The sequence below is a fragment of the Haoranjiania flava genome, assembly GCF_025631005.1.
In the GTDB taxonomy this organism is placed as follows: domain Bacteria; phylum Bacteroidota; class Bacteroidia; order Chitinophagales; family Chitinophagaceae; genus Haoranjiania; species Haoranjiania flava.
On record NZ_JAOTPL010000011.1, the window covers coordinates 1 to 57,671 of the forward strand.

The following is a 57,671-nucleotide window of genomic DNA, read 5'->3' on the forward strand; positions in this document are numbered from 1 at the left end:
CTGTTCCGCACAGTTTTCCCTTCCACTGGCATGCCGGCGAATGCTAACCTTTGCATCCATGACGAAATGCTGCATTTTGAAATGGTTAATAACTCAAATCAATTGGAAAGCTTCGATAATACTTAAGTGCCGAACCGAACGCATGCCTGTCAGTTTATCAAGTGAAGTTGTTACCTTGTGATCGTGTGATGGATACTTCAGCAATTGCCTGGTCATAACTTTGCGTCTCTGCGTTTAAAAAACAACAAGGGTCTTAACAAGTTCTAAAAACTTTCCCAAAAAAATTATAAAATTTTTTTGTTAATTCAAAATTGATGTATAAATTTGTTTAAACGATTAAAAAGGTTCTAAATTTTAAACATGGAATTAGAAATAAGTTTTTTAAAAAATAAAACTTCAGAAATGTTGGAGAATACTAAAAACACAATAACAGGAAAAATATCAAGAAATATTTTTCGATTGTCATTGATGGCAATTATTTTTTTACCATCTTATTTATTTTCTCAGCAAGCCGGTTTGCGTGAATTGTCAGGAACAGTAAGAGATATATCAGGAATGGCATTGTCGGGGGTTTCCGTGCAGGTATTACCAAGTGGTGGGGGTGCAGTAACTCAAATAGATGGTAGTTTTTCAATTCAGGCATTGTCAACAGACAGCCTACGTTTTAGTTCTATTGGCTTTCAAGATCAAGTAGTAGCTGTAAACAACTTAAGTGTATTTTCAATTACTATGCTGACTAGTGAAGGAAATTTAAATGAAGTGGTAGTTGTTGGTTATACTACACAAAGAAGAGGCAACTTAACAGGAGCGGTTGCTCAAATTGGTGGAGATGAAATAATTGCTACTAAAAACGAGAATTTACAAAATATGGTTACAGGTAGATTGCCTGGCTTACGTGTTTCTCAAAGGTCATCAGAGCCTGGGTCTTTTGATGTCGCTATGGATATTCGTGCGATGGGTACGCCATTAATAGTAATAGATGGCGTACCAAGAGGTATGGAAGACTTTCAGAGGTTGAATCCAAATGACGTTGAAAATATTTCTATTCTGAAAGACGCTACAGCTGCGATTTACGGTGTGAGATCTGCGAATGGTGTAGTGCTTGTGACTACTAAAAAAGGTAAAGCAGGAGAAAATCAGATTTCTTACAGTGGAACATATACGTTTCAGATTCCATCAGGAATGCCTGCTACTACAGATGCAGTTGAGTATATGACGTTGCGTAATGAGGCTTCCATGCATAGAAGAGAGGGAGCCAACAGAGTATTCAGCGATGAAGATATTAATCAATATTTATCGGGTGCTAAACAGAGTACGGATTGGTATAATCTTGTTTTCAAAAGTTATGCACCACAAGTAACGCACAATCTAAGTGCTACAGGTGGAACCGAAAAAGTAAAATATTATTTTGGAGTGGGTTATCAGGCACAGCAAAGTTTTTTCAATACAAATGATTTAAATTATAAACGATTTAATATACGCTCAAACATTACTGCTCAGGTAGCAAGGAACTTAACAGCAGATTTAAATCTAAATTTAATTCAAGATATACAAAATCGTCCATTCGTAGATAGTTGGTGGATTATTCGTGGTTACTGGAAGCAAGGACCACATATTCCTCCTTATGCAAACAATGATCCTACAAAATTGTATCATAATAGAAGTGATGGAGATAATCCATTGGCATTTATTAATTCAGATGTAGTTGGTTCTCACAAATATACCAGAAGATGGGTACAGCCAACGCTAAGTTTAAAGTATGATTTTCCATTTTTACCGGGATTGTTCTTAAAGGGATTAGTTGCCTATGATTGGAATAACTGGGAAGGAAACGATTACAGAAAGGAATACAATCAATATGAGTATGATGCCACAAATGACAGATATAATGTATTCTCTCTTGGATCACCATCTATGGTTCATAGAGGTACAATTATGCGTTCTCAATTATTGACACAAACCTCTTTAGGTTACTCAAAGAAGTTTAATGATGTACACAATTTCAATGGTTTATTGGTTTGGGAAACTCAACAAAGAGATGCAGATAATTTTAATGCACAACGAAATCTTATATTGCCTCTACCATATATATACACAGGTCTCACTGAAGGACAAATTGGCGGAATGAATACCGGTGATTTGTATAAAGAGACAAACGTAGGTCTTGTTGGAGCATTTCACTACGATTATAAAAATAAATATTTACTAGATTTTTCTTTTAGAAACGACGCTTCATCAAAATTCCCTCCACAAAAACAATGGGCATTCTTTCCTTCAGTTGCTGCTGCCTGGCGTGTTTCGGAGGAACGATTTATCAAAGATAATTTTTCGATGATTGATCAATTAAAGTTACGTGGCTCATACGGTATGGTGGGCGATGATGGAGCATTAAGATATCAATTTCTTTCTGGCTACAATTATCCTACAGGAGGTTCAGATAGAAGATGGTTTACTGCCGGATATGTATTTAATGGTTTCTTTTTAGCCAGTGCCGACGATAAGGGCATTCCTAATCCAAATATTACCTGGTTTAATGCAAATACTTTGGATATAGGTATTGACTTTGTTGGCTGGAAAGGATTGTTTGGTATTACAGCTGATTATTTCTCCCGAAAAAGAGAAGGATTATTGGCACAAAGATACGGTGGTATACCCACAGTTGTTGGAGCAAACCTACCACAAGAAAACATAAATAGTGATAGAACATACGGTTTTGAAATAGAGTTAAGTCATAGGAATAATATCAATGATTTTACATACGGCCTGAAAGCTATGTTGACCTACGCGAGAGTGAAAAGAATATACTGGGAGCGCGGTCCTTTAGGTAGCACATGGGATGCATGGTACGATAATCATGAACAAAATAACAGAATGCAGGGAGTAAGATTTATGCAACAGGGTGATGGACAATTCCAAAACTGGGATGAAATTTGGAATAGTAAGGTATTTGTGGATCCTTGGGCAGTTCCGGGCGATTACAGATACTTGGATTGGAATGGAGATGGAGAAATTAATGGAAATGACAGGCATCCGATTACTTTCGATCAAAACCCATGGATGAATTTCAGTTTGAGTGGAGATGCTCAATATAAAGGATTTGATTTATCTTTTCTATTACAAGGTGCAGCACTAACATCTGTTCCTTACGGTGAGAAATTGCGCGAGCCACTTTGGGGCGGAGGAGATGCCGGTGCCTTGAAGCAATTTATGGATAGATGGCATCCTAAAGATCCTAACGCAGACCCATACAACAGAAATACAGAGTGGGTGAAAGGATATTATGCCTATACCGGTACTTTGCCCGACTATTGGTCAACATTTAATGTTGAAGACGGTTCTTATCTTCGTCTAAAGAGTATTGAATTAGGGTATAATTTGCCTGCAAAACTGCTTGAAAGAGTAATGATAAAAGGAGTAAGGGTGTATGCAAGTGCCTACAATCTGGTTACATTTACAAAGGTTAAGCATATTGACCCTGAACATACTGATGCTTTATATGGCTATATTTATCCGTTAAATAAATCAGTATCTGTAGGCTTAAATATTACCTTTTAAATAACTTGAAAAAATAAAATAATTAGAGATGAAAAATAAAAATATTATATTGTTATTGCTGCTCTTAGGACTATTTTTTACACCGTCCTGTAAGCGTTTTCTTGATGTACCGCCACCAAACATAGTAAAGGATGAAGATATCTATAAAACAAGTAAAAGCCTGATGCTCTACTTGTCAAGAATATATAGTCAGATGCCTTACGCCGATTTTAAATATACTCCTCGGGTTGGCTATTTCCACGACTGGTTGGTTTGTCCGGGTATAAATGAAGGAGCATCTATTGGTAGAGATGGTTCTTTTGCAATGACAGGAGAAGGTACCAACATGTGGCCCGGCGCTTTTCGTCTGTTGCGCGACATAAACAGAGTACTTGAAACATTGCCAAAGTATAAAAGCAATTTTACCGATGTAGAATATAAACATTTTCTCGGCGAAGCATATCATGCGCGAGCAGTAGTATTCTATGAAATGGCAAAACGGTTTGGTGGAATTCCATTAACGACAAAAGTTTTAAATTATCCCGAACAGCCGATCGAACAACTTGAAATTCCTCGTTCTTCTGAAGAGGAAACATGGAATCAAATACTTTCTGATTTTGATTCAGCGTCTTTAAATCTCGCTCCGGTAAGCCCTCAAAGGGGAATGGTAAATAAATATGTCACAGAAGCTTACAAGTCAGAAGCAATGCTATATGCAGGTAGTATTGCTAAATATAATACGATTACCGGTTTTGGAGAAAAAACAAAAGTAAGAGTAGTAGGGTTTGACCCCAATACAAAAACTGCTGCTGCAAATAAATATTTTGCTGAAGCATATAAAGCCGCTATGGAAGTAGTTAAATCTGGAAGATATGAATTGTATAAGAAAAAATGGGCGGCCGGAGACAAAGCAGCTCAAACACAAAACATGATTGATATGTTCTTCGACATGGATAGCAGAGAAAACATTTTTGTAAAAGAATATAAGTTCCCCGATTTAACCCATGGCTATGATGCCTACAATATTCCCCGACAATTAGCTGGCGGCAACGGCTATTCTTCTGGTAATAATCCTACATTAGAGTACGTAAGTATGTTTGACGGCATACCAAAAAATGCCAATGGTAGCATTAAGGTTTTTGATGCGAATAATAAGTACGTTTTATTTGACAATATAACTGATTTATTTAAAGATGCAGAACCCAGATTAAAGGCAAATGTAATACTCCCTGGTGAAGTGTTTAAAGGTCAGGCAATAGACATAAGAGCAGGTGTATATACCGGTACTGTGGCAAATGGCATAGCTCCCTTAAGAACAGTTAACGGTAGTGTAGATTATACTTTAGGAGGCCCTGTAAATTATACAGAAGTAGATGCATATAAAGGTATAGGAGCATATACATCTAAAGTATTATACATGTCATCACAAAAAAGCTCTCCACAAGTTGTTGATTTACCTGGAGGAGGAAAAATGAATGCTTCAGGAGAAAGCGGACCTTACTACGATGATAGAACTGGTGCTATGACTGGATTCACTATTCGTAAATACTTGAACCCTAACATGCCACAGGAACTTGTTTTGGAAGCTCGCTCTGAGCAGCCTTTTATATTGATGAGATTCGCAGAGGTTGGACTTAATTTGGCTGAAGCAGCATCAGAGCTAGCTTTGGCAGGACAACCTACACCTGATGGTATGAATGCTTATGAAGTTATATTTCAATCAATTAGTCAAATTCGTGAAAGAGCTGGAGCCAATGCATTAAATGCAGCTGAAGTGGTTGGACAAATCGGGTTGCAAATGATTAGAAAAGAACGTAAAAAAGAACTATCTTTTGAAAATAAAATTCTTTGGGACATAAGAAGATGGAGAACACAAACAACAGAGATAATTAATGGTTACACACAACAAGATGGCACTTTCTATAGCGGGTTGTATCCTTTCTATTCAACTCAGGCAAATAAATATTTCTTTGATCCAGGCCCTGAAATTTATAGGATCAGATTTAGAATGACTGAGCCGGAATATTATTTCCTGATACCGGGTGGCGAGGTTTCAAAAAGTCCGTTCATAGATCAACAACCAGGACGTTAGTAATAAAAAACAATAAAAAATACAGATATGAAAAGAACGTTTTATATATTATTTACTATAGTTTTATTCTCATTAAGCTCATGTAAGCCCGATAATTTTCCTGAGCCCGGAGAGACAATCAGAGGAAAAATTATTGATGTAGCAACCGGAGAACTCGTATTAACTGATCAGGGCAGCGAAGGCACTCGAATAAGACTGCGCGAATTAACTTGGAAAGAAACACCAACACCTACACCTTTCGATTTTATGTGTATGAAAGAAGGTATTTATCAAAATACAAAAGTGTTTAAAGGCAGATACAACGTAAGAGTTGACGGAGCATTTATCCCACTATTAAGACTTAATAACAGCGGCGATACTTTAGCAGATGAAACAAAAACACTGGAAATAAGCGGTGTTACGGAAGTAGATTTTCAGGTACAGCCTTTTCTTAAAGTAGAATGGGCAGAAAGACCTACTGTTGATAATGCCGGAAACATTAAGGCCAAAGTTAAAGTAACGAGAGCTGTAAGCCGTGAAGATTTCAGAGCAAAAATAGAACCTATGGGAAATTATAGAGATGACTTTCTGAACGTAACTGATATTCAGTTTATGGTAAGTGAGTCTCCTTATGTAGGTTATCGTACAACAAATGGCGATGGCCGTAGAGCGCAATATAATTATTCTGGTAATTCTTTTGAACCTTTATTAGGAACCCCAATAGAAGTTACTAGTAAAGTAAGTAATAGTGGAAACTTCTCGGGTAGAACTATCTTTGTACGTGCTGCGGCAAGAATTAACTATGCTACAGAAGGTGTCAGAAGATGGAATTACAATGAAGCAATAAGAATTGATGTTCCCTAAAAAGAAATTTTAAGAATAAGTTTCTAGCAGAAATTATCTTTTAAAAGAAGATAATTTCTGCTTTTTTATCTAATGTTAACAGTTATGTACAAGCTTATATTCCTACATCTAGTGTTATTTCTTTTTTCTATAAATATTTATAGCCAATCAGATTCGTTAAAGCAAAAAACATCTTTCCAGATAGCAGCTCCTTTCAACGAAGCTTATGATGTAAGAAGTGATATCGTAATGGTATATGGTGTAAATGATGCAGGAGGAAATTTTGAACAACGCATAAAAGGCTGGCGGGAAAAAGGGTACAATGTACAGTTCATGACTGGCATTGCCTGGGGGCAATATCAAGACTACTTTCTAGGACAATTTGATGGCAAACAACATCTGGATGAAGGACAGGTGCAACGTAATGGGGATACTATATGGCACGGAAAAAATGTACCTTATTTAGTGCCTTCCGATAGTTTCTTAAAATACATAAAAACACATATAAAAAGAGCGATTGACGCAGGCGTTACTGCTGTTTATTTGGAAGAACCAGAATTTTGGGCAAGAGCAGGGTATAGCGAGGCTTTTAAAAAAGAATGGCAAAAATATTATAATGAATCCTGGCAACCTCAACATATTTCACCGGAAGCTACCTATTTGTCTTCAAAATTAAAATATCATTTATATCTCAATGCGTTGAAAGATGTTTTTGCTTATGTAAAATATTATGCAAAAAGTGTTGGTAGAGATGTAAAATGTTATGTGCCTACTCATTCATTAATCAATTATTCTTCCTGGCAAATAGTAAGTCCTGAAGCAAGTCTTGCATCTATTGATGATATGGATGGGTACATTGCTCAGGTATGGACAGGCACCTCGCGCGAGCCTGTTTACTATAAAGGACTTAAAAAAGAAAGAGTATTTGAAAATGCATTCTTAGAGTATGGTTCAATGGTTTCTATGACTGCTCCTACGGGTAAAAGAATGTATTTCTTAACAGATCCTATTGAAGACTGGCCAAGAACCTGGGACGATTATAAACGTAATTATCAGGCCACTTTTACTGCGAAATTATTATATCCAACGGTAGATCATTATGAAGTAATGCCCTGGCCAAATCGTATATATCTCGGCAAATTTAAAGTAGAAGGTTCCGATGAGCTTCAAACAATTTCTCCCGCTTATGCTACACAGATGCAAGTAATGGTCACTGCTCTCAACGAGATGCCTTTATCTTTCAATAAGCTCAACGGTAGTCACGGTATTGGAGTGTTGGTATCTAATTCAATGATGTTTCAACGTTTTCCTACACATGCGGGATATGAAGATCCGCAGTTGTCTAATTTTTATGGTATGGCATTACCCTTATTAAAGCAGGGCATACCTATAGAAACCGTGCACATGGAAAATTTGGATAACAGCAATACATTAAAGAATATCAAGGTATTGATAATGAGTTATGCCAATATGAAACCTTTGCAGGAGTCTTATCATACAGCTTTAAGCAAGTGGGTTAATGATGGCGGCGTTCTGATTTACTACGGACGTGATAATGATCCTTTCCAAACGGTAAGAGAATGGTGGAATACAGGAAAATATAATTTTAATTCACCATCCGAAGATTTATTTAAAAAATTGAATGTGTCCAACACTAAGGAAGACAGTTTTATACAATCCAGAAAAGGATGGGTAAGTATAAAAAGAGTGGATCCCAAAGAGCTTGTTATTGAAGGTAGCAATGATGCTGCGTTTATAGAATTGATCAGACAAGCGTATGAAAAATACGCAGCTGCAGGCAAATTAATATTAAAAAATAATTTTTACTTACAAAGAGGCCCATATGTTATTGCGGCGGTCATGGATGAATTTAAAAACGGGGAGTCCCTAAAAATAAAAGGTTCATTCATTGATCTTTTTGATCCAGAATTGTCGGTATTAACAGAGAAAGTCATTGAACCGGGGCATCAGTCATTTTTATACGATATGCGTACCGTTGATAAAAAACAACCTAAAGTACTAGCAACTGCAGCGCGCGTTTACGAGGAGAAAATTGCAGCAGGTAAATATGAATTTATTGTAAAAAGTCCTTCAGAGACTATGAATGCTATGCGTATACGCATACCGTATAAGCCCGCTGGTGTTACGCTGACAAAGCTTTCCGGAGAAAAAGTTGACATCATAAAAAATGACTGGGACACTTCTACGAGCACTTTGTTTTTGAAGCATAAAAATTTTAGCGAAGGCATTCGGGTTATTATTACTAAATAAGCATAACGAAGAAATCATTTGCAATTTTACCTATTTTCTATTTAACGATTATGATATAAGTGATTTTTTATGAAGCGATTATTTTTTATTTGTATTGTTGCAACTGTTTCACTGTTATTCTCGGCTTGCGGAGCAGCCAATAAAATTGCCATCAATAACGTGGATACATCTTCCATACAAATGATAAACCTGGTACGTATAGCACGTGTTACAGGAACACCATTACCAGGTGAAAATTTTCCTTCATCAAATAATACGGCTGTAAAATACGATGTGGGAGGCACAGATCTGGGCATCATGTGGCATATGAGTGGAGATAAGACTGGCATCTTTTTCGGCGATACCAATGGCAGAGATTTTGTTGCCGGAAAAGGTGGCGGCAATGGCAGCAACTGGCGTTCGAATGTACTTGCATTTTCTGAAGATAAAAATTTAGATGATGGCCTTACAATTTCTGGTATGCTCACAGATGAGGAAGGAAAAGCAAAAGAGGTGGCAGCTGGCGCTAAGGCCAATCCGAAAGTATATCAAACTTCAATTCCCACCGGCGCTATCCGCGCGAATGGCATTGACTATGTGCACTACATGAATATCTATGAATGGAGCGCGCCTCATGGCAGATGGCTTACAAATTTCTCATCGGTTTACGCATCTTACGATGATGGAAAATCGTGGCAAAGAAAACAATATCTTACTTTTAAATCAGACAGTAAATTCTCCCAAATAACCTATGCAAAAAGAAACGGGTATGTATATATGCTCGGTACACTTGCCGGCAGGGGAGCTCCTGGCTATTTAGCACGTTTCAAAGAAAAAGATATTGAAAACCTCAATACATACGAATATTGGAATGGAGAAGGGAAGAAATGGATAAGGAATGATGAAAACGCTGCTACAGCCGTTATTCCTGCACCTTTAGGAGAAGCTTCTCTGCTTTATCATGAAAAATATAAACGCTGGATACTGATGTATATTTATGATTATAACTACGATGCCAATCCTGTTGTAAAAAGACACGCGATTGTGTACAGAGACGCAAAAGAACTGACCGGAATATGGAGTAATATAAAAGTATTGACCACATCGAAGGAATACCCGGGTCTGTATAGTCCATACATACATCCGCTGGAAAATAGCGGAGATAAAATATATTTTACCATGTCATTATGGTCGCCGTATAATGTATTTTTATTTCGGGCTAATTTAAAATTAAATGAATAACTTATAAATAATTTAATTAATTTTTACCAATAAATGTTTCGGAATTTAGCATTAGTATATAAGAGTAAGGAATATGCAAATACTGCTACCGAGCCTGCATATGTGATTATATGCGAGACTCCATAGGTTTCTATTTATAATATTAATAGATTATAAAAGATCCGTATAGCCGGATGGATATACAGGTCTGCAGACTTAAACAAATGAGTTTTCCAGCGTAAAATACTGGATAAGCCGGCCAGCCGCACCAGTTATAGCACAATTGGCAAACTTGCTAATGTGATTATAAATGGAAGTAGAGTATCTACCATTTACTTTCGCATCCTTCAATCATAAGGCGCGGATGTAAATAGAATTACACCGTTTGTCAACAGGCATTCAGTGTTGCAGGCTGCAGAACTTGAACTCAACAATGTAAATTATTATGCAACAGGATAACCTGTAAAAACCGGAAAAATAATAGCGAAGATGATAGTAAAAAAGTTTTTTTTAGCAGTAATAGCTGTTTTAATATGCCAGTTGGGTTTTGCCCAAAAGCTAACCTCTTATGTTGATCCTTTTATCGGTACCGGCGCTGTGGATGGCACCAGCCTGTCGGGAAGTAATTTCCCGGGCGCTACTGTTCCGTTTGGCTTTGTGCAAGTAAGCCCTGATACAGATAATGAAATATTCAGCCCTGCATCGGGGTATAATTACAATGATAAAACGATTGTAGGCTTTAGCCATACGCATTTAAGCGGTACAGGTGTGGCCGATCTTTTTGATGTACTGCTGATGCCCGCTTCAGGTAATTTAAAATGGTCGCCGGGTGATGAGAACAAGCCGGGATCAGGCTACAGGTCTGCTTTTTCTCATCAGCAGGAAACGGCAAGGCCGGGTTATTACCAGGTTAATTTATTGGATTATAATATCAATGCGGAGCTTACGGCCACCGAACATGCAGGCTTTCATCGATACACATTTAATGGCGACGGCCCGGCACGCATCATGGTTGATCTGGATCATTCACTTAGTAAAAAAAGAGATTACTGGGTTTGCCGGATTCTTGGTGCAGAGATCAGGAAAGTCGATGATCACACCATAGAAGGTTACCGGATCATCACCGGTTGGGCAAGAATGCGCAGGGTATATTTTCATGCTAAATTTTCCAAGCCAATTACCAACCACGAAATGGCCTGGGGTACGCATAACATCATAAATAAACCCGTTATTAATGGTACTGATATTGTAAGGGCTGCTTTTAATTTTGATGTTAAAAAAGGAGAACAGGTGTTGGTGAAAGTTGGTTTATCGTCTGTTAGCGTGAACAATGCCAGGGAAAATCTAAATAGCGAGATAAAAGGATGGGATTTTGATGCAGTAGTCAAACGTGCAGATGCTTTGTGGGAGAAGGAATTGTCAAACATTCGTATTGATGCTGCTGACGCTGTGAAAAAAATATTCTACACAGGTTTATATCATTTATACATTCAGCCTAATAATACCGCCGATGTAAATGGTGAATACCAGGGCTCTGATATGGAAGTTAAAAAATCGCTGACTAAAAAGCATTACTCCACATTTTCATTGTGGGATACCTACAGGGCGGCGCATCCCATGTACACCTTATTAAAACCATCGAAAGATGCTGAGTTTATAAATAGTCTTATTAAACAATATGAGAGTTATGGTTACCTTCCTATATGGCAATTATGGAATGATGAAAATTATTGCATGATTGGCAACCACTCTATACCGGTAATAGTTGATGCTGTTGTGAAAGGCATTAAAGGCTTTAATCTTGAAAAAGCATATGAAGCCGTTAAGAATTCTTCACTCACAGATCATCCGGGCTCACCCTTTAAGTACCTGCATCAATATGGTTATTTCCCTGAAGAGCTTGAATCACAGTCTGTTTCTAAGGGATTAGAAATAGCATTTAATGACTGGTGCGTGGCGCAGTTTGCTAAAAAACTGGGAAAGAATGATGATTATAATTTCTTTATGAAGCGGGCATCGTATATAAAAAATATCTACGATAGTAAGACCGGTTTTTTTCGCGGTAAAAATAAAGACGGTAAATGGTTAGAGCCCTTCCATCCTTTGCAATATGGCGGTAACGGCGGTAACCCGTACACCGAAGGCAATGCCTGGCAGTATTTGTGGTATGTCCCCCATGACATCCCCGGCATGATCGATCTTTTTGGCGGAAGAGAAAAGTTTATTATAAAGCTTGATGAATTTTTTACTACTGCTGGCGGCGAAGATGCCAAGAATGAAAACGCTTCCGGTTTTATTGGACAGTATGCGCATGGCAATGAGCCCAGCCACCATACCGCTTACTTATATAATTATGCCGGCCAGCCATGGAAGACCCAACAGCGGGTTGCAGAAATCATGGATAAATTTTATACTACTGACGCTGCAGGATATTCGGGTAATGAAGATTGCGGGCAAATGAGCGCATGGTATATTTTCAGTGCCATGGGTTTTTATCCGGTCAACCCCGCTAATGGCGTTTACGATATAGGTTCTCCCAGGTTAAATAAAGCAACCATAGATTTGGAAAACGGTAAGCAGTTTACAGTAGTAGCCCATAATGCAGGAGGAAAAAATATATACGTGCAATCTGTTAGCCTTAACGGAGTTGCTTACAATAAAAATTATATTCTTCACAGTGATATATTGAAAGGAGGCAGGTTGGTTTTTGAGATGGGCCCATCGCCTTCTTATGGGTGGGCTAAAAAAGCCATTAGCTATAAATAATACACTAAATAAGTGGATCTTTATATTTAATGTGATATCGACAACCGGGGCTGCCAACGACTTAGTGGGGAATTTCGGTCTGCAATGGTTAACCTGGAAAAAGCGATGGGTTAACCGTTGCACATCCCAAACAAAAAGTAAAGATTTACAGGATAAGATAACTCCAAAGTTAAATTTATATTCCTAAACAAATAAAAGTATAAAACGCATAATGAAATTTCTCTCTTTATTTTTTAAGTGTTGGGTTTTTATGTTTTTGCCGCTGTTCGGAGCAAATGCACAAACCCAGAAAGCGCCTGCTTATCCGCTGATCACCCATGATCCGTATTTTTCTGTCTGGTCTTTTACGGATGCCCTAAATGCATCAACCACCAAACATTGGACGGGTGCGGATCACTCGCTTACAGGTTACTTACAAGTGGATGATACTATCTATCGATTCTTAGGAAAAGAGAGCAAGGCGTATGATGTAGTATTGCCCGCAAGTGACGACACGTCTTACCTTGTCCAATACACTGAACAACAGCCCGAACCGGGATGGCAGGAGCTCAACTTTGATGTTAGTAAGTGGAGCAACGGAGAGGCGCCGTTCGCCGATGTGGGAAATTATAAAACTCAATGGAAGTCAGATGATCTTTGGGTGCGAAGAGAATTTACCATAACTGATAATCATGAAAAAGGCCTGTATTTAAAATTAGATCATGATGATAATATAGAAGTGTATTTGAATGGTAAGGAAATTTATCAAACGGTGGGCTGGATGCATAAATATATTTACATTCCCATTAAAAATGCGCCGGCTATTTTAAGAAAGGGCAAAAATGTTTTAGCCATTCACATAAAAAATACTGACGGCGGCCAACACCTCGATTTTGGCCTGGTAAAGGAAAGAGTTGCTGCCGCATCAAAGGGCATAGTAAATGCCAAGCAAAAAAATGTTGAGATCAAAGCCACACAAACCATTTATGATTTCTCCTGCGGGCCTGTAAACCTCAAAGTCACTTTCACTTCGCCGTTAATAATGACCGATCTGGATTTAATGTCAAGGCCGGTTTCTTATGTTACGTTTAGCACTGCTTCAACAGACGGCAAGGCGCATGCCGTGCAGGTTCTGTTTAATACATCCACCAATCTTGCAGTGAATACACCGGCACAGGAAGTCGGGGCAGAAAAATATTCAGCAAACGGTTTATCTGTTTTAAAAACGGGAACATTATCGCAGGAGGTATTGGCTAAGAAAGGAGATGACCTGCGTATAGATTGGGGATATTTGCATGTGGCTGTACCGCAGGCTGCAAATACATACCAGTTCATCACAGAAAATGAGGAAGTTGCTATTCGCTCATTTAGAAATTCCACACGCAATCATGCTGCGCAGCTGAACGGTAAAAGGTTGTGGCTGAATACAAACATTAACCTGGGCAGGAAATCAAGCGCTTCCGCTAAAATACTTTTGGGCTATGATGACATCTGGTCTATACAATATTTCGGTGAAAACCTACGCCCCTGGTGGAACCGGGATAATAACACAACCATTGAGAAACAATTGTCAGCAGCCAATGCTGATTATGCTGCTACCTTAAAAAAATGCAATGTGGTGGATGCGCAAATATACCAGGATGCTTTTAAAGCCGGCGGGAAGGAATATGCGAAGCTTTGTGAAATCGCTTACCGGCAGGCTATTGCTGCGCATAAGTTAGTAAGGAGCCCGCAGGGAGAGTTATTATGGTTGTCGAAAGAAAATTACAGTAACGGATCTATTAATACAGTTGATCTTACATATCCGTCTGCTCCTTTATTTCTTGTTTACAATCCCGAATTGGAAAAGGGAATGATGAATGGTATTTTCTATTACAGCGAGAGCGGAAAATGGAAGAAGCCTTTTGCAGCACATGACCTCGGAACTTATCCGGTAGCCAACGGCCAGACATACCCTGAAGATATGCCGGTTGAAGAATCGGGCAACATGGTGATACTTGCAGCCGCCATTGCGAAGGTGGAAGGCAATGCAAACTATGCTGCGAAGCATTGGGCCACCCTGACCATGTGGACGGACTATTTAGTAAAAGAAGGTTTTGATCCTGCCGACCAGTTGTGTACAGATGATTTCGCAGGACATCTGGCACGCAATGCCAATCTTTCCCTGAAAGCTATTATGGCTATTGAAAGCTATGCTATGCTTGCAAAAATGCTGGGCAAGGAGGATGTTTACCTGGCATACCACAACATCGCAAAAAGCATGGTACCACGCTGGATGCAACTGGCTGATGACGGTGATCATTATACTTTAGCTTTTGAAAAGAAAGGCACCTGGAGCCAGAAGTACAACGTGATCTGGGACAGGATTTTAAAATATAATATCTTCCCGGAATCCGTGTTCGAAAAAGAAATGAAGTATTACCTCAAGCAACAGCATGGTTTCGGCCTTCCCTTAGATAGCCGGAAAACCTATACCAAAAGCGACTGGATCATGTGGACCGCCTGTTTAACAGGCAATATCAGCGATTTTACTGCCTTGGTAAGACCGCTTTATAAATTTGCCACCGAAACACCTTCGCGCGTGCCGTTAAGCGACTGGCATGAAACAATCGACGGCAGGCAGATCGGCTTCCAGGCAAGAAGCGTGGTGGGTGGTTACTGGATGAAGGTGCTGGAAGCAAAGTTGAATACTAAGAAAATGAAATAGCCATGAATGATGCCGCACAAACCGGAAAAGGAATGTTGGCGTAGTATCACGCTAACTATTGCAACAATTAAAAATAAAATAAACACATCCAATAGCCATCTCGCTTTAGGCGAGATCAACCGGGAATGAGTGCTCTCCCGGTAACTATAGCGAGCAATTTTATCACAGAGCTGCCATCAATGATACAGCAGTGAAATATACAAGCATATCAATCAAAAAAAAATTATCTTATGGCGCATTCCGCGCCGCAAACCCCGGGTTAGGGCCGGTTATTTGCTAACAAAATACTACGAATAAATGAAAAAAATTTTAACCGTTATCGGCCTGTGTTTTACGATCTGTGCATATACGCAAACAGAAATTGCCATTATCCCTCAGCCTGCACATGTGCAACAGTTGAGCGGAAGTTTCACGCTGTCTTCCAAAACAAAGATATATGTTCAGCCCGGTGATATGGGTATTCAAAAAGTAGGAGAGATGCTGGCCGCTGAAATACAGGATAAAACCGGTTTAAAGTTACCTGTAATTACAGCGCATGCTTCAGCAAAAAACAATATACTCATTACCTCTTCAGGTGCGCCGGATAGCCTGGGCAAAGAAGGTTACCAGCTTTCTGTAAAACCCGCAGCTATAGTGATCAAAGCAAATGAAGGCAACGGCGCCTTTTATGCCATGCAGACTATGTTGCAGTTACTGCCTGTTGCTACAAAAGAATTATCAAAAGCTGCTGTGCCCGTTCCGGCAGTTGAGATAACGGACAAGCCGAGGTTTGAATGGCGTGGCCTCATGCTGGATTGCGGACGCTATTATTACTCCATGAATTTCCTGAAAAAATTTATTGACTATATAGCCATGCATAAAATGAATACTTTCCACTGGCATCTTACGGAGGATCATGGCTGGCGGCTGGAAATAAAAAAATATCCCCGGCTTACAGACATCGGCGCATGGAGAACAGAAACAGAATTCAGCCAGGGCAGGTTAAACGGTACCCCTGCCGGTGGTTTTTACACACAGGAGCAGGCCAAAGAACTGGTTCGCTATGCCACTTCCAGGTTTGTGAATATCGTTCCTGAAATAGAAATGCCCGGCCATGCCACAGCTGCGTTAATCGCTTACCCGGAATTGTCCTGTACGGGTGGACCGTTTAAAACGCTTACCAGGTGGGGCATCCAAAAGGAAATATTTTGCGCAGGCAATGATAAAACTTTTGAATTTTTGGAAAATGTGTTATCCGAAGTGACTGCCATTTTCCCCAACGCAGTCATCCATATCGGTGGAGATGAAGCGCCTAAAGACCGGTGGAAAGCGTGCCCCAAATGCCGGCAAAGAATTAAAGAGGAGGGTTTAAAAGACGAACATGAACTGCAAAGTTATTTTATCAAAAGAATTGAAAAGTTTGTGCTGACCAAAAACAGGAACATCATCGGCTGGGATGAGATACTGGAAGGCGGGCTGGCGCCAAATGCATGGGTAATGAGCTGGCGCGGCACAAAAGGCGGCATTGAAGCTGCCAGGCAACACCACAATGTAGTGATGACACCTTACGATTATTACTACCTGGATTATTACCAGGGCAAACCATCACTGGAGCCAAATGCTATCTGGGACAATGCCATCAATACGCTGGAAAAAGTTTACAAGTATGAACCCTTCGATAACGCACTTACTGCAGAGCAGGCTCAATACATCAAAGGCGTGCAGGGAAATGTATGGAGCGAGTTTATTCATACACCGGAAAAGGTGGAATACATGACATTCCCGCGGGCAGCAGCTATTGCAGAGACAGGCTGGTCTGCCGCACATTTAAAAAACTGGGATGATTTTGCCAAAAGAATGGAAACACAATACCAGCGTTATGATCTGATGGGATTGAACTATGCCATGAGCGCTTACAATGTATGGCAGGCAACCAGGTATGACAGCACAACCCACACGGCGGAGATAAGTTTTAAGACAAACAGTTACCGGCCTGAGATCCGCTACACGCTTGATGGTAATGAACCAACAGGCAGCTCAAAGCTATACACTGCGCCATTTAGCGTGAAAGCGCCTGTGCTTATAAAATCTGCTGTATTCAGAAATGGGAAGATGCTGGGTAAGGTATATGAAGAAGCGGTGCTGAAGAAGTAAATGTAGTGATGGTAAAAGAAGTGGAGTTGGATTTGTGGAGGTGTTTAGAAAGGGTTAATTTGTTTAGGCGTGGGTTTGTTGATGTGATGTTGTGATCGTGTTATGAAGTTTTTGTGTTTTTGTGTATTTGTTTAAAAAGAGATTGCTTCTAAAACTTCGCTGCGCTACGTTTTATCGCAATGACGCACACTCCGGTATCGTCATTGCGGGCGAAGTATTCCGACGGCTCCTGAGTCCTTAGGACGGAGCGAAGCAATCTCACACCGCATTTACGTTCCTCCAGTTCTTCTCTAACTTTTTTTCTTGATAAAAAAAGTTACAAAAAAATCAAGCCGGCATAAGGTGGGCCGCGCGCATCAGGCTATGCCCGGAAAAAACTCTGTGCTGCAAGAACAATTCCTGCTGACTGGCAGCTGCTTTTGATTACAGTCACGTCCCGCGCAGCAGGAATCACTGTTCCGCACAGTTTTCCCTTCCACTGGCATGCCGGCGATTCCTAACCTTAGCATCCATGACGAAATGCTGCATTTTGAAATGGTTAATAACTTAAGTGACGTTGTTACCTTGTGATCGTGTGATGGGTAAAAGAAGTGTATTTGTGTATTTGTGGAGGGGTTGATGTGTTTAGTGATGAAGTTATCAAGTGACGTTGTTACGATGTGATCCTGTGATGGATGCTTCAGCAATTGCCTGGTCATAACTTTGCGTCTCTGCGTTTAAAAACTTTGCGCTCTTTGCGTGAACCTTATTGCATTGTTGTTAACTACAAAAGACATCCTTCCTGCCTTGGTGTCTCCGCGGTTGATTATCTAGGCAATGGCAAAAGAATAATTTTGTGTCAGGTGAAAACACCAGACACGGCATAAATTTGAAAGCTTCGATAATACTTAAGCGCCCGAACCGAAGGCCTGCCTGTCAGTGACAGGAAGCAATGCACGGAAGGTGATTGATTCGCCCGAAAGAAATGATAGATCTTAGAGTAAATGCGGCGAAGCAATTGTTCCTGAGTGCAAATTGCTTCCGGGTCAGAGCCCATGCGCGTGGGTCACCTTCAGGCAGGCTAGACTTTTTTGATTCTTTTTGCGGCAATGGCAAAAAGAATAGCCAGAAGTGGATTTGTTTAGTAATGAAGTTATCAAGTGACGTTATTACCTTGTGATCGTGTGATGGATGCTTCAGCAATTGCCTGCTCATACTTTGCGGCCGCTGCGTTAAAAACTCTGTGCTCTCTGCGTGAACCTTATTTGCATTGTTGTTAAACTTAAAGACATCCTTTGTGCCCTGGCGTCTCCGTGGCAACCTGGTGTTTTTATTGAGCTTATCCCTTAACCCGATCACAGGAAATCTTCTATTTCTTTGTTCCTGAAAGGATACGCTTTCAAAAGGCGCAACAGTTTCCCGGATGATAAAATGCTTTTAAGCGCCTCAAAATGGCGTGAGTGGTGCATGTCTGATCCGCAATAATCGTACAAGCCATCTTCCAGGAGCTTCATGGCAGTTTTCTTTACATGGCTGCCGTAATAGCCGGTGATAGCTATGGTGTTTAACTGCAGCAGGCATCCTTTTTCTTTTAGCTGCCTGAACTGATCATAATCCTCATGATAAAAATTGTACCGCTCCGGGTGGGCCAGGATAGGCCTGTAGCCCCGCGCTTGCAATTGGAAAAGCGCGTCATGCAGGAAAGGGCTCTCGGCGAGGTAAGACATTTCAACAAGAACATAATTCTTGTAAACAGTCAGAAAGTCTTCCTTATCTTCCAGCAGCTGCATAAAGCCGTCATTGATCATGTATTCGGCGGCAGTCCTGTATTTAATGTTGATGGAGTGGTCTTCAAGGATTTTTTTCACTTTATTGTATTGTGTAAGAATGCCGTCCCTGGTATTGGGGTAAAAATCTGAATGCACATGCGGGGTTGTGACTAACGAGGTAAAGCCGGCGGAAGCCATGCTGCTGATAAGCTTTAGTGAATGCTCTGCATCCTTGGCGCCATCGTCCAGTCCGAATATAGTATGGGAGTGAATATCAGTTTTCAGAAAAGAAAAATTCTCTTTTTCTCTTTTAGAGAAGAAATTAAACATATGGTCTTTTTAGCGGGCGAAATTAAATAATATAAATGTAATATAGTGGATTTTACTCCGCCGGTGAATTATAATTGCTGGTAATTATTGTTTTGTAAGATACAGGTTTATATTTTTGTTGCATATCTTATATGGATAATAATTTGCTCAATCGCATTAAATATTCTTATTTTGCATGGAATTTGATAGCATTACCATTAAAAAAATATTTCATGCACCTATCATTTCGGTTTATAATTCTGCCATTGTTATTCATATGCTTGCTTAGCTCGTGCAGAACCAACAGGAACCTTGTTTATATGAGTGATTTAAGAGACAGTATAGCAATTTCAGAAGCTATCCTTAATAAAGTAGACGCAAAGATCAAAGAAGGCGATATACTGTCTATTTCTGTGAACACTTTAAGCCCCGAATCAAATGCCTTGTTCAATAAAGGTGAAATGATCACCCCGGGAATATCTTCTACGCCAAACCTTACAGCCTATAGCGGAGCCACTACTTTATCAAACGTTGGTTACCTGGTAGATAAAGACGGCAATATTAATTTCCCGGTTATTGGGGTTGTTAAATTAGATGGTTTAACTATTGAGCAGGCAAGGCAGAAATTAACAACTGAAATTGCCAAACAGACCAAGAATCCCATTGTGAATATACGGTTCATGAACTTTAAAGTTACGGTGGTGGGCGAAGTCATGAAGCCTGGTACATTCAATATTTCTAATGACAAGATCAATATACTGGAAGCGCTGGGCATGGCCGGGGATATGACGCCTTACGGCAAGAGAGAGAATGTATTGGTTATACGTGAAGATAATGGGGTACGTACGCTTGGCAGGGTAAATATGAATACACGTAATCTTACACAATCTCCTTTCTTTTATCTGCAGCAAAATGATGTGGTGTATGTTGCACCGCAAAACGCACAGAAAATGCAACAGGTTACGAACTCCGATTACAAAATAATTTCCTTAGCCACAGCGTCTGTATCGATAATTGCGGTTATTTTATCGAGCATTTTAAATAAAAAATAATATATGCCTGAATTTGTTGCAAACGAAAACGATAGCATAGAAGGGTTGTCTGATAAAATAGATTTGCGTGCCGAGCTGAATAAGTATCTCAGATATTGGTATTGGTTTGTTTTGGGCGCTTTGCTTTGCCTGTTTGCCGGCTGGCTTTACCTGCGTTATACTACTCCCGAGTACAATATTTCATCTACCTTATTGATAAAGGATGATAAAAAAGGCAGTGATTTAGGAGGAGCCGCATTTTCTGATCTTGATATTTTTAAAACCCAGAAAAGTATAGACAATGAAATAGAAGTTTTAAAAAGTAAAAGCCTCATGCAGCGGGTTTTTGAATTGTTGCCTTTAAAAACTTCTGTTTTTGCTGAAGGCAGATTTAAAAAATCAGAGGTATATAAAGACAGTACGGTAATAACCGTAAACGCCATGCGCGTTGACTCTGCTGCTTACAAAATCAAGGAAGGTATTAAAGTTGAAATTCTTGATAACTTCACGTTCAATCTTACAGACAGTAAAGGAAAAACAAAATACAGAAGCGGTGAAATTATCAATAAGCCTTACGCCCGGTTTGTAGTCAACCTTGGAAAAGATGTTAAGAATGGAGAAGACTATACGATCCGGTTCAACGATCTTCGTTTATATGCGGCAAATTATACTAACAAGCTGTCTGTTACCCCTGTCAACAGGGATGCAAGTGTACTAAACATCTCTATGATTGATGCTTCGCCTGAAAAAGCCATTGACATCATCAATACTTTAATTACACAATACAATATTGAAGCCATCCAGGACAAGAACCAGATATCTTCCAACACCATTAAGTTTATCGACGAACGCCTCATTAGCCTGGTGGGTGAGCTGAGCGGGGTGGAAAGAGACGTGGCAAACCTAAAAGGCAAATACGGTGTTACAGATGTGACCACAGATATACAGCGCTACAGCCAGCAGGCCATAGAGTTTTACAAACAACAGGAAGAGGCAAAGATCAAAACCAATGTCATCAATTCCATCCAGTCGTATATGAACCGTCAGGGCGCTTTGGTTCCCAGTGCATTAGGTATTGAAGATCCGGCTTTGAACGGCTTAATACAATCCTATAACGAGCTTCAGCAACAAAGAACTCAATTGCTCAATACAGAGCAGGAAGGTAGTGTGCTGGTACAAAATGTGGATAAGAATATTGCAAGTTTAAAGTCGCGCATCAATGAAAACCTCAAAGTGATCGAGCGCGGCGCCAACATTGCTCAAAGCAACCTGCAGCGCAACTTCCAGCAGTTCCAGGGCAGCATACAAAATGTGCCGGATGTAGAACGCCAGCTCCTTGAGATCAGAAGGCAGCAATCCATTAAAGAAGGCATTTATTCTTACCTGCTGCAGAAGAAAGAAGAAGCACAGTTGGCGCTTGTCTCCACGCTTGCCAATTCCAGGACAATTGATCCCGCTACAGCTACAGATAAACCGGTAAAGCCAAAGAAATCCCTGATCCTGTTGGCTTCTTTGGTATTAGGGTTATTGATTCCCTTCATTATTATTTACCTGAAGAATCTGTTGGATGATAAAGTCCGCTTGCAATCAGACATTACCAATAAATCGCAAGTGCCTATCCTGGGTGAAATTGCTGCAAGCACCGTAGACGATACCCTGGTGGTACGGGAGAAAAGCAGGACACCTATTGCAGAAATGTTCCGTTTATTGAGAACAAATTTACAGTTTGCATCACTGGATAAACCCTTACAGACTATTCTGACTACTTCCAGCATGAGTGGCGAAGGAAAAACTTTCTTCTGTACCAACCTTGGTGCAAGTATATCGCTTACCGATAAGAAAGTTGTTGTGCTGGAATTCGACATCCGCAAGCCCAAGTTACTGTCCGGCCTCGGCATGAAAACCAGGCATGGCATTACACACTATGTTATTAACCACTCACTGACTGTTGATGATCTGATCCGTCCTGTTGAAGGTTTGCCTAATTTGTTTGTAATTGGCGCCGGTCCTATACCGCCAAACCCCGCAGAGCTGATACTTAACAAAAGAGTTGATGAATTATTTGCCGAGCTTCGCCAGAAGTTTGATTATATTATAGTAGACTCATCACCGGTAGGGCAGGTGGCGGACGTATTCTCTCTTAACAGAATAGCAGATGCTTCTTTGTATGTAGTGCGCTACAATTACACGTTCAAGGAACAGGTTAACATCCTTAATGACATTTACAACAACAAAAAACTTACTAATTTAATGGTTGTAATGAATGATGCCAAGAAGCATAATGCTTATGGCTACGGTTACGGCTACGGCTATGGTTATGGATATGGAGAAGTTGTACGAAAGAAAACAGTCTTCGAAACAATCAGGGGTTGGTTTGGGAAATAGGTTTATTAATTGATAATTGATAATGGATAGTTGATAGTGGAGAGTTGAAGTTGATAATGGACAGTTGACAAGGCCAGGGAAAAGGGTATCGATCCTGAGAGTTTACTCTCTCTGCCCGGATGAACTGATACCTCACGCAGAAAACGATCCATGGCAGCGGCATTGCGATAAACCGCAGCACTGCGTAGGATTAGAAGCAATCCCCGGATTCAGTCTGGCTTAGGGATGAGGTTTGATGGGTGAGAGGTAAGAGGTAAGAGGCCATTAAAGCCCCAAGACCTAAACAAATCCACAAATTCACAAATCAACCATCTCCAAGTTTTAGCAGGCTCCACGCAGAGACCGCAGATTTTGGCGGAGAGAACGCAAAATGCATGACTTGAGTAAATTTCTCTCTTTGTGAGTTTTAGTGTCTTCATCGCCTACTTTGTGTTTAAACAAACATGCTTAAACACTAAAGGACACAACGTTTTGCACAAGGTCTACGAGCTAATGGTTTCGTCACTGCGATACGGAGCTATAGCTGAGTAGAAGCAGTCTCTGAGTTTGGATTTATGATGTTTGGCTTATTCTTTGCGTTTTTCCCTGTCTGGCTTTGCGTGAAATATAAATTATATTTGAAAAGAGAGAAGTAAAAAGTAAGAGATAAGCGGTGGTGTCTCGTCATGAGGGGTTTTTACTTCTTAGTAAGCCCTGGCCTGGTGCCAATCAGGATGTTTCTTGTGGTTAGTTAAAAAAGCACTGTGTAAAGATTTCTGCTGTATTGGTACCTTCGTGGCAAATTTTTCTTATACTCATTGCCGGCAAATTTTTAAATCTGTACACATGCAACCTCGTATAGCAGTTATTGGTCTCGGTTATGTAGGCCTGCCGCTGGCACGGCTATTGGCTACAAAATACCCTGTGGCCGGGTTCGATATTAATGAGAAAAGAGCAGCACACATTCAAACAGGTGAGGATAGAAACTTAGAGGTCGATCCTGCACTTCTGCGCCGGGTATTGCTCCCGCAAAATCCCCTCCATAAGGATGTCAAGGGCTTGTATTGTTCATCAGCTGTTGAAGATATCCGGCCGGCCAATATTTACATTGTTACCGTACCCACACCTATAGACTCCTTTAATAAACCAGACCTCAGCAGCCTGAAAAAGGCAAGCGCTATGATCGGCGGCCTTTTAAAAAAAGGCGATATAGTGGTTTATGAATCTACGGTATACCCCGGCTGTACAGAAGAAGTTTGTGTGCCTGAGTTGGAGCAATTTTCAGGGCTCAGGTACAATGTTGATTTCTTTTGCGGCTACTCACCCGAAAGAATTAACCCCGGTGATAAGGTGAATACTATTGAAAAAATTAAAAAGATCACATCCGGCTCGACGAAAATTGTTGCAGAGAAAATTGATCAATTGTATGCTTCCGTTATTACGGCAGGTACTTATAAAGCCTCATCCATAAAAGTAGCCGAAGCAGCTAAGGCCATTGAAAACGCCCAACGGGATTTGAACATTTCTTTCATGAATGAGCTGGCACTGATCTTCGACCGGTTGGATGTAGATACAAATGAGGTGATTGAAGCAGCGTCAACCAAGTGGAATTTCATTAAATTCAGGCCCGGCCTGGTTGGCGGGCATTGCATCAGTGTGGATCCTTACTACCTGGTACATAAAGCGGAAGCGGTTGGTTACTATCCCGAGGTGATCCTTTCAGGGCGCAAGGTAAACGACCAGATGCCTTTGTTTGTGGCTAATAAATTGGTTAAATTAATGATAGCCAAAGGTGTTGAGGTTAATAAATCCAGAGTATTGATATTGGGTTTTAGCTTTAAAGAGAATTGCCCGGATTTCCGCAACACCAAGATCATAGATGTATACAGAGAATTGCAGGAATTTGGTGTGGGTGTAGATGTTTACGACCCGTGGGTTTCCAGCCGGGATGTGTATAAAGCGTATGGAATTGAATTGCTGCCGGAACTAAGTAATTTAGAAGAATACAATGGCATAATCCTGGCGGTGGCACACAACGATTTTATGCAAATCGACTGGGCGGCTCTAAGAAAACCCGGAACGGTGATCTTCGATGTAAAGTCAGTGCTAAACAGGGAGCTGGTGGATGGAAGGTTGTAATTTGTGATGTGAATGGTGAAATAGCCATAAAGATTAGGAATTTATACCAACCGGGACTGAAATATTAATCTAAAAAAGCCGGTTATTCCATGTGGCAACTGAAAAACAAATAAAAATACACACATGAAACGCTCATGATAATTTTTTGCACACAGGAAATATATAATCAGCATTCCATTCCACAAAAACATTAGCCGCAAAGCGGCGTACTTAAAATTATATGAATGAAATAGCCATAAGCAAGGTTGCATACCAACCGCGAATGAATAAAGGCTATTCCATGTGACCATAAATAAAAATTAAAAATACACACATGAAATAGCCATAAGCAAAGGTGCATACCAACCGGGAATGAAATATTAATCTAAAAAAGCCGGTTATTCCATGTGGCAACTGAAAAACAAATAAAAATACACACATGAAATAGCCATAAGCAAGGTTGCATACCAACCGCGAATGAATAAAGGCTATTCCATGTGACCATAAATAAAAATTAAAAATATAGAGACATGAAAGGAATCGTACTCGCCGGAGGCTCCGGTACAAGGCTTTACCCCGTCACCAAAGGGATATCCAAGCAATTGCTGCCCATCTACGACAAGCCTATGATCTACTATCCCATTTCAGTTTTGATGTTGGCGGATATCAAAGAAATTCTCATTATCTCTACACCCCAGGACCTGCCTGGCTTTCAGCGCCTGCTGGGCGACGGCTCAGACTACGGTGTAAGATTTGAATATGCCGAACAACCCAGCCCCGATGGGCTCGCCCAGGCTTTTATCATTGGCGAAAAATTTGTTGGTGATGACAACGCCTGCCTTGTTTTGGGCGATAATATTTTCTATGGTCAAAGTTTCCAGGACATGCTTAAAGAGGCTGTGAAAAATGTGGAAGAAGAAAACAAAGCTACCGTGTTTGGCTATTATGTAAACGACCCCGAACGCTACGGTGTAGCTGAGTTTGACGATGCCGGCAATGTGCTGAGCATAGAAGAAAAGCCTAAAGAGCCGAAATCTAATTATGCAGTCGTAGGCTTGTATTTCTATCCCAATAGTGTGGTTGAAGTTGCCAAAAACATCAAGCCTTCAGCGAGGGGTGAGCTGGAGATCACAACCGTGAACCAGGAGTTCCTGAAGCAGAATGCTTTGAAGGTACAACTGCTGGGCAGGGGCTTTGCCTGGCTGGATACCGGTACCCATGATTCATTATCCGAGGCAGGCACCTTCGTGGAAGTACTGGAAAAACGCCAGGGATTAAAGATCTCCTGCCTGGAAGAGATCGCCTATAGAAAAGGCTGGATCACCCAAGAGAGATTGCTGGAATTAGCGGAGCCCTTAAAGAAAAATGAATATGGGCAATACCTGGTAAAGCTGGCGGAAGGGGGGATGTAGTGCGCAAGTGAACGAGTGACCAAGTGATGCAGTTAACCAGTTATGTGTGACGGTTACAGATAGAATTGTTTCATAATTTCATCACCCGATAAATCCATAACTTGATAACTATTCAAATATGCCAGAAATAAAATCTCATAAGGACTTAAATGTGTGGAAGGCAGCTATGGATATGGTGGTAACACTATATGATATCACAGCTACATTTCCTAGCACTGAAATTTACGGATTAACATCTCAAATCAGGCGCGCTGCAGTTGCTATTCCATCTAATATCTCAGAAGGCTGTGCCAGGAAAGGATCAGCTGAACTTACCAGATTTTTATATATATCGTTAGGCTCATTAGCAGAAATAGAAACGCAATTAGAAATTGCCGTACGTTTAGGATATATAGCTGATTTTCATCAGATCGAAGAAAAGATCATTTATATCAGAAGAATGATTGTAAATTTAATAAAATCGCTTAAAAATTAACTTGATAACTTGATAACTCCATAACCTCATAAAACCTCATCCCACCCATGACCATTACACCCACTACGCTTAACGATTGTTTTATTATTGAACCTAAAGTCTTTGCAGATGACCGCGGCTATTTCCTGGAATCATTTTCTGAAAAAAAGTTTATAGAAGCAGTGTGCGATACCCGTTTTGTGCAGGACAATGAATCCAAGTCATCCTATGGTGTACTGCGCGGGCTGCATTTTCAGAAACCGCCCTTTGCGCAATCCAAACTGGTGCGTGTGATCAAGGGAGCAGTTTTAGATGTGGCAGTAGATATGAGGCGCTCATCTTCAACATTTGGTAAATCTTTCGCTGTAGAGCTTACTGAAGACAATAAAAAACAATTGTTCATTCCCCGCGGGTTTGCTCATGGCTTTGTTGTATTGCAGGACGATACGATTTTTCAATACAAGTGCGATAATTATTATGCTCCTGAAAGTGAAGGCGGTATTTTGTGGAACGATCCCGAATTGAACATTGATTGGAAAGTGCCTTTTGACAAAATCATCCTTTCGGAAAAAGATAAAAAGAATCCGTTGTTCAGAGAGGCATTTGTATTTGAGGGATGATGGATGGTAAAATGTGAAAGGTGAAATGTGAAAGGTAAGATGTGAAAGGTGTGATGTGAGACGTGAGGTCATTAAAGCCCCAAGACCTAAACAGATCCACAAATCCACAAATCCACAAATCCACAAATCAACCATCTCCAAGCTTTAACAGGCTCCACGCTGAGAGGCCTTCTCCCTTTGTGCACCTTAGTGTCTTCACCGTGCACTTTGTGGTTAAAGTCATCTCAAACACAAGAGGACACAAGGATTTGCACAAGGGGCACCACCGGCCACGAATGCACGAAGAGGGAGATTGCTTCGCTCGGTCCAAAGGACTCCGGAACTGTCGGAGTACCTCGCTCGCAATAACGATCCTGGAGTGTGCGTCATTGCGATAAAACGTAGCGCAGCGAAGTTTTAGAAGCAATCTCTTTAAACAAATCAACAAATACACAAATCCACAAAAACTTCATAACATGATCACTCCATCACTTGATCACAACATCACATCTACTAATCCACACCTGACACAAATTATTCTTTTTGCCATTGCCGCAAAAAGAATCAAAAAAGTCTAGCCTGCCTGAAGGTGACCCACGCGCATGAGCTCTGACCCGGAAGCAATTTGCACTCAGGAACAATTGCTTCGCCGCATTTACTCTAAGATCTATCATTTCTTTCGGGCGAATCAATCATCTTCCGTGCATTGCTTCCTGTCACTGACAGGCAGGCGATGGTGCGAGCTGTCCTCTTAGTGTAGCTTTATCTGTTTTGTGCAGATTGTGGTAAAACAAACATTTATTTTTGTGTTATTGTGTCTTTATGTTGAACTTTGGGTTCTAAACATAACTTCATATCTGGTTAACTTCATAACTTGTTAACAGAAACGATGATAAACTATAAAACAAATTCTGAATGGAAGAGAAGTCTATTTTAATTACCGGCGGCACGGGGTCGTTGGGCAAGGCGCTCACTAAAACGCTTGTCGATAAATACCCTCAATTTAAGCGGCTGGTGATATATTCCAGGGATGAACAAAAGCAGTTTCAGATGGCTCAGGAATTCCCTGTTGATAAGTATCCTCAAATCCGTTTTTTTATTGGCGATGTCAGAGACAAAGAAAGACTGATACGGGCAATGAGGAATATAGATTATGTTGTTCATGCGGCAGCCATGAAGCATGTTCCTATTGCAGAATATAATCCTGACGAATGTGTTAAAACAAACATTCACGGCGCACAGAATGTAATTGATGCCTGCCTGGAAACCGGGGTGGAGCGTGTTGTCGCTCTTTCTACTGACAAGGCTTGTGCACCTGTTAATTTATATGGCGCTACCAAACTGGCTTCTGATAAATTATTTGTAGCTGCTAATAATATTACCGGCTGGAATCCCATCCGTTTTTCGGTAGTGAGATACGGCAATGTAATGGGTTCAAATGGCTCTGTAATACCTCTTTTCATCAAAAAGAAAAAAGAAGGCATACTCCCGGTTACTGATCCAGATATGACGCGCTTCAATATATCCTTACAGGGAGGTGTAGAAATGGTGATGCATGCTTTATTCAATGCCTGGGGAGGAGAGATCTTTGTTCCTAAAATACCATCTTACAAAATTACAGATATTGCTGCTGCAATCTGCCCGGAGTGTAAGTGTGAAGAAATTGGCATCAGGCCCGGGGAAAAAGTACATGAGGAAATGATTACCTCCTCTGATTCTTTTTATACGTATGACATGGGCAGGTATTATGCCATTTTGCCGGCATTGCCCAAGTGGAATATTGAAGATTTTAAAAAACACTTCAATGCACACCTGGTTCCGCGGGGTTTTACTTATAACTCCGGTGAAAATACAGAATGGGAAACGGTAGACTCGCTCAGAGCTTTGATAAAGCAGCACGTAGATTCCACGTTTGATATTTAGCATAAATGCAGTGATCCTATGAAGATGGAACCATACAGTATAAATTATTCCTGCATAACGGAAGGTAGTTTGCCGGGTGGGAAAAATATCAGCCGTGATACGGCACATTAAAAATACACAGATGAATACAATCCCTTACGGAAGGCAACATATAACAGAAGAGGATATCAAAGCGGTCACTGAAACCCTGCTTTCTACACATCTCACCCAAGGCCCTAAGATTGCTGAATTTGAAAAAAAATTTGCAGAATATGTTGGCGCTGAATATGCAGTTGCTGTATGTAATGGCACAGCCGGGTTACACATAGCGGCTTTATCATTGGGCCTGCAACCGGGAGATAAAGTCATTACCACGCCCATTACATTTTCCGCCACTGCAAACTGTATCCGGTATTGTGGCGCCGAAGTAGTTTTTGCAGATATTGACCCGGACACCTGGCTGTTGGATATCAAAAAAGTAAGAGAACTTTTACAGGCATCGCCCAGAGGGACTTATATAGGGATCATACCCGTGGATTTTGCAGGCAGAATGGTAAACCTGGAAGCGTACAGGAAACTGGCTGATGAATACGGCCTTTGGATCATAGAAGATGCATGCCATGCACCTGGGGCATACTTTATAGACGCATACGGCCATAAACAAGCAGCAGGTAATGGGCAATTGGCCCATGCTTCGGTTTTTTCGTTTCACCCGGTGAAACATATTGCATGTGGTGAAGGAGGTATGATAACGACAAACGATATAGAAGTATACAAAGAACTCAACAGGCTTCGCTCCCACGGCATTACCAAAGGCGATGACAGCTATATAAATTCCAACGTTTTTGCCTGCGGAACGGAAGATTCGGGTTCCTATCCTGGCTGGTACATGGAGATGCAGCAGTTGGGCTATAATTACAGGATGACGGATATACAGGCGGCGCTGGGAGTAAGCCAGCTAAGCCAGGCAGAACAAGGCCTTAAGAAGAGAAGGGCGATTGCACAAAAATACCACGATGCATTTGCCGGCAATGCTTCCGTTATACGGCAATCCGGCTATGTAGAAGGCCATGCTTACCATTTGTATGTGATCGAGGTCAGGGATCGTTTTAAATTGTATGAATATTTAAAAAGCAATGGCATTCTAGCCCAGGTACATTACATACCGGTGCATTTAATGCCTTATTACCGCCAATCCGGCTGGAAAGAGGGGGATATGCCCCATGCGGAAAACTATTACAAACATTGCATCAGTTTGCCCATGTATCCAACCCTGACAGATGAAGAGCAGCAGTATGTGATCAATAAAGTTTTATCATTTGTAAATGAAAGCAATCACAATTAATACAGACAGATTAATTTTAAAAAAACTTACGGCTGACCATTTATCGGCCGCTTATGTAAACTGGATGAACGACCCGGAAGTAAACAAATATTTAGAGTCGGGAGGAGATTATACTATAGATAAACTGAATGCATTCTTAATTGAACAGGAAAAGAAAAATATTTTATTCTGGGCAATTCATTTGAAAGAAAACGGAAGGCATATCGGCAATATAAAAATTGATCCTATCGATCAGGAAAACTTATCAGGTGAATATGGGATAATGATAGGCGATAAGGCGGCCTGGGGAAAAGGCTTTGCCAAGGAGGCTTCACTGGCGGTAATTCAATATTGTTTCCGGGAAATTGGTTTGAAGCATATAACTTTAGGTGTCGTTGACCAGAATCAGGCTGCTTTACAATTGTATCACAACATAGGTTTCAGGCGTATCAGTGAAACGGAAACTACCAATAAATACAACGGAGTGCATAGCAAAACAATAAGAATGTCAATTTCCAGATGAACAGCAAACTTATATTAGGCACAGTACAGTTCGGGTTAAATTACGGCATAAACAATGTATATGGCCGCATGCCTGATACTGAGATCAGGCAGGTATTAGATTTGGCGTACAAGGCAGGTATAGATCATCTGGATACGGCAGCCGATTATGGAGATGCCGAGAAAAAAATAGGAAAGCTTTCAGCACAAGAGTATAAGTTTAAAATCTTCAGCAAATTTTCCAAAAAGCCCGGTATTGATTGGAAAGCATCTTTAAAACAAAGCCTGGCTGACCTAAAAACAGCAAAGCTGGATACAGTCATGTTTCATTCCTTCGAGGCATATGAACAAGCTAAACCATACATCACGGAAATAATTATTAAAGGCAAAAACAAATTGTTTGATAAACTTGGAGTGTCTGTATACACTAATGAAGAATTGAATAAATTGGTTGACGATGAATATATACATACAGTCCAATGCCCGTTCAATCTGCTGGATAATCATTTTCAGAGAAGTGAAAGCCTCAAAAAACTTAAAAACGCCGGTAAAACCATTCACACAAGGTCTGTTTTCCTGCAGGGTCTTTTGTTGATGGACTTAGATAACATTCCAGCCAGGTTATCTCCCTTGTATAGTGCCTGCTTACAGATCAGGTCCATTGCTTCAGAAAATCATTTATCCATAGGCCATCTTGCATTGCAGTATGCTTTATCCAAAGATTATATAGATGGTGTATTGATCGGGGTTGACGCTCCTGGACAGTTAAAAACCAATATGGAGTGGTCCCTTAAGCCTGTGACTCAAACGATTTTGTCAGCAATAGATGAAATACCCGTTTCCGAAACTTCATTATTAAATCCGTCAACATGGTAACCCCCAAAATTATCATAGTCACGCAGGCACGTGTAGGCAGTTCCCGTTTTCCAGGAAAAGTATTACAGCGCGTTGATGATAAGGATACTTTATTGTCTCTGCATTTAAAGAGATTGAAGAAATCAAGATTGGCCGGTAAAATTATTGTTGCCACCACCTTCGAGGAAAAAGCCTGTGGAATAATTGATATAGCTTTACAGGAAAATGTCTCTGTATTCCAGGGATCCACCAATGATGTGCTTGACAGGTTTTATAACGCTGTAAAAGCAGATGCGCCGGACTATATAGTGCGTGTCACATCTGATTGCCCGCTTATTGATGCTGCATTGATAGACAGTATCATCGGGATGGTGGTTGATAAGCGCCTCGATTACGGGGCCAATATTCTTAAAGAAGATTTCCCGGATGGCCAGGACGTGGAAGTGTTTACTTTCAAAGCTTTGGCGAAGGCATGGAAAGAGGCTTCGCTGAATTCAGACCGCGAGCATGTGACTCCTTATATCAGAAAAAATTCTACATACAATGGCGGGGATATGTTTAGATCTGACAACTATAGTTCCGAAGTAAGTATGAATCATGTGAGGATGACTGTAGATGAACCTGCCGACCTGGACACCATCAAAGCACTGCTGGAGCAGTTAGGGCCGGATGCAGGTTGGGAAGTTTATGCGAATTATATAGTTGATTCCGCAAATCTATTTTGCAACCAGCAAATTAAAAGAAACGCAGGCTACGAAAGATCGCTTAAAAATGACTAATAACCCGATCATATAAACTATAAATAAAATCCCATGGAAATTAGAGAATGTAAAAAATGCGGCTTTGTTTTATCCACAAGGCCCAATTTAAAAGAGGTTGATGGGGTATGTTCTGCCTGTATCAATCACGAAAAAAAGAAAAGTATTGATTTTGCATCCAGGCAGGCGTGGCTAACGCAATACATTAAAGAAAACAAGACCCATGAAAAATATGATTGCCTGGTAGCGGTGTCAGGCGGTAAAGATTCTACAACCATTATCAGGAAGTTATTTGAGAACCACGAAGTAAAAAAGGTATTATTGGTTAATCTTACTGAAGAATTTACCCATACCCAGGCCGGGGTGCACAATTTAAATAACCTGGTGAAAAGGTACAATTGCGACCTGATCACTTTCCGTATCAATCCCGAAGAGCTTGCAGCAAGTATGCGGCATGGATTAACGGAGTATTTAAATCCGTTGAAGTGGCTGGAAGAGCAGATTTACCAGGTACCTTTAGACATTGCCAAAAACTACGGCATTAAGCTGGTCTTTTACGGCGAGAACCCCGAATATGAATATGGGTCAAATGAGGAACTGGAAATCTTTCACCACGCATCCACCGACGATTTGAGAATTATTTACATGGGAGCAATTTATCCTTACTCTGCGCAGGAATGGTATAAACTGGCCTCAGAAGTAGGCTTCAGGGATCTGAATTATTACAATGAATGGCAGAGGCATGGCCAGATAGAAAACTATTCACAGATTGACAGCATAGGCTACAATATGGGCGTGTGGACCAAATTCCCGAAGTTTGGTTTTCAAAGAGTAAGTGATATGGCATGCAGGTTTGTCAGGGACGGTGTGCTCACCAAAGCGCAGGCGCGTAAACTGATCATGGAGCAGGATTATATTTGTGATCCCTCTTCTAAAAGAGATTTTTGCAGGGCTGCGGGCATTACAGAACAATATTTTGATGAAATGGTTGATAAACATGCCAACCCTGATCTGGTAGAAAAAGATATAAACGGGGTATGGAGAAGAAAAGATTTACTATAAAACTATCCGGATGAATACAGGACAAGATTTATACAAAAAGGCAAAAACATTGATTCCCGGCGGAACCATGTTGCTATCCAAAAGGCCCGAAATGTTTTTACCTGAAAAGTGGCCTTCTTATTACTCCAAAGCCAGTGGGTGTTATGTATGGGACCTCGATGGAAACAAATACACAGATGTATCCATCATGGGCATTGGTACCAACATTTTAGGATATGGAAATAAAGAGGTTGATGAAGCAGTAGCGGAGGTGGTAAGAAAAGGGAATATGTCTACCTTCAATTGTCCGGAAGAAGTATACCTGGCTGAAGAGTTGATCCATATGAACCCTTGGGCAGATATGGTACGCTTTGCACGCTCAGGTGGTGAAGCCAATGCCATTGCCGTGCGCATAGCCAGGGCAGCTTCCGGCAAAGACAAGGTAGCTGTTTGCGGTTATCACGGATGGCACGATTGGTATTTATCTACCAACCTGGGAAATGAGGAAGGTTTAAGCCGGCATTTATTGCCCGGCCTTGACCCTGCAGGTGTGCCTCAAAACCTGAAAGGCACGGTGCTTCCATTCTTATATAACGACTTTGAGGAATTGGAAAACCTGGTAAAAGAGCATAATATCGGTGTTATTAAAATGGAGGTGCAGCGCAATATGCCACCCAAAGAAGGCTATTTGGCGCAGGTGCGCAAACTGGCAACCGATCATAATATTGTGCTGATTTTTGATGAATGTACTTCGGGCTTCCGGGAAACCTATGGGCCGATATTTAAAAAATATGGTGTAGAGCCGGATATGACTGTGCTTGGAAAAACTATTGCGAACGGTTATGCCTTAACTGCGGTGGTAGGCAGGAGGGAAGTTATGGAAGCAGCCCAGAGAACTTTTATCAGCTCCACATTCTGGACAGAGCGTATCGGACCCGCGGCTGCGCTTAAAACTTTGGAAGTGATGCGCGACCTGGAGCCCTGGAATTACATCACGGAAATGGGTGCCTATGTAACTCAAAACTGGCAAAGGCTGGCAGAAACCCACCGGTTGAAGATTGATACCTTTGGCATCCCTTCTCTCGCAGGTTTTGCTTTTCAATCCGGTGAGGCATTAAAATATAAAACCTTCATTACACAGGAAATGTTGAAGAAAGGTTATCTTGCTTCTACCTTGCTGTACAGTTCAATGGCACATAGTAAAGAGATAATAGATGGATATTTAAGTGAATTGGACGGGTTATTTAATACCATTCATCAATGCGAATCGGGTGAGCTGGCTATTGATTCCTTGTTAGAAGGGCCCGTATGCCACGGAGGATTTAAAAGATTAAACTAATGGACTTTGCTGTTAAATACGCTTGTTTAAGTAAAAATACTTTCGCCAAAGGCGAATTTTCAATAGTGCCTGTCCGTTACCAAGACCGTTTTGAGATCATGAAATGGCGCAACGAGCAGCTATATCATTTACGCCAGGTGAGACCGCTAAGCCCCCAGGACCAGGAAAACTATTTTAGTACAACAGTGGCAGGACTCTTTGAAAAGGCGCGGCCGGAACAGGTATTGTTTTCATACTTAAAAAATGAAACTTGTATCGGTTATGGCGGGCTTGTTCACATCAATTGGATTGATAGGAATGCAGAGATTTCTTTTATAATGAAAACGGAGTTCGAAGAAAAAGAATTCCAAAAGCATTGGAGCATCTACCTGGAATTAATAGAGCAGGCGGCATTCCGGGAATTAAAACTGCACAAGATATATACCTACGCTTTTGACCTGCGTCCGCATTTATACGAAGCGCTGGAAGCAAATTTTTATACTAAAGAAGCTGTTTTAAAACAACATTGTTGCTTCAACGGGTTGTATAAAGACGTGGTTATCCATGCTAAGATAAATGATCCGGTTACCATCAGGCCATTGCGGGAAGCCGACAAACAATTAACTTTTGAGTGGGCCAATGACTCGCTTACGAGGAAAAATTCTTTCCATACAGCGCCCATATTGTTTGAAGAGCATTCCAAATGGTTTGATGCAAAAATGCAGGATCAAAAAGCTTATTATTTTATTGGAGAAGTCGGCTCTCAGCCTACAGGGTTGATACGCTTCGATTTTGATGCTTCCGAAAATGCCTGTATTGCCGGCATTACCTTAGACCCGCGCTTCAGGGGAAGAAACTTAGGCGTAGAATTTTTAAAAATGGCCTGCGCAGAACTTACTAAATGTGTAGAAACCGAGATCATAGCCTATATAAAAAAAGATAATGCGGCATCAATAAAAATATTTGAAAAAGCCGGCTTTGTATTCCTATCCGGCATAGTGATTAACCATAATAAGTCTTTGAAGTACCGTTACCAGGGAGCAAAGTAAATTTGCAAATTATCTTTTGGAAAGAACGTAAATTTTTATGAACATAATTATCATTGATCATGAACCCTACTCATTCAGGAAAAAATCTCATTATTACATAGATGAGTTTCTTGCCGATGGATGGCATGTACAATACTGGGCAGTAAACAATGCGTTGGATTATTTAACAGGCATACAATATACTTACAGTGAAGAGGATGCATTTGTAAAATATTATTTCAATGTTGATGCTATCATTCAATCCATAAGGAATTTCGATCCCTCCGATACCATTTTTATTATGGAAATATCGTTTCGTACTTCTACAACTAAGATATATAAAACACTATACGATAATAAATATCATTGGGTGCGTATAAACTACTACCTGAATCCTACTGAATATTTCAGGGGGAAAAAAACTCTGAGGGATAAGTTACAGAAATTCAGCATCCGGTCTTTACTGAAAAAAATAAAAAAGTTGCCGCAACAAAGGGTTTACAAAAATCCTGTTTATAATGTGCCTGATATTTTATTTATTACCGGTAATAAATACGATCATGTAAAAGCGGTAAAAGAAGTTGCATCACTCGACTACTACGATGTAGAGGTTTATGATAAAATTAAAGATTCTCCTGCAGTTTTACCATATGATTATATTGTTTTTTTAGACGTGATGTTGATGAATCACCCGGATATAAAACGTGCCGGCTATGAATTTACAGGCTATGAAAAAATCTACTATGAGGCGCTAAATGCTTTGTTCGGTAAAATAGAAAAACATACAGGTCTCCCCGTGGTGATAGCCAGCCATCCGAAGGCCAATTACAACAATGAGTTTGGCGCGCGCCAATGCATAAAGCATAAAACTGCAGAGCTGGTGATCCATAGCAGTTCCGTACTTACGCACGGCAGCCTGTCTATATCGTTTGCATTGTTTGCAAAAAAGCCTATAACTTTTATTTATAGTGAAAGGTTGTTTAATGTAAATTATTTTTTACGCGAATTTCTTAACGGGGTTAATAATGCAAGTGAGCGCTTAGGCGCCGAAAAGATCAATATGGATGACCCATCCTCCCTCGCTTTATCAAAACAGGTGGATGATGAAAAGTACGATAAGCTCCTGGAAGAATTATACCTGAAACCGGGTAATTCCTGTTCTAACTTTGAAATTTTAAAGCAGTCATTTGTCAGGCTGTTGGATAAATAAAGAATGTATATACGGCCTGAAGAATCACTACATGGTAAGTCTACTAAGTGCAAAATTATTACAACTATGATCAAAAACAATTCAGTATTCATCATTGCAGAGTTATCGGCCAATCATGGCGGGGATATAAATATAGCTCTTGAGACTGTGAGAGCCGCCAGGCGCAGCGGTGCAGATGCTGTAAAACTGCAGACCTACACTGCCGATACAATTACATTAGATTCCGGTAAAGAAGATTTTATGATCAAAGGCGGCACTATCTGGGACGGCAGGAAACTTTACGATTTATACAAAGAAGCCTATCTGCCGTGGGAGTGGCACCGGGAGATATTTCGAGTGGCAAAAGATGAGGGGCTAATTTGTTTTTCTTCACCTTTCGATAAAACAGCTGTTGATTTTCTCGAAGCGCTGAACTGTCCCGCTTACAAGATCGCTTCTTTCGAGATTACAGATATCCCGTTGATTGAATATGTGGCATCCAAAGGCAAGCCTGTAATACTTTCTACCGGTATTGCCTCGTATGAAGATATAGCACTGGCAGTGAGCGCTTGCAGGCAGGCGGGCAACAATGACATTACGTTGCTCAAATGTACTTCGTCTTATCCTGCCCCGGTTGAAGAAGCCAACCTGGTAATGATGCAGCAGTATGCAACAGATTTCCAGGTAAAGGTGGGTGTATCCGACCACACGTTGGGAACAACAGTACCTGTCGTAGCAACAGCTGTAGGCGCTACCGTTATTGAAAAACATTTTATCCTGGACAGGTCTGTCGGGGGGCCGGATGCCAGCTTTTCACTGGATGAAGCCGAATTTACAGCAATGGTACAAGCGGTACGTGCTGCGGAGAAAGCTGTAGGCCGCGTTTCTTATGAGCTTACGGAAAAGGAAAAAGCAGGCAGGGCTTTTGCACGCTCTTTGTATGCAGCAGAAGATATAAAAGCAGGGGAGGTGATTACTGAAAAAAATGTGCGCTCCGTGCGCCCGGGATTTGGGCTGCATCCGAAATATCTCAAAGATATTATAGGAAAAACAGTTTTTACAAATATTAAAAAAGGAGATGCGTTGCGGGAAGATTTATTGTAGTTTAAGGTGAGAGGTAAGATGCCAAAGGTCCGGGATATGCGCCATTGCGATAAAACGTAGCGCATGATCACTTGATCACATCATCACTGGATAACACATCAACAAATCAACAAATCCACATCTAAACAAATAACCCTTTCCATCTAAACACCTCCACAAATACACAAATACACTTCTTTTACCCGTCACACGATCACAAGGTAACAACGTCACTTGATAACTTCATCACTAAACACATCAACACCTCCACAAATACACAAATACACTTCTTTTACCCGTCACACGATCACAAGGTAAAAACGTCACTGGATAACTTCATCATTAAACAAATCCAGTTCTGGCTATTCTTTTTGCCATTGCCGCAAAAAGAATCAAAAAAGTCTAGCCTGCCTGAAGGTGACCCACGCGCATAGGCTCTTGCCCGGAAGCAATTTGCACTCAGGAACAATTGCTTCGCCGCATTTACTCTAAGATCTATAATTTCTTTCGGGCGAATCAATCACCTTCCGTGCATTGCTTCCTGTCACTGACAGGCAGGCCTTCGGTTCGGGCACTTAAGTATTATCGAAGCTTTCAAATTGATTTGAATTATTAACCACTTCAAAATGCAGCATTTCGTCATGGATGCTAAGGTTAGGAATCGCCGGCATGCCAGTGGAAGGGAAAACTGTGCGGAACAGTGATTCCTGCTGCGCGAAATATAAATATGATTCAAAAGCAGCTGCCAGTCAGCAGGAAGTGTTCTTGCAGCACAGAGTTTTCCCGCTCTGAGCCTTGTGCGCTGCCCACCTTATGCCGGCTTGATTTTTTGTAACTTTTTTTATCAAGAAATAACCATAAAGATTAGTAATCTATACCAATCGGGAATGAGTATTGAATCTAAAAACCAGAGTTTCCATGTGACCATAAAGAAAAATTAAATATATACACATGAAATAACCATAAAGATTAGGAATCTATACCAACCGGGAATGATAATAAAGAATTAAGGTTTTGGTTATTCCGTGTGGCAAACAGAAAAATTAAATATTAACACATGAAAAAAAGTTAGGAAAGAAGATTGCTTCTGCGTTCAATAAGTTGATATATTTTTATTGCCGGTATAGTTTTCACGCTAAGGCCGCAGAGAACTCACGCGGAGATCGCAGAGCAGTTTTAATCTGACTTATGATGTTGTGTGCACTTTAGTGTATTCTCGTGCCAAATTCCACAAAAACCCATCACTCATCACAATAATTCACAAATTCATAATTTATAATTGCTATTTCTTTTATTACCTTTGCCAAGTTTTTCAATATTACCTTTGCCAAGTTTTTCAAACTAACTTCTATGCAAAAAACAATCATTATCACCGGCGGAGCGGGATTCATCGGCTCACATGTGGTTAGAAGGTTCGTGAACAACTATCCCGGTTACCAGGTTATCAACCTCGATAAACTCACCTACGCCGGCAACCTGGCCAACCTAAGAGATATAGAAGACAAGCCCAACTACCGTTTTGTAAAAGGTGATATTGTGGATGCAGCGTTTATCAACAATTTATTTGCACAGGAACAGCCTTATTCCGTCATACACCTGGCAGCAGAAAGCCATGTAGACAGGAGCATTACCAACCCGCTGGAGTTTGTGATGACTAATGTGGTAGGCACCTGCAACCTGCTCAATGCTGCAAAAAACACCTGGAAAGGCGCTTACGGTCAGCACAGGTTTTACCATGTATCTACCGATGAGGTGTATGGCGCATTGGGAGAAGAGGGTCTATTCACCGAAGAAACCAAGTATGATCCGCACAGCCCTTATTCCGCTTCAAAAGCAAGCAGCGACCACTTTGTACGCGCTTACCATGATACCTATGGCATGGACGTGGTGATATCCAATTGCAGCAACAATTACGGCGCTAATCATTTCCCTGAAAAACTCATTCCCTTGGCTATCAACAATATCAAACACAACCGCCCGGTGCCGGTGTATGGCAAAGGCGAGAATGTGCGCGACTGGCTGTGGGTAGAAGACCATGCAAGAGCTATTGATGTAATCTTTCACCAGGCTAAACCAGGTGAAACCTACAATATTGGTGGACACAATGAGTGGAAAAATATTGACCTGATCCGCTTATTGTGCCAAATAATGGATAAAAAATTAGGCAGAGTGGCAGGCGAATCTGAAAAACTGATTACTTTTGTCACCGACCGTGCAGGCCACGATTTGCGCTATGCCATTGATGCTACGAAGTTAAAAGAAAACTTAGGCTGGGAGCCAAGCCTACAATTTGAAGAAGGGCTGGAAAAAACAGTAGACTGGTATCTGGAGAATGAAGAATGGCTAAAACAGGTTACAAGCGGAGGCTATCAGAAGTATTACGAGGAAATGTATTAGGATAACTTTATCGTTTGTTAAATCTCTTTATCCTTTGAATTCTAATTATATAAAACTAATCTCTAAAAAAGAACATATGGCATATAAAATTCCTTTATTTGATTTAAATTTCGGCGAAGAAGAGATTCAAGCTGTAGCAGATACAATAAATTCAAACTGGATATCAACAGGACCAAAATGTGAGGAACTAGAGCAGCAGTTTGTTGATAAATTTTACGTAAAGCATGCAGTGTCTATGTCTAATTGTACCGATGCGCTGCATTTAGCTTGCATTTTATGTGGCATCAAAGAAGGAGATGAGGTCATATGTCCTTCTTTAACATTTGCTGCATCTGCAAACTGTATAAGATATGTAGGAGCGCACCCTGTATTTGCAGACATTTCAAGTTTTGAAGACATCAATATTGATCCAAAAGATATTGAAAAGAAGATAACACCTAAAACAAAGGCAATTATTGTAGTTCATATGGCTGGTTTCCCGGCAAATATGGACGAAATTATGGCAATTGCGAATAAATATAACTTACGGGTAATTGAAGACGCATGCCACGGGCCTTTATCTGAATACAAGGGCAAGAAGCTTGGCACTATAGGAGATGTGGGTTGTTTTAGTTTCTTTTCCAATAAAAATATCAGTACTGGTGAAGGAGGTATGTTGATAACCAACAACGATGATTATGCTAAAAAAGCAAGATTGTTAAGATCTCATGGAATGACTACTATGTCTTATCAACGGGCTGGGGGTCACGCTACATCTTACGATATTGTAGAATTAGGATACAATTATAGAATGGATGATATTAGAGCTTCAATCGGTTTAGTGCAAATGAAAAAGTTGCCCAAGAACTTACAACAAAGATTGCATGTGAGAAAGTGGTATAATGAAAAATTACAAAGAGTTAAAGGGGTTATTTTGCCGTTTGCTCAAAATGAGGAGTTTGTTTCTAATTATATCATGCCTATTGTATTAAAAGATTCTAATGTAGAAAAGAGAGATAGAGTTAGAGAGAAACTACATGCTGCAGGAATTCAAACTAGTGTACATTATCCGGCAATACATAAGTTTTCTATTTATAAACAATATGGCGCTATACTGCCCACCACGGATTATGTCACTGATAATGAAATAACCCTACCTATGTATGCAGCTTTGACAGAAGATGAAATTGATTTTATTGTAGAAACATTAGATACCGCCGTAAATGAATAGGAAAACAATTCTAATTTTTGGCCTAGGCGCGCTACAAAAATCGATCATTGAGCGATGTAAAATCAAAGGATTAAAAACAATAGGGATAGACTTAAATTCTGAAGCCGAGTGCCGCGATTTTGTAGACATTTTTGAAGTCGTTGAAGCAAGTGACTTTGAGAAAACATATGCAATTGCAAAGAGATATAACGTCACAGGTCTTATTACAGCCGCAACAGATAAGCCATTGGTTATGATGGCTCGAGTAGCTGACGAACTTGGTTTGCCCTTTATTTCTATTCAAACAGCAGAATGGTCAACCGATAAGCTTTTAATGAAGCAAAAATTTCAACAACACCAAATTCCTTGTGCTAATGGATTTGTTATAGGTAGTACAAGAGATTTGAATGATAGTATTCTTTATCCTGTAATTATGAAACCTCGGGATAATTCAGGGAGTCGGGGGGTTATGTTTTGTAACAATTATACAGAATTAACTGAGGCTATTGAGGAAGTATTTAAATGTACCAAAAAAGCAAATGTTCTAGTTGAAGAATATCTTGATGGGAGAGAATTTAGTGTAGAAGCAGTACACTATCAAAATAATTCGCATATTCTTCAAATAACTCAAAAAACCACAACTGAATTTCCGTATAATGTAGAATTGGCACACATTCAGCCAGCAGAAATCACAAATGAAGAAATGCAGCAAATTCAAAGGATCATAGAAAGGGTTGCAATAGCATTGAAATTTGAAAACTGCACTTCTCATACAGAATTAAAAATTGCGTCAGGAAAAATAAAAATTATTGAAACTAGTCCCAGGCTTGGCGGCGATTTTATATCGTCGAAATTGGTACCACTATCTACTGGTATTAACATGGAAGATATTCTGATAGATATTTGTACCGGTTCAGTTCTTGACTCCACTAGATTTTATCCGTTATATCAAAAATCATCCGGAATCATATATTTTGAATTACCCGAAGGATTTATAACAGCGATATCAGGAATTGAACAATTAAATGATATTGAAGGTATTGTAAGTTGGTCATTTGCTTTGTCTATTGGAGATAAAGTGCCAAAAATTACAAGTAGTCTAAACCGATACGGGCATGCAATTTTCCAGACGGACAATAAAGAACATTTAATGAAGTGTTTTAAACAGGTTGAAAACATCTTACAAAACACAATTTCTATACAATTATGATAGGAGAAACTAAGTTAATTCAAAATGTTGTTATTTATGGGGATTCAGCCTTTGCAGAACAAGCGTATAATCAGATAGATTCTGATGATAGGTATAATGTAGTGGCTTTCACTGTTGATGAGTCTAAATACAATCTGAATACATTCAATCAGTTACCTGTAATAAAGTTTCAGCAATTAACGAAGTATTATTTGCCTGATGATATTATAATATTTCCTGCAATCGGATATTCCAGCTCTAATAAAATTCGCGAAATTGTTGCCCAAGATATTATTTGCCAAGGATATGAGCTAATGACATATATCTCTAATCGTGCATTTATAGGAAGAAATGCTGTAATAGGAAGAGGATCTTATATTTGTGAGTTTGTTTCTATCGGTATGAAAGCTAAAATAGGAGATTGTGTTATTATTCTTGCTAATTCTTCTATTGCCCATGATGTAGTAATTGAAAATTTTTCTTTTTTATCCCACTCCGTAATTGTAGGCGGTAATGCCGTCATAAAACACCACGCATTTGTCGGATTAAATGCCACTGTTAAAGATCATGTGACAGTAGCAGAATATAATACGGTGGGCGCTGGTGCTAACGTTATTAATAATACTTTTTCAAACGCAATATATGTTGGAAACCCGGCAAAAATTTATAAAACCTTAACATAACTTTTCACAATATTCTCTCTTTTATTATGGAAAAACAACTTTTTGTCAATATTGATACTCCTATTATTTCGGCATTGAAACTTATGGATAATATTAAAGTGAAGTTGTTAATTGTTGGCGATGCATATAATTTTTTAGGATTAGTAAGTGTGGGTGATATACAGCGCGCGATTATAAATAATATTGATCTAAACACGCCTATTTCGAATATTCTGAGAAAAGATATTATTGTAGCTAATGAAAATGAAAGTGAGGAAGATATTAAGAGAAGGATGCTACAAATTAGAACAGAGTTTATGCCAGTTATCAATAACAAAAACCATGTTGTGAGAATTGTATTTTGGGATGATTTAATTTCAACAAAAAAATTGCCTCCGGTTGAAAAACTAAATTTTCCTGTAGTTATCATGGCTGGAGGAAAGGGTACGCGACTAAAGCCTATAACAAATGTACTTCCTAAACCTCTAATACCAATAGGAAAAAAACCTATTGTGGAGCACATCATTGACAGGTTTATAGAGGTAGGTTGTAAAGACTTTTATTTTTCCGTAAATTTCAAATCTGAGCTAATAGAATATTTTTTTAACTCTTTTGAGCATCCAGAATATTGTATTCGTTATCTAAAAGAAAAAGAATTCTTAGGTACTGCCGGAAGCCTAAACCTATTGAATGGAAAAATTAATTCTACATTTTTTGTTTCCAATTGCGATATAATTATCGATCAGGATTACTCTGAAATTTATAATTACCATAAAAATAATAAAAATGAATTAACCTTAGTGGCAGCACTTAAACACTATAATATACCTTATGGAACTGTAGAAACAGGGTATAACGGGGAACTTATGAAAATGGAAGAAAAACCTGAAATAACGTATAAGATTAATGCAGGGCTTTATATTTTAGAACCTCATTTGCTTAATGAAATTCCAGTTAATGAATTTTTCCACATTACGCACCTTATTGAAAAAATTAAGAATCGTAACGGTAAAGTAGGTGTATTTCCTGTCAGCGAAAAATCATGGCGGGATATAGGAGAGTGGGATGAATATTTAAAAAATATGGAAGAATAATATTTAAAAATTCCATATAACAATAAATTATTAGGTTAATGAAAATAGTTTGGATTTGTCATTTTTCAAATTCAATTGTTAGAGATAAGATACAGTTATCTAAATCTCGTGGTTGGATGGAGCGCATTGTAAGAAAAATATTCAATAGGCCGGTTGCAGCATTTGCTGACTTTGCGCCTTGGATTACAAATGGGATATTAGAATTTGAACATAGTACAGATTTCGAATTATACGTTATTTCTCCGCACTATGGAATGATTAATGAAACTGAAGAATTCAAAAAAAATGGAATAAGTTATTATTTCTTCAGGCCAGATGATCAGACTCTGTTTGGTAAACTTAAAAGAAAATTTTCCGGTGAAAAAAGTTTGTATAAGGGAAATAGGAAGAATATATTGAAAATTGTTCGTCATATAAAGCCCCACATTATTCATATGTATGGCGCAGAAAATCCTTATTATTCTTCCGTAGCTTTAGATATCGAAAATAAAGAGTATCCTTTTTTAGTTAGTTTACAGACTTTAATGAGCGATCAAGAATTTAAAAATAATTATCCTATTGGAGAATCAGAATATAATTCACGAGTGGGGGTGGAAAAAAGCATAATAAAAAAGGCACAATACATAGGTACTGAGATTGAAAAGTATAGGCAAATTATTTGGGAAAAAATAAACCCTAAGGCGATAATATTTCCTACTTTTCTATTTTTATCCCAAAAAATCAACATATCAAATTTTAAGAAGAAATTTGATTTTGTATATTTTGCCGGTGGGATCAATAAAGCTGCTGATCTTGCTGTAGAAGCGTTTGCATTAGCAGCGCAATTAAAACCGCAAATTACTCTGAATATTGTAGGTGATACCCCGGAACCTTTTACTACCAATTTGAAGACCCGGATTAAAGAGCTTAAGTTAGAAGATAAGATTTTTTTTAGTGGTAAATTGCCCACCCATAATGATGTAATCCAACAGATACAGTTATCCAAGTTCGCGCTATTACCTTTGAAAATCGATATTATTTCCGGTACCATTCGCGAAGCAATGTTTAGTGGTTTGCCGGTTGTTACAACAATTACACCAGGTGGAACACCTACTTTAAATCAAAAACGTGTAAGTGTGTTGCTGTCGGATAAAGAGAATATATCTTCTATATCCAAAAATATGATAAAGCTTATTGATGAGCCTGGCTTGGCAGAAGACCTAAAAGCCAATGCGCTCATTACGGTTAATGAAATGTGGAATAACATAGAAAGTTTCAATACATTGGTATCTGCTTATCAATACATTTATAATCATCATAAAACCGGCGCTGAAATTCCAAAGCACATAGCAGTTCAAAAAGATATTAACACACTATAATCTATCAATCAATTAATATATGCGCTGTTAACATAAATAATATGACGGTTATTTCATCTAATAAAAAAATAGCGAAAAATACAGCAACCCTTTATATCCGTATGGGTATAACCATGTTGATTTCATTTTTTACTACCCGTATAACTTTGGAAGTTTTAGGCGTAGAGGATTATGGCCTCAACAATGTTGTTGCAAGTGTAGTTACAATGTTTGGCTTTATAAATGGTTCCATGGGAACAGCCGTTCAACGTTTTTTTTCAATAGAAATTGGTGAGAACAGAGGTGGTGCCCTATCTAGAATATTTGGAACTTCTTTGTATTTGCATACTATAGTAGCCGTGGTGTCGTTACTGATTGCAGAAATATTCGCAATATTTTTTTTAAAGAAAATGAATATACCTGTTGAGCGTATGTTTGCTGCCCAGGTAGTTTTTCAAATCTCAATTCTTTCCTTACTTGTCAATATTTTAAATGTTCCTTTTGCCGCTCTATTGAGAGCCAAAGAGGAGTTTTCAAAAATTGCTGTTTTAGATATAGGGCAAGCCGTTTTGAAATTAATTGTACTGTTTTTATTATACAATATTAATAAAGATAAATTAATAACACTCTCGTTGTTAAACTTTGGTATTACTTTGTTGTATGTGCTATTGATCACATTCCTTGCTATTAAGCTCTATAAAAATATTAGCTTCAAAATTGTCCGGGATAAAGATTTGATAAAGAAAATGCTGAACTTTATTTCCATGTTGATTGTAACCATATTAGCTTCTGTGGCGGATAAACAGGGTGTTGTCATCATTGTAAACCTGTTTTTCGGACTTACCATAAATGCAGCATACGCAATAGCATTTTCAGTATCCTCAATATTTGAACTTTTCTCCATGAATTTCAAACAATCTGTGGTACCACAACTTATGATGGCTTATGGTGCCGGAAATTTTGAAAGAATGTATAAGCTTTTATATTTAGGAACAAAGATTGCATTTATTCTTATGCTTATAATTTCCATACCTGCCATCTTCGAAATGGATTATTTGTTAGACTTATGGCTGGGTCAGCCTCCCCAACATGCTTCCACATTTACAATATTACTTGTTGTATGTGCTAATATTGATACTTTTTATTACTTTATATATCAGGCAGTGCATGCTTCAGGAAAAATCAAAACACAACAATTGCTTGTTACAATATCTTATTTTCTAAGTGTCCTGTTTGTATACTTGTGTTTTAAGTACGGTAGCAATTTTTATTATGCTGTGTATGTCCCGATTGTGTTTGCTTTGCTTAGAAACGTTTTGATAATGTTAAGCGCTAAGAAAGCAATAATGTTCAATATCCGACACTTCCTCTCAAATATAGTAATTCGCTCATTCATTATTTCAGTGATTCTTGCAGGCGTAGCTGCATTTATAGTATATAGTATTCCTGCTAATATTTATCGTCTTTTATTAATAACTATTATCAATTGTTTACTGGCTGTTATTTGCGGATATTATATATTATTAGACAAAAAAGAAAAATTACCCATATTGAATATTATAAATGCAAAAATCTTAAAACGTGCTGGTTAAGAAACCAATGGCGCAAAAAATTAAATGTTTAAGACCTTGAGTATGACAAAAAAAATCTTATTTTTTTCCAGTATTATTCCTGAAGAAACTTACTTTAATAATAGTATAGGGCCAAATTCTATAGCTAATGATACATTGCAACGCGCTTTAATGAAAGGTTTTCAAGAAAATAATTATAAGATTGATCTCATCAATGTTCCTAATATTGGTGCATACCCTTCCAAATACAAAAAACCGGTCATTAATAGTAAAAAAATAAAAATTTCTGAGGCAATAAATGGCATAACTATACAATTCATAAACTTACCGCTATTTAAGCACTTGGTTATTTATAATAACCTAAAAAAAATTTTGAAGGGATACAATTTGTCAGAGTATGATGCAGTTTTTATGTATGATGCATATATACCGTTCTTTAAGTTGCTGCCTTACATTAAACAGAGAACTGCAGCGAAAACTGTAGCCTACCTTCCGGATTTAATAGGACATGTGGGAAGCCCTGATAACTTTATTCATAGGTTTTTCAATAAAATTGCCTTAAATATTTTTTCTTCTAACTCCAGGTATATTGATGTTTTCGTATTAATTTCAGAAGCTATGAAAGAGCATGTAAATGTGTCAGGTAAAAAAAGTTTGGTTATTGAGGGAATGTGGGATAACTCTACTGCCATATCATCTAAAACTAAAAACGATGAAAAAAAATATATTTTTTATGGCGGATCATTAGGCAGAAGACATGGGATTTTAGATTTAGTTGAAGCTTTTATTATGGCTAATTTCCATGATGTTGATTTGGTGATTTGTGGTGATGGAGATACTAAAGATGAAATTGTTGAAATTTCCGAAAAAAATCAGCAAATAAAATATTTGGGACAGCTTCCCAGAAATCAAATTCTTGATTTGCAAGCCAATGCTTTTTTATTGGTTAATCCCAGAGGTTCGGACGGTGAGTTTACAAAATATTCTTTTCCTTCCAAAGTTTTTGAATACTTTACATCAGGAACACCTACATTTATGTATAAGTTAAAAGGCATACCTGATGAATATTATGAATATTGCTTTACAAGCGATGATGAAAGTGTGGAAGCTTTGGCTGAAAATTTAAAAATGATTAACTATAAAGATGCGTATGATCTTAATGACCTTGGTAAAAAAGCTAGAGAATTTGTACTTCAAAACAAGAGTTCTAAGGTTCAAGTTAGTAAACTTATTCGTCTGATTGACAATTAAATTTGCCTTACCACTTATTTCTACTAAAATGGCTATTAAACATAAGTTTATTATATTATTAATACTAACTATACTTTTTAATTCTTCTCTAAAGTCTCAGGTATGGTTAAATAATAAAATAGGTATTAATGATGAAGTACCATTACCATGGAAACCTTTAAAAATATTACAGAGAAACGATGATTTTATCGTTAAATGTTGGGGTCGTGATTATGTTTTTAACCCGACCGTATTATTAAAGCAAGTTGTAATTTTAGGAGAACCTGTTTTGGCACAACCAATCGAATTCGTAATAAATCAACATCAACTTAATTGGAACTATCCTTCTCTTCAGGTGCTGTCGAAGGAAAAGTCGAAAATTCAATTGTTGTTACAATCTAAAGCTCAACTAGCAAATAAAGCTACACTTACACTAAAAAATTATGTTGATGTCTATTACGATGGACTCATATATTTTAAGACATATTTATCTTCGAATGTTGCGCTTGAACATACAATTTATTTAGACGTTAAGCTAAATAAAGATCTTGGTAAATATATTAATCGCTATTCAAATGTTGCTAATGATTCCCCCCTTTGGTGGAAAGCTGACTTTTTCGGTAATGATAATTCTGCCTTTATACCTTATTGGTGGGTGGGAAATCAGGAAAAAGGAATATTTTGGTTTACGGAATCCCCAAAAACATGGTATAATTATACAGATTCACGGGCTATTATATTTACTAAAGATAAGCTTTCAGCTAATGTTAGATCTAAATTTAAGCTCAACAACAATACAAATATCTGGAATTTTGAGTTTGGTATACAAGCCACTCCTGTTAAGCCATACCCGGAAGATTGGCGCGCGTGGTTTCTTACCGGCTCGAGTTCCTCAAATATCAATATTATTTGGCCCTCGCCCCAGCAACCATATGCACTAAAATATTTTGGTTATTTAGAAGCAAAAAATGAGAAAGCTTTTAAAAAACACGTTCAAAACTTACGAACGCACAGTCACAAAGTATTAGTATACAACAATCTAAATTTTATTTCAACTGCCACGCCAGAGTGGAAAATGTATCACAATTCGTGGGATATAGGCTATGAAGATCTTTCATCAGATGTTAAAGCTTATGGTGATCGCTACGCTAGCGTCGATTTTACATCGCAAACTTATCAGGATTTTATTGTTAGTAAAAGTAATACTTTTTTGAAACAAATGGACCTTGATGGTTATTATTTAGATTATGCTTGGATTAACAATATTAATTCTATAAAACCTGTGAGAAAGTTCAACAATCGTAATGAAAAGATACCATACTTTCCTTTTATGGATATGAGAAAGTTGTATGAAAGAATATACAAGATGGTTAAAACTGATCAATCTAAAATGATAATCGCACATTCGTCAGCCAGAATAGTTCCTACAATTTTAGCATTTGCAGATATGTATATTGATGGAGAACAATTCCGACAAGATGTTATTAGGGTTAAAGACGACTACTTACAGGTGACAAATCTTGCTGCTTTTCAATCTGAATATTCCGGTAAAGCCTATGGCATTCCAGCAGGGTTTCTTCCTGCTTTTAGTGAAAAATATTATACCAGTATAGGTCCAACACGTAAACTTGCAGGATTACTTTTGCTTCATGATATACAACCGTGGCCAATCTACAGCGCAATTAATGAATGGGAGGAAATTCGTGAAATTTTAAATAGTTTTCCTGGATATATATCTTCTGAATTTATATCATATTATCATACTAATCCTTTAGCTGTTACAAATGATTTGTCAGTAAAATCTTCAATGTATAGAAATAACAGAAATGAATTTTTGTGTATTATTACTAATTTATCTAACGTTAGCAAAGAAATAATTTTAAGGACCAACTTTAAATTTTTGCCAGAAAGTATATTGCAGAAAACAAACCGTGGAACTTCATATCCCGTAGGTAATAACACGATAAAAGTTAGTATAAATCCAGAGGATTACAATATTATTTATATAAAAAAGATGCCATATGAATAAAGTTATATTTTTTATCCTTTCCTTATCATCTATTTTATTATTCTATAACGGCGATGTACCACACTTTTCCTTTAGGGTATATATAACGAGCTTGATTATACAAATCCTTTCAATATATATAATTTTTATAGACGATAAATATCCGTATTCATTAAAAAAAATCTTTTTTTTATTTTCATACTTTTTTTTCGGTGTTGCACCAATCGTGCAGTTTTATTCACGAAGTTCATTTTATGGAGGAAGGGAGTTGAAAGAAGTCGAATATTTTTTAATGAATACATTACTAATAATAATAATAATAATATATAATTTTTTATATAATAAATTTTTCAGACAAATACAAATTCATAAAATTGTTGTTAACAAATACAACTTAAATAAAGCTACTCCAAAACAGGTATTGATCTTGATTTTCTTATCAATATTTTCGCTAGTTACAACATTTTATTTTTTGGATTTTGATATCAATAAGATGTTTTTCAGGGGTCTATACGGAGAAGAAGAAAGTGGCGTAGCTTCAATATCATCATCTTCCGCAATGGCTCTAATGCAAACAATTCGACCTATATCTATCCTATGTTTGATGTACTATTTGTCTACACCTAATAGGAAGATTTTTATTTCCATCTTATTATTGATTATTGCCATTTTAACTATTTTCCCTACCAGCGTAGCAAGATTTTACGCTGCTGCCGTATATCTGCCTTTAGTGCTTATTTCTTTTAAATTTACAAAAATAAAAAATCTATTTTCATTATTATTCATGTCAGGCCTTTTATTTGTCTTTCCATTTCTTAATAATTTTCGATATTTTGATGTTAATCAAAAAATTAAGTTTGAATTTGAATTCGATATGTTTTCTTCCGCGCATTTTGATAGCTACTATAATTTTTCCCTTATTCTTTTTGAAGACCTAATTACTTATGGGAGGCAATTAATAGGAGTGTTATTGTTTTGGGTGCCTCGGTCTGTGTGGGAGAATAAGCCTATTGGCTCTGGAGCGTTTTTAGCTAAGGAAGTTAATTTAATATGGGAAAATATATCTGCTAACTACTTTGCAGAGGGTTTTATTAATTTTGGTTTTGTAGGTATTTTGTTATTTCTAATTATAATTTCTTACGTTACAGCTTTAATAGATAAAAAATACTGGAAATTTTTTTATAGAGAAGAAAATAATTTTTTTCAGGTTTTATATTTTATAATATTGTCAATGCTTTTTTTTGCAATGCGTGGAGATTTGCTGAGTTCCACTGCGTTCACTGTTGGATTTATTGTATCATATTATTTTATTTTTTATGTATTTACAAAGCTGGTAAGAAATAATAAAAAGTTATACCAAAAAGATAGGAGGTGGCAATCAAGAGTTTAAATCCAAAAATATAAGTATTAACTGCAATGTTCGTTAAATAAAAATAGTATGAAAATTCTTCAAATAAACACAGTTGTAAATTCAGGCTCGACAGGGCGTATTGCAGAAGATATTGGAACTAATGCGATAGAAAACGGTTGGGATAGTTATATCGCTTTTGGTCGGAATGAACGTCCGAGTTGCTCAACAAAAATTAAAATTGGGAACGAATGGGATAATAAATATCATGCATTTAAAACACGTTTGTTTGATAATCATGGATTTGCTTCGAATGATGCTACCAAAAAATTTATTGAAAAAATGAAGATCATCAATCCGGATATAATACATTTACACAATTTACATGGATATTATTTGAATGTAGAGCTATTATTCAATTATTTGAAAAAATCCGAAATACCTACTGTTTGGACGTTACATGATTGTTGGGCATTCACTGGTCACTGCACTCACTTCACTTATGTAAATTGTAATAAGTGGAAATCACAATGTTTTAAGTGTCCACAGAAATTGGAATATCCTAAAAGTTATTTATTGGACAACTCTATGAACAATTATATTTTAAAAAAAGCAATTTTCTCGGGTTTAAATAATTTAACTATAGTTACAGTTTCAGAATGGTTGAAGAATATAGTTACTGAATCTTTTCTTAATAAGCTGCCAATATATAGGATTTATAATGGCATTGACACTAAAAAATTTAATTTCAGAAATGGAACTAATCTATTAAGTAAATACCCTATTAGAAATAAATTTCTATTGCTGGGTGTAGCAAGTACATGGAATAATAGGAAAGGTTTTGAGGACTACATAGAATTAAGTAAAAATTTGAATGATGATGAATTATTGGTATTAATAGGCCTTAGTAGTAAACAAGTTAAACAATTACCTTCCAAAATTTTGGGAATAGAAAAAACTGAAAATATTGATGAATTAATAAATTGGTATTCATTGGTAGATATTGTATTGAATTTATCACATGAAGAGACTTTTGGTATGACTACTATAGAAGGTTTTGCCTGTGGTACTCCTGCAATAGTTTATAATTGTACTGCTAGCCCAGAATTGATCACTAATAATACAGGAATAGTCGTTGAAAAATATGATTATGATGGTTTGCGTTCAGCAATAAACACAATAAAAAATAACGGTAAATCTTATTATTACTCTAATTGTGTTGACTTAGTAAATAAAAAATTTGAGAAGTCTCTGATGACAAAAAACTATATGAATCTATATAAAAAACTACTTACAATATAGATTTAATTTTAAATCAATATAGGCTTCGTTATATTTGCACCATAAAACACGAAATATATATGCAAATACAAAATAAAACCCTTCTCATCACCGGAGGTACCGGTTCATTTGGTAACGCTGTAATGCAGCGATTTTTAAAGACCGACCATTTTAAAGAAATAAGAATATTTAGCCGCGACGAGAAAAAGCAGGATGACATGCGCAAGCGCCTGAATGATCCGAAAGTAAAGTTCTATATCGGTGATGTGCGCGACTATCGTAGCGTGGAGCACGCTGTAATGGGTGTGGATTATATCTTCCATGCTGCTGCTTTAAAACAGGTCCCTTCCTGTGAATTCTTTCCTTTAGAGGCTGTAAAGACTAATATTCTGGGTACGGATAATGTATTGACGGCAGCTGAAAGGCATGGAGTAAAAAGAGTGGTAGTGCTAAGTACAGATAAGGCTGCTTACCCGATCAATGCGATGGGCATGTCTAAAGCGCTGATGGAAAAACTGGCTATTGCTAAATCCAGAAACCTAGACGATAGCAAGACCATCTTTTGTGCCACCCGCTACGGCAATGTAATGGCTTCTCGCGGCTCTGTAATACCCCTGTTTGTAGATCAGATCAAAGCCGGCAAACCGCTAACCATCACAGATCCCAACATGACACGCTTTATGATGACACTGGAAGATGCTGTAGACCTGGTGCTATTTGCTTTTGAACATGGAAAGCAGGGCGATCTGTTTGTACAGAAAGCGCCGGGAGCTACTGTGGAGACTTTAGCTAAGGCATTAAAAGAACTGTACCAGAGCGATGTATCCATTAATATAATCGGTACCAGGCACGGAGAGAAACTGTATGAAACCCTGGTAAATAAAGAGGATATGGTAAAAGCAGAAGACCTTGGGGAGTACTACCGCATTCCGGCTGATAACCGCGACCTGAATTACGAACAATATTTTACCGAAGGCGAGGTAGAAAAAAATTATATTGACGAGTACCATTCACACAACACACATCGCCTGGATGTAGAAGGCATGAAAGAATTGTTGAAAAAACTTCCTTTGATAAGGGAAGATATTTTAGGTGAAAAAGACGTAAATCATTATCCCGGATAAAAATATACCGCAACCTTCTTAATGAGAGGGTTGGACGATGAAGAAATTATGCAACCAGAATTGATCAAAGGCGGAATATACAAAGATGAACGTGGCTCATTAAAATACAACAATGATTTTGATGCGGCTGCTATAAAGCGTTTTTATATTATTGAAAACAGGGACACTGATTTTGTCAGAGGCTGGCAGGGGCACGAGATAGAACAACGTTGGTTTTCCGCAGTTTCAGGCAGCTTCAGCATTAAACTGATGGCTATAGACAACTGGCAGCAACCCGCTAAAGATCTGCCACAGAGAAACTTTACAATTCACGCAGGGGAGTTAGATATTTTATATTGCCCGCCGGGATATGTATCTGCTATTCAGGCTTTAGAACCAGGATCAAGGTTGCTTGTTATGGCAGATTATTTACTGAATGTTACCAAAGACGAGCACCGGTATCCGTTGGAATATTTTGTAAGTAACGATCAGCAGTCAGCAATCAGCAGTTAGCTATCAGCGATCAGCAATCAGTGGTACTAATTACTAATCACCAATTACCAGTCACTAATTTCCAACCACCATTCACCATTCACTAATTACTAATAAAAAATGTTACGCATAGGCATCACAGGTCAGGAAGGTTTTGTAGGAACTTATTTATACAATACACTTGGGTTGTACCCGGAAGAATTTATAAAAGTACCATATGATATATCTTTTTTCGGAGACGATAAAGCATTGGAGACATTTGTTGGTCAATGCGATGTAATTGTACATTTGGCAGCTATGAACCGCCACCCCGATCCGCAGGTGATATATGATACGAATATCAGCCTGGTTCAAAAGCTGATCAATGCTTTGGAGCGTACGGGCTCTAAGGCTCACATCTTGTTTTCATCATCTTCCCAGGAGCAGCGCGAAAATCTGTATGGCAAGTCTAAAAAAGAAGGCAGGGAAATGCTGGCATTGTGGGCGCAAAAAAGTGGTGGTATATTTACAGGCCTGGTAATACCTAACGTATTTGGCCCTTTTGGTTTGCCAAATTATAACTCTTTTATTGCTACTTTTTGTCATAAACTTACACATGGGGAGTTACCCGAAGTACAACAGGATGCAGAAGTAAACCTGATCTATGTAGGCGAGCTGGTAAATGAAATAATTGGTAGAATAAGAGCTCGCGAAACAAATGAAGCATACATAATACCTCATACCTCCACCAATAAGGTAACTGAAGTTTTGCAAAAATTAAACTATTTTAAATCCAGCTATTTTGATAAAGGTGAGATACCGGAGTTGAAGACGACGTTTGATCTCAATTTGTTTAATACTTTCCGGTCATACATCGATTTAAAAGATTATTTTCCACGAAAGTTTGTACAGCATACAGATAACAGGGGAGCATTTGTAGAAATAGTAAGATTAGGCATCGGCGGACAATGTTCCTTCTCCACAACAGTAGCGGGCGTAACCAGGGGCAATCATTACCACACAAGAAAGATTGAACGCTTTGCGGTTATCAAAGGCAAGGCATTAATTCAATTGAGAAAAGTTGGTACTGAAGAAGTATTTGATTTTTATCTAAACGGAGAAGACCCTGCCTATGTAGATATGCCTGTTTGGTATACACACAACATTAAAAATATAGGTGAAGAGGAATTGTATACTATTTTCTGGATAAACGAACCCTACGACCCGAAAGATGCTGATACGTGGTTTGAGGAAGTATAATTTAGTTATTTGTAATTGGTAATTTGTTTTGCTGATGAGGACACATAAAGATCTTGAAGTATGGAAAAAAAGTGTTGAATTGGTAACTTCAATTTACAAGCTGACTTCGAATTTTCCGAGAGAAGAAATGTTTGGCCTAACTAATCAGATTAGGAGATCTGCCGTTTCTGTTCCTAGTAATATTGCAGAGGGAGCAGCTAGACAATCTGCTAAAGAATTTGTGCACTTCTTGTCTATTTCGCTTGGAAGCCAACAAGAGTTGGAAACTCAATTGCTAATTTCAAAAAACCTTACATTTATGACTGAAACAGAATACTTAAACATAATTTGTGAAGTTGAAACAGTAGGAAAACTATTGAATGGACTGATCAAATCTATAAAAACAAAAGAGCTTTAAAATGACAACGGAGATAGAACCAGTGACTAATAACCAATTACAAACTACCAGACTCAAAGTAATGACCGTAGTAGGCACACGCCCGGAGATCATCCGGCTGGCGAGGGTGCTTGCTGCGCTTGACCGTTCCGAAGCTATAGAACACACGTTAGTGCATACGGGCCAGAATTATGATTATGAATTAAACCAGGTATTTTTTGAAGACCTTGGCTTACGCAAACCGGATCATTTTTTAGAAGCGGCCGGAAAAAATGCTACCGAAACAGTAGGCAATATTTTGATTAAGATTGACCCATTGCTCGAAGAATTGCAGCCTGATGCTTTCCTGGTTTTGGGAGATACAAACAGTTGCCTCTGCGCCATCCCGGCTAAAAAGCGCCATATTCCTGTCTTTCATATGGAAGCAGGCAACAGGTGTTTCGACCAGCGCGTGCCTGAAGAAACAAACCGGAAGATTGTAGATCATACAGCAGATGTAAATCTTACCTATAGCGATATTGCAAGAGAGTATTTATTAAGGGAAGGGTTGCCGGCAGACAGGATTATTAAGACAGGGTCGCCCATGTATGAAGTGCTGCAACATTACCTGCCGCAGA

41 protein-coding genes (1 of these 41 running past the window's edge) are annotated in these 57,671 nt (G+C 38.7%); 40 read left to right on the forward strand and 1 reads right to left on the reverse strand.

All coding sequences use genetic code 11. The annotated features are described in order from the left end of the window. The first annotated feature begins 360 nt into the window (after positions 1 to 360). The 8 genes from OD355_RS08640 to OD355_RS08675 all read left to right on the forward strand — a co-directional run bounded on the left by OD355_RS08640 (position 361) and on the right by OD355_RS08675 (position 17,504). Positions 361 to 3,555 (forward strand): SusC/RagA family TonB-linked outer membrane protein, encoded by a 3,195-nt coding sequence (locus tag OD355_RS08640; RefSeq protein ID WP_263038065.1) that lies wholly within the window; start codon positions 361 to 363, stop codon positions 3,553 to 3,555. Between the two features lie 28 nt (positions 3,556 to 3,583). Further along, the gene (locus OD355_RS08645; RefSeq protein ID WP_263038066.1) at positions 3,584 to 5,626 is read left to right on the forward strand and encodes a RagB/SusD family nutrient uptake outer membrane protein; all 2,043 of its coding nucleotides are present in this window, start codon (positions 3,584 to 3,586) and stop codon (positions 5,624 to 5,626) included. Between the two features lie 27 nt (positions 5,627 to 5,653). Continuing rightward, entirely contained in the window at positions 5,654 to 6,469 is an 816-nt protein-coding gene (locus OD355_RS08650; protein ID WP_263038067.1) for a DUF3823 domain-containing protein, read from the forward strand. Positions 6,470 to 6,553: 84 nt separating this feature from the next. After that, positions 6,554 to 8,719: a hypothetical protein gene (locus OD355_RS08655; RefSeq protein ID WP_263038068.1), complete on the forward strand. Its 2,166-nt coding sequence runs from the start codon at positions 6,554 to 6,556 to the stop codon at positions 8,717 to 8,719. Positions 8,720 to 8,788: 69 nt separating this feature from the next. Next, a complete protein-coding gene (locus OD355_RS08660; RefSeq protein ID WP_263038069.1) occupies positions 8,789 to 9,940 on the forward strand; it encodes a DUF4185 domain-containing protein in 1,152 nt (383 codons plus the stop codon). A 468-nt stretch (positions 9,941 to 10,408) separates the two neighbouring features. Further along, positions 10,409 to 12,685: a GH92 family glycosyl hydrolase gene (locus OD355_RS08665; RefSeq protein WP_263038070.1), complete on the forward strand. Its 2,277-nt coding sequence runs from the start codon at positions 10,409 to 10,411 to the stop codon at positions 12,683 to 12,685. 211 nt (positions 12,686 to 12,896) lie between these two features. After that, positions 12,897 to 15,371 carry a glutaminase family protein gene (locus OD355_RS08670; protein ID WP_263038071.1) on the forward strand — a complete coding sequence of 825 codons (2,475 nt, stop codon included), beginning with the start codon at positions 12,897 to 12,899 and terminating at the stop codon, positions 15,369 to 15,371. A gap of 297 nt (positions 15,372 to 15,668) precedes the next feature. Further along, entirely contained in the window at positions 15,669 to 17,504 is a 1,836-nt protein-coding gene (locus OD355_RS08675) for a beta-N-acetylhexosaminidase (RefSeq protein ID WP_263038072.1), read from the forward strand. A 1,334-nt stretch (positions 17,505 to 18,838) separates the two neighbouring features. On the opposite strand, the gene OD355_RS08680 is transcribed toward OD355_RS08675, so the two are convergent. Next, positions 18,839 to 19,582 carry a tyrosine-protein phosphatase gene (locus OD355_RS08680; protein WP_263038073.1) on the reverse strand — a complete coding sequence of 248 codons (744 nt, stop codon included), beginning with the start codon at positions 19,580 to 19,582 and terminating at the stop codon, positions 18,839 to 18,841. 299 nt (positions 19,583 to 19,881) lie between these two features. Here OD355_RS08680 and OD355_RS08685 point away from each other — a divergent pair, with 299 nt between their 5' ends. From OD355_RS08685 to wecB, 32 genes are all read left to right on the forward strand, one after another. Next, positions 19,882 to 20,613, forward strand: a complete 732-nt coding sequence (locus tag OD355_RS08685; protein ID WP_263038074.1) for a polysaccharide biosynthesis/export family protein — start codon at positions 19,882 to 19,884, stop codon at positions 20,611 to 20,613. 3 nt (positions 20,614 to 20,616) lie between these two features. Further along, on the forward strand, positions 20,617 to 22,977 hold the full coding sequence (locus OD355_RS08690; RefSeq protein ID WP_263038075.1) for a GumC family protein: 2,361 nt from the start codon (positions 20,617 to 20,619) through the stop codon (positions 22,975 to 22,977). A gap of 825 nt (positions 22,978 to 23,802) precedes the next feature. Then, positions 23,803 to 25,095: a nucleotide sugar dehydrogenase gene (locus OD355_RS08695; protein WP_263038076.1), complete on the forward strand. Its 1,293-nt coding sequence runs from the start codon at positions 23,803 to 23,805 to the stop codon at positions 25,093 to 25,095. 509 nt (positions 25,096 to 25,604) lie between these two features. Then, on the forward strand, positions 25,605 to 26,486 hold the full coding sequence (gene rfbA / locus OD355_RS08700; protein ID WP_263038077.1) for a glucose-1-phosphate thymidylyltransferase RfbA: 882 nt from the start codon (positions 25,605 to 25,607) through the stop codon (positions 26,484 to 26,486). Positions 26,487 to 26,604: 118 nt separating this feature from the next. Further along, the gene (locus OD355_RS08705; protein ID WP_263038078.1) at positions 26,605 to 26,961 is read left to right on the forward strand and encodes a four helix bundle protein; all 357 of its coding nucleotides are present in this window, start codon (positions 26,605 to 26,607) and stop codon (positions 26,959 to 26,961) included. Positions 26,962 to 27,008: 47 nt separating this feature from the next. Continuing rightward, positions 27,009 to 27,560 (forward strand): dTDP-4-dehydrorhamnose 3,5-epimerase, encoded by a 552-nt coding sequence (gene rfbC / locus OD355_RS08710; RefSeq protein WP_263038079.1) that lies wholly within the window; start codon positions 27,009 to 27,011, stop codon positions 27,558 to 27,560. Between the two features lie 894 nt (positions 27,561 to 28,454). Continuing rightward, positions 28,455 to 29,462 carry a UDP-N-acetylglucosamine 4,6-dehydratase (inverting) gene (gene pseB / locus OD355_RS08715; RefSeq protein ID WP_263038080.1) on the forward strand — a complete coding sequence of 336 codons (1,008 nt, stop codon included), beginning with the start codon at positions 28,455 to 28,457 and terminating at the stop codon, positions 29,460 to 29,462. A gap of 121 nt (positions 29,463 to 29,583) precedes the next feature. Further along, the gene (gene pseC, locus OD355_RS08720) at positions 29,584 to 30,786 is read left to right on the forward strand and encodes a UDP-4-amino-4,6-dideoxy-N-acetyl-beta-L-altrosamine transaminase (protein WP_263038081.1); all 1,203 of its coding nucleotides are present in this window, start codon (positions 29,584 to 29,586) and stop codon (positions 30,784 to 30,786) included. Next, the gene (locus OD355_RS08725) at positions 30,767 to 31,288 is read left to right on the forward strand and encodes a GNAT family N-acetyltransferase (RefSeq protein WP_263038082.1); all 522 of its coding nucleotides are present in this window, start codon (positions 30,767 to 30,769) and stop codon (positions 31,286 to 31,288) included. Before pseC ends, OD355_RS08725 begins: the two co-directional genes overlap by 20 nt. Next, positions 31,285 to 32,142: an aldo/keto reductase gene (locus OD355_RS08730; RefSeq protein WP_263038083.1), complete on the forward strand. Its 858-nt coding sequence runs from the start codon at positions 31,285 to 31,287 to the stop codon at positions 32,140 to 32,142. The genes OD355_RS08725 and OD355_RS08730 overlap by 4 nt, the downstream gene beginning before the upstream one ends. Beyond that, positions 32,136 to 32,900 (forward strand): cytidylyltransferase domain-containing protein, encoded by a 765-nt coding sequence (locus tag OD355_RS08735; RefSeq protein WP_263038084.1) that lies wholly within the window; start codon positions 32,136 to 32,138, stop codon positions 32,898 to 32,900. Before OD355_RS08730 ends, OD355_RS08735 begins: the two co-directional genes overlap by 7 nt. Before the next feature lie 33 nt (positions 32,901 to 32,933). Then, positions 32,934 to 33,941, forward strand: coding sequence for an adenine nucleotide alpha hydrolase family protein (locus OD355_RS08740; protein WP_263038085.1), 1,008 nt, complete (start codon positions 32,934 to 32,936; stop codon positions 33,939 to 33,941). Positions 33,942 to 33,951: 10 nt separating this feature from the next. After that, on the forward strand, positions 33,952 to 35,259 hold the full coding sequence (locus OD355_RS08745) for an aminotransferase class III-fold pyridoxal phosphate-dependent enzyme (RefSeq protein WP_263038086.1): 1,308 nt from the start codon (positions 33,952 to 33,954) through the stop codon (positions 35,257 to 35,259). Beyond that, positions 35,259 to 36,287 carry a GNAT family N-acetyltransferase gene (locus tag OD355_RS08750; RefSeq protein ID WP_263038087.1) on the forward strand — a complete coding sequence of 343 codons (1,029 nt, stop codon included), beginning with the start codon at positions 35,259 to 35,261 and terminating at the stop codon, positions 36,285 to 36,287. The genes OD355_RS08745 and OD355_RS08750 overlap by 1 nt, the downstream gene beginning before the upstream one ends. Positions 36,288 to 36,324: 37 nt before the next feature. Further along, positions 36,325 to 37,476 carry a hypothetical protein gene (locus OD355_RS08755; protein ID WP_263038088.1) on the forward strand — a complete coding sequence of 384 codons (1,152 nt, stop codon included), beginning with the start codon at positions 36,325 to 36,327 and terminating at the stop codon, positions 37,474 to 37,476. 66 nt (positions 37,477 to 37,542) lie between these two features. Further along, positions 37,543 to 38,559: a pseudaminic acid synthase gene (gene pseI, locus OD355_RS08760; RefSeq protein WP_263038089.1), complete on the forward strand. Its 1,017-nt coding sequence runs from the start codon at positions 37,543 to 37,545 to the stop codon at positions 38,557 to 38,559. 1,329 nt (positions 38,560 to 39,888) lie between these two features. Next, positions 39,889 to 40,935, forward strand: coding sequence for a dTDP-glucose 4,6-dehydratase (gene rfbB / locus OD355_RS08765; protein WP_263038090.1), 1,047 nt, complete (start codon positions 39,889 to 39,891; stop codon positions 40,933 to 40,935). A 76-nt stretch (positions 40,936 to 41,011) separates the two neighbouring features. Further along, positions 41,012 to 42,145, forward strand: a complete 1,134-nt coding sequence (locus OD355_RS08770; protein ID WP_263038091.1) for a DegT/DnrJ/EryC1/StrS family aminotransferase — start codon at positions 41,012 to 41,014, stop codon at positions 42,143 to 42,145. Further along, positions 42,138 to 43,334, forward strand: coding sequence for an ATP-grasp domain-containing protein (locus OD355_RS08775; protein WP_263038092.1), 1,197 nt, complete (start codon positions 42,138 to 42,140; stop codon positions 43,332 to 43,334). The genes OD355_RS08770 and OD355_RS08775 overlap by 8 nt, the downstream gene beginning before the upstream one ends. Continuing rightward, a complete protein-coding gene (locus tag OD355_RS08780; RefSeq protein ID WP_263038093.1) occupies positions 43,331 to 43,996 on the forward strand; it encodes an acetyltransferase in 666 nt (221 codons plus the stop codon). The genes OD355_RS08775 and OD355_RS08780 overlap by 4 nt, the downstream gene beginning before the upstream one ends. A gap of 26 nt (positions 43,997 to 44,022) precedes the next feature. Beyond that, complete coding sequence (locus OD355_RS08785; protein ID WP_263038094.1) at positions 44,023 to 45,069, forward strand: nucleotidyltransferase family protein; 1,047 nt, start codon at positions 44,023 to 44,025, stop codon at positions 45,067 to 45,069. A 38-nt stretch (positions 45,070 to 45,107) separates the two neighbouring features. Beyond that, positions 45,108 to 46,427 carry a glycosyltransferase gene (locus OD355_RS08790; RefSeq protein WP_263038095.1) on the forward strand — a complete coding sequence of 440 codons (1,320 nt, stop codon included), beginning with the start codon at positions 45,108 to 45,110 and terminating at the stop codon, positions 46,425 to 46,427. 41 nt (positions 46,428 to 46,468) lie between these two features. Beyond that, positions 46,469 to 47,998, forward strand: coding sequence for a lipopolysaccharide biosynthesis protein (locus OD355_RS08795; protein ID WP_263038096.1), 1,530 nt, complete (start codon positions 46,469 to 46,471; stop codon positions 47,996 to 47,998). 42 nt (positions 47,999 to 48,040) lie between these two features. Beyond that, on the forward strand, positions 48,041 to 49,228 hold the full coding sequence (locus OD355_RS08800; protein ID WP_263038097.1) for a glycosyltransferase: 1,188 nt from the start codon (positions 48,041 to 48,043) through the stop codon (positions 49,226 to 49,228). Next, on the forward strand, positions 49,218 to 51,236 hold the full coding sequence (locus tag OD355_RS08805) for a DUF6259 domain-containing protein (protein ID WP_263038098.1): 2,019 nt from the start codon (positions 49,218 to 49,220) through the stop codon (positions 51,234 to 51,236). The genes OD355_RS08800 and OD355_RS08805 overlap by 11 nt, the downstream gene beginning before the upstream one ends. Continuing rightward, complete coding sequence (locus OD355_RS08810) at positions 51,229 to 52,605, forward strand: O-antigen polymerase (RefSeq protein ID WP_263038099.1); 1,377 nt, start codon at positions 51,229 to 51,231, stop codon at positions 52,603 to 52,605. Before OD355_RS08805 ends, OD355_RS08810 begins: the two co-directional genes overlap by 8 nt. A 48-nt stretch (positions 52,606 to 52,653) precedes the next feature. Next, complete coding sequence (locus OD355_RS08815; RefSeq protein ID WP_263038100.1) at positions 52,654 to 53,865, forward strand: glycosyltransferase; 1,212 nt, start codon at positions 52,654 to 52,656, stop codon at positions 53,863 to 53,865. A 59-nt stretch (positions 53,866 to 53,924) separates the two neighbouring features. Continuing rightward, entirely contained in the window at positions 53,925 to 54,968 is a 1,044-nt protein-coding gene (locus OD355_RS08820) for a polysaccharide biosynthesis protein (RefSeq protein ID WP_263038101.1), read from the forward strand. 21 nt (positions 54,969 to 54,989) lie between these two features. Continuing rightward, positions 54,990 to 55,460 carry a WxcM-like domain-containing protein gene (locus OD355_RS08825; RefSeq protein ID WP_263038102.1) on the forward strand — a complete coding sequence of 157 codons (471 nt, stop codon included), beginning with the start codon at positions 54,990 to 54,992 and terminating at the stop codon, positions 55,458 to 55,460. A gap of 99 nt (positions 55,461 to 55,559) precedes the next feature. Next, entirely contained in the window at positions 55,560 to 56,678 is a 1,119-nt protein-coding gene (locus OD355_RS08830) for a polysaccharide biosynthesis C-terminal domain-containing protein (protein WP_263038103.1), read from the forward strand. 34 nt (positions 56,679 to 56,712) lie between these two features. Further along, positions 56,713 to 57,075, forward strand: coding sequence for a four helix bundle protein (locus tag OD355_RS08835; protein ID WP_263038104.1), 363 nt, complete (start codon positions 56,713 to 56,715; stop codon positions 57,073 to 57,075). 1 nt (position 57,076) lies between these two features. Next, positions 57,077 to 57,671 carry the 5' portion of a non-hydrolyzing UDP-N-acetylglucosamine 2-epimerase gene (gene wecB, locus OD355_RS08840; protein WP_263038105.1) on the forward strand. Its footprint extends 584 nt past the window's final position, so only the first 595 of its 1,179 coding nucleotides appear in the window; the start codon lies at positions 57,077 to 57,079; its stop codon lies beyond the right edge, outside the window.

Coding starts and splice junctions, on each gene's coding strand:
- OD355_RS08640 (WP_263038065.1), top strand. CDS start 361: ATGGAATTAGAAATAAGTTTTTTAAAAAATAAAACTTCAGAAATGTTG.
- OD355_RS08645 (WP_263038066.1), top strand. CDS start 3,584: ATGAAAAATAAAAATATTATATTGTTATTGCTGCTCTTAGGACTATTT.
- OD355_RS08650 (WP_263038067.1), top strand. CDS start 5,654: ATGAAAAGAACGTTTTATATATTATTTACTATAGTTTTATTCTCATTA.
- OD355_RS08655 (WP_263038068.1), top strand. CDS start 6,554: ATGTACAAGCTTATATTCCTACATCTAGTGTTATTTCTTTTTTCTATA.
- OD355_RS08660 (WP_263038069.1), top strand. CDS start 8,789: ATGAAGCGATTATTTTTTATTTGTATTGTTGCAACTGTTTCACTGTTA.
- OD355_RS08665 (WP_263038070.1), top strand. CDS start 10,409: ATGATAGTAAAAAAGTTTTTTTTAGCAGTAATAGCTGTTTTAATATGC.
- OD355_RS08670 (WP_263038071.1), top strand. CDS start 12,897: ATGAAATTTCTCTCTTTATTTTTTAAGTGTTGGGTTTTTATGTTTTTG.
- OD355_RS08675 (WP_263038072.1), top strand. CDS start 15,669: ATGAAAAAAATTTTAACCGTTATCGGCCTGTGTTTTACGATCTGTGCA.
- OD355_RS08680 (WP_263038073.1), bottom strand. CDS start 19,582: ATGTTTAATTTCTTCTCTAAAAGAGAAAAAGAGAATTTTTCTTTTCTG.
- OD355_RS08685 (WP_263038074.1), top strand. CDS start 19,882: ATGAGTGATTTAAGAGACAGTATAGCAATTTCAGAAGCTATCCTTAAT.
- OD355_RS08690 (WP_263038075.1), top strand. CDS start 20,617: ATGCCTGAATTTGTTGCAAACGAAAACGATAGCATAGAAGGGTTGTCT.
- OD355_RS08695 (WP_263038076.1), top strand. CDS start 23,803: ATGCAACCTCGTATAGCAGTTATTGGTCTCGGTTATGTAGGCCTGCCG.
- rfbA (WP_263038077.1), top strand. CDS start 25,605: ATGAAAGGAATCGTACTCGCCGGAGGCTCCGGTACAAGGCTTTACCCC.
- OD355_RS08705 (WP_263038078.1), top strand. CDS start 26,605: ATGCCAGAAATAAAATCTCATAAGGACTTAAATGTGTGGAAGGCAGCT.
- rfbC (WP_263038079.1), top strand. CDS start 27,009: ATGACCATTACACCCACTACGCTTAACGATTGTTTTATTATTGAACCT.
- pseB (WP_263038080.1), top strand. CDS start 28,455: ATGGAAGAGAAGTCTATTTTAATTACCGGCGGCACGGGGTCGTTGGGC.
- pseC (WP_263038081.1), top strand. CDS start 29,584: ATGAATACAATCCCTTACGGAAGGCAACATATAACAGAAGAGGATATC.
- OD355_RS08725 (WP_263038082.1), top strand. CDS start 30,767: ATGAAAGCAATCACAATTAATACAGACAGATTAATTTTAAAAAAACTT.
- OD355_RS08730 (WP_263038083.1), top strand. CDS start 31,285: ATGAACAGCAAACTTATATTAGGCACAGTACAGTTCGGGTTAAATTAC.
- OD355_RS08735 (WP_263038084.1), top strand. CDS start 32,136: ATGGTAACCCCCAAAATTATCATAGTCACGCAGGCACGTGTAGGCAGT.
- OD355_RS08740 (WP_263038085.1), top strand. CDS start 32,934: ATGGAAATTAGAGAATGTAAAAAATGCGGCTTTGTTTTATCCACAAGG.
- OD355_RS08745 (WP_263038086.1), top strand. CDS start 33,952: ATGAATACAGGACAAGATTTATACAAAAAGGCAAAAACATTGATTCCC.
- OD355_RS08750 (WP_263038087.1), top strand. CDS start 35,259: ATGGACTTTGCTGTTAAATACGCTTGTTTAAGTAAAAATACTTTCGCC.
- OD355_RS08755 (WP_263038088.1), top strand. CDS start 36,325: ATGAACATAATTATCATTGATCATGAACCCTACTCATTCAGGAAAAAA.
- pseI (WP_263038089.1), top strand. CDS start 37,543: ATGATCAAAAACAATTCAGTATTCATCATTGCAGAGTTATCGGCCAAT.
- rfbB (WP_263038090.1), top strand. CDS start 39,889: ATGCAAAAAACAATCATTATCACCGGCGGAGCGGGATTCATCGGCTCA.
- OD355_RS08770 (WP_263038091.1), top strand. CDS start 41,012: ATGGCATATAAAATTCCTTTATTTGATTTAAATTTCGGCGAAGAAGAG.
- OD355_RS08775 (WP_263038092.1), top strand. CDS start 42,138: ATGAATAGGAAAACAATTCTAATTTTTGGCCTAGGCGCGCTACAAAAA.
- OD355_RS08780 (WP_263038093.1), top strand. CDS start 43,331: ATGATAGGAGAAACTAAGTTAATTCAAAATGTTGTTATTTATGGGGAT.
- OD355_RS08785 (WP_263038094.1), top strand. CDS start 44,023: ATGGAAAAACAACTTTTTGTCAATATTGATACTCCTATTATTTCGGCA.
- OD355_RS08790 (WP_263038095.1), top strand. CDS start 45,108: ATGAAAATAGTTTGGATTTGTCATTTTTCAAATTCAATTGTTAGAGAT.
- OD355_RS08795 (WP_263038096.1), top strand. CDS start 46,469: ATGACGGTTATTTCATCTAATAAAAAAATAGCGAAAAATACAGCAACC.
- OD355_RS08800 (WP_263038097.1), top strand. CDS start 48,041: ATGACAAAAAAAATCTTATTTTTTTCCAGTATTATTCCTGAAGAAACT.
- OD355_RS08810 (WP_263038099.1), top strand. CDS start 51,229: ATGAATAAAGTTATATTTTTTATCCTTTCCTTATCATCTATTTTATTA.
- OD355_RS08815 (WP_263038100.1), top strand. CDS start 52,654: ATGAAAATTCTTCAAATAAACACAGTTGTAAATTCAGGCTCGACAGGG.
- OD355_RS08820 (WP_263038101.1), top strand. CDS start 53,925: ATGCAAATACAAAATAAAACCCTTCTCATCACCGGAGGTACCGGTTCA.
- OD355_RS08825 (WP_263038102.1), top strand. CDS start 54,990: ATGAGAGGGTTGGACGATGAAGAAATTATGCAACCAGAATTGATCAAA.
- OD355_RS08830 (WP_263038103.1), top strand. CDS start 55,560: ATGTTACGCATAGGCATCACAGGTCAGGAAGGTTTTGTAGGAACTTAT.
- OD355_RS08835 (WP_263038104.1), top strand. CDS start 56,713: ATGAGGACACATAAAGATCTTGAAGTATGGAAAAAAAGTGTTGAATTG.